The organism is Streptomyces sp. NPDC048442 (assembly GCF_040651475.1).
Taxonomy (GTDB): domain Bacteria; phylum Actinomycetota; class Actinomycetes; order Streptomycetales; family Streptomycetaceae; genus Streptomyces.
The window spans coordinates 169,173-226,843 of sequence record NZ_JBEZKB010000011.1 but is presented as its reverse complement, the minus strand read 5'-3'; the positions used below and the strand labels follow the sequence as shown (position 1 = coordinate 226,843).

Genomic DNA, 57,671 nt, shown 5'->3' with positions numbered 1-57,671 from the left:
GAGTGCAGGTCCAGGTGGCCCGCGGCGAGCTTCGACAGCTTGGCGAAACCGCCGCAGACCGTCAGCCGGTCCACCGGATGGCGCCGTACGTACTTGAGCACGGCGCCCGCGAAGTCCCCCATGTCGAGCAGCGCGATCTCGGGCAGCCCGTACTCCGCCACCACCGTCTTCTCCGACGTCGACCCCGTGCAGCCCGCCACATGCGTGTGCCCGGCCGCCCGCGCCACGTCCACCCCGCGCCGGATCGAGTCGATCCACGCCGAGCAGGAGTACGGGACCACCACGCCGGTCGTGCCGAGGATGGAGAGGCCGCCCAGGATGCCCAGGCGCGGGTTCCAGGTGGAGCGGGCGATCTCCTCGCCGTGGTCCACCGACAGCGTCACCTCGACGTTGCCGGTGCCCCCGTGCTCGGCCGCGACCCGTGCGACGTGGTCGCGGATCATCTGACGGGGCACCGGGTTGACGGCCGGCTCGCCCACCTCAAGAGGCAGCCCCGGCAGCGTCACCGTGCCCACGCCGGGGCCCGCCCGGAAGACGACGCCCGAGCCCGGCGGCAGCCGGCGTACCGTCGCGCGTACCAGGGCGCCGTGCGTCACGTCGGGGTCGTCGCCCGCGTCCTTGACCACGCCCGCCATGGCCCGCTCGCCGTCCAGTTCCTCCACGGCGAGCGCGAAGGCGGGCGTCTGGCCGCGCGGCAGAGTGATCGTCACCGGGTCGGGAAAGTCCCCGGACAGCAGGGCCGTGTACGCGGCGGTGGTGGCCGCCGTCGCACAGGCACCGGTCGTCCAGCCGGACCGCAGACCGGTGTGCTTGAGTTGGGCGGTGCGCCCGCCCTGCGCCTCACCAGAGGTGGCGCCGCCCTCGTTCTTCTCGCTCATGTCACTCATGGATGGACCCGATGCACATACTCGTCCTCGGCGGCACGACGGAGGCCCGCCGTCTCGCCGAGCTCCTGGTGGACGCGCTGCCCGCCACCGCGAGGGTGACCAGCTCGCTCGCCGGACGCGTGAACAGCCCGAAGCTGCCGCCCGGCCAGGTGCGCGTCGGAGGTTTCGGCGGAGCCGAAGGCCTGGCCGCATGGCTGCGTACCCACCAGGTGGACGCGCTCATCGACGCCACCCATCCTTTCGCCGGAACGATCAGTTTCCACGCGGCCGCCGCGACCGCTGCGGCCCATGTTCCCCTGCTGGCGCTCCGCCGGCCCGGCTGGGCGGCGGGCGAAGGGGACCACTGGCACCCGGTCGGCTCACTGGCCGAAGCCGCACAGGTGCTGCCCGCACTGGGCGAGCGGGTCTTCCTGACCACCGGACGCATGGGCCTCGCAGCCTTCGCAGGCCTGGACGCACAGTGGTTCCTGATGCGGTCCGTGGACGCCCCCGACGTCCCGCACCCGGCGCGCATGGAGGTGCTGCTGGACCGCGGCCCCTTCACCCTCGACGGCGATCGGGACCTGATCCGCCGCCACCGCATAGAGGTGCTCGTGACGAAGGACAGCGGCGGCGACGCGACCGCCCCCAAGCTGACCGCCGCCCGCGAGGCCGGGATCCCGGTGGTCGTGGTGCGCCGGCCGCCGGTGCCCGCGGGCGTACCGGTGGCCGACACCCCCGAGGCGGCCGTCACCTGGCTCATCAGTGGTGACAGCCACCTCAAGAGGTGACGGTTCAGGCCTCCGGGTAGCGGCGCGGGGTCCACACGATCTGGCTCCCGTCGCCGCGCCGCACCCACTGCGTCTGCGAGGACCCGACGAGCAGGATGGTCCGCATGTCGACCTCCTCAGGCACGAGATCGCCGAGCCGCACGGTGCGTACGCTCTCCTCAGGACCGCCGACGTCCCGGCCGAGTACCACCGGGGTGTCCGGCGAACGGTGCTCCAGGAGCACGGCCTTGGCCTTGCCGACCTGCCAGGTGCGGCTGCGTGAACCGGGGTTGTACAGCGCGAGCACCAGGTCCGCCGACGCGGCGGCCCGCAGCCGCTGCGCGACGACCTCCCACGGCTTCAGCCGGTCCGAGAGCGAGATCGTCGCGTAGTCGTGGCCCAGCGGCGCACCCGCCTTCGCGGCGGCGGCGTTGGCCGCCGTCACCCCCGGCAGCACCCGTACGGGCACGTCCGCGTACTCGTCCTGCGAGGCGACCTCCAGGACGGCGGTCGCCATGGCGAACACGCCCGGGTCACCGCCCGACACCACGGCCACCCGCCGCCCGCGCCGCGCCAGGTCGAGGGCGAACTCGGCGCGCTCCGACTCCACCTTGTTGTCGGAGCCGTGCCGGACTTGCCCCGGCCGCACCGGCACCCGCGCCAGGTACGTCGTGTACCCGACCAGGTCGTCGGCCGCGGCCAGCGCACCACGCGTCTGAGGCGTCAGCCACAGCGGCCCGGCGGGCCCGGTGCCGACCACGACGACCTCACCGGTACCTGAGCGTTCCACCGGCGGCGAGGTGTGCGCGGATCCGATCCGGCTGGGCAGCACCGCCACCGCGAAGTACGGCACCGAGTCGGCGTCCACGTCGGCCAGTTCACCGGTACGTTCCCCGGCCATGGTCGCGCGCTCCACGTAGCGGGCCTCGGCCAGCCGCCCCGACGCCTCGAAGGCACCGCGCACGGCGGGGAACGTACGCCCCAGCTTCATCACCACCGCGGAGTCGGTCGCCGCCAGCCGCGCCGTCAGCTCCTCCTGAGGCAGCGTGCCGGGCAGGATCGTCAGCACCTCCTCGCCCTCGACGAGCGGGGTGCCGAGCCGGGCAGCGGCGGCGCTCACCGAGGTGACCCCGGGGATCACCTCGGTGGGGAAACGGTCCGCGAGCCGCTTGTGCATGTGCATGTACGAGCCGTAGAAGAGCGGGTCGCCCTCCGCGAGCACGGCGACGGTGCGCCCCGCGTCGAGGTGCACGGCGAGCCGGGCCGCCGCCTCCTCGTAGAACTCCTCCAGCGCGCCCCGGTAACCGCCCGGGTGGTCCGTCGTCTCCGTCGTGACGGGATAGACCAGCGCCTCCTCGACGTGGTCCGCACGGATGTGCTTCGCCGCGATGGACCGCGCTATCGACCGCCCGTGCCGGGCGCTGTGGTACGCGATCACATCGGCCTCGGCGATGATCTCCACCGCGCGTACGGTCATCAGGGAGGGGTCGCCGGGGCCGAGCCCGACTCCGTACAACCGCCCCCTGCTCTGCTCGCTCACGCTCACTCTTCCTCGCTGGCGATCGCGTTGAGCGCGGCGGCGGCCATGGCGCTGCCGCCCCGCCTGCCGCGCACGATCAGGTGCTCAAGACCGGACCCGTGCACAGCGAGGGCGTCCTTGGACTCCGCCGCGCCCACGAAACCGACCGGGACGCCGATGACGGCCGCCGGGCGCGGGGCGCCCGCCTCGATCATTTCGAGCAGTCGGAACAGCGAAGTCGGCGCGTTGCCGACGGCGACGACGGAGCCTTCGAGACGGTCGCGCCACAGCTCCATCGCGGCGGCGCTGCGGGTCGTGCCGAGCTCCTTCGCGAGGGCGGGCACCGAGGGGTCGGACAGCGTGCACAGCACGTCGTTGTCCGCGGGCAGCCGCTTGCGGGTGACGCCGCTGGCGACCATCTGCACGTCGCACAGGATGGGCGCACCGGCCCGCAGCGCGGCCCTGGCGTCGGCCACCACGTTCGGGCTGAACACGAGGTCCTGCACGAGGTCGACCATGCCGCAGGCGTGGATCATACGGACCGCGACCTGGCTGACGTCGGCGGGCAGGCCCGCCAGGTCCGCCTCGGCGCGGATCGTGGCGAAGGACTGGCGGTAGATCGCCGGTCCGTCCTTCTCGTACTGATGCACTGTGCTGTCGCTCTCTTCTGCGGATGCGGATGCGGATGCGGATGCGGTTACGGATTGCGGATACGGACGTGATGGATCGGAAGGGTGGTGCAGGCGGTGCAGCGGTGTCAGTCCCGCGTCCCGCGAGCGGCCGCCACCGTGGCGGACAACGCGTGCGAACCTCCGGGAACGAGGACCGGCTCGTCGCGGATACTGCCCCTTACGACGGCGACCTCGTGGCCCTCGGCTGTGGCGACCACGTCGACCCGGTCACCGTGCGGATGCCCGCACCGGCGCGCACACCCGGACCAGTAGACAGGAAGCGCCCCGACAGGTCCCACAGCGGCCCCCGCCAGGGCCCGTACGTCGGAGAGGGACTTCGCACAGCCGGGCCGGCCGATGCAGGCGCCGACACCGGTCCAGGGCGAGTCCGCCCCGATGACCAGACCGGCTTCGCCCAGCGCGTGCAGCGCACCGGCGGCCCGTTCCGGGGCGACCCCGGGCACGACGACGCCGCGCCACGGGGTCAGCCGCAGCGTCCCGTCACCGTGCTGCCCGGCGGTGTCCGCCAGCAGCCGCCACTGTGCCGCGGTGATACGCCCGAGGGGCACGCCCACGGACAGGGCCGCGGTGGCACGCCCCGCCCCGGTCACGATGCCGGGCCCGGGAGCCGCCGCCGCACGGGGCCGTGGGGGGCTCGGAGCGAGCTCCGCGCCGACACCGGCCGACCGCAGCGCCCGTACCACCTCCATGAGGAGCGCGTCGGCGCCGTCGGGCAGATCGGCCACCCGCCAGGTGCCCGCGTCCGGCGCACTGTCGAGGAACGTTTCGGCGGCGACCAGCGCGGCCCGCGCCGCCTGTCCGTACGGGACGAGCACCGCCTCCCGCGCCGTACCCATGCGCAGCAGCGCCCGGTCGCCGTCGTGAGCCGGGAGTTCCCCGTCGCCGCCTTGCGCCGGCAGCCTGTCGCCGCCCCGCGCCAGCAGCGTCACGTCGCCGCCCAGTGCGTCCACGTCGCCGCGGCCGTCGTCGAGAGCGAACAGGAACCGCCCCGACAGCGCCGCCGCCCGGTCGCTCCCGCACAGCAGCCCGTCGAGCTCCGACAGCCACGGACCGACGTCGGCCCGCCCCAAGTTGTCGAGTCCCGACAGGGGAGAGGCCACGATGTTCCGTACCCGCTCGTGCCGTTCGGAGGGCAGCAGCCCCGATCCGCCCAGCACCCGGGCCAGTTCGCCGCCGCAGTCCGCCGTCAGGGCGCGCAGCTGCACATTGCCGCGGGAAGTGAGGTGAATGTCACCATCGCCCCACCGCCCGGCCAACTCACCGAGCGCATCGGCCTGTCCCGCGGCCAGCACGCCACCGGGCACGCGCACCCGCGCCAGCGCCCCGTCGTCCGCGCGGTGCAGCCGCAGGGACCCCGGGCACGCGTCACCACGGGTCCTGGCAGAGCTCTCTCCCGCGGGCAGCGGCGAAATGGCAGGTGGGGACATGGCGGCGAGCATACCGACCCGCACCCGGCCGCCGTTCGACAACCGGGTGCCGCCGCCTTGACCCGGGGCCCTAATATGCCTGGTGGCGGGCCTTCGGGCCCGTTGTCGCCACCGAAGGCGACAGAGGAGGAAGCCCGGTGCGATTCCGGCGCGGTCCCGCCACTGTGAGTCCGGCCCACCGGCCGGACGAGTCAGGAACTCCTTTCCCCAAGCTCCCGGCTCCGGCCGGGCGGGGGAATCCATCGACGATCACCGCCCGGGGCGTGGACACCCCGAGGAAGGCCCGACGCCGCATGATCCTGCTCCTGTCGACGTCCGACACCGACCTGCTCAGTGCCCGTTCCTCGGACGGCCCGGTCAGCTACCGCTACGCCAACCCCTCCCGGCTCCCGCTGTCCGACCTCCCCGAGCTCCTCGACGGCACCGACCTCGTCGTCGTGCGCCTCCTCGGCGGTGTCCGCGCCTGGCAGGACGGCCTCGACCAGGTCCTCGCCACCGGCCGCCCCGTCGTCGTCCTCACCGGTGAACAGGCCCCGGACGCCCAGCTGATGGCAGCCTCCACCGTCCCCGTCGGCATCGCCGCCGAGGCCCACGCCTACCTGGCGCACGGCGGCCCCGCCAACCTGGAGCAGCTCGCCCGGTTCCTCTCCGACACCGTCCTGCTCACCGGCCACGGCTTCGAGTCGCCCGCACCCGCACCCTCATGGGGGCCGCTGGAGCGCACGGCCCGCGAGGTCGAGGGACCGACCGTCGCGGTCCTCTACTACCGCGCCCACCACATGAGCGGCAACACCGCCTTCATCGACGCCCTGTGCGGCGAGATCGAGGCCGCCGGAGCCCGGCCGCTGCCGCTGTACGTCGCCTCGCTGCGCACCCCCGAGCCCGAACTCATCGACGCACTGAGGGCCGCCGACGCCATCGTCACCACCGTCCTCGCCGCGGGCGGCACCCGCCCCGCCGAGGCATCGGCCGGCGGCGACGACGAGTCCTGGGACGCGGGCGCCCTCACCGGCCTCGACATCCCCATCCTCCAGGCGCTCTGCCTGACCAGTTCGCGCAGCGACTGGGAGGACAACGACGAGGGCGTCTCGCCGCTCGACGCGGCCAGCCAGATCGCCGTCCCCGAGTTCGACGGCCGCCTGATCACCGTCCCGTTCTCCTTCAAGGAGATCGACGAGGACGGCCTGCCCGCGTACGTCGCCGACACCGAGCGCGCCGCCCGCGTCGCCGGAATCGCCGTACGCCACGCACGACTTCGGCACATCCCCAACGCCGACAAGCGCATCGCCCTCGTCCTCTCCGCGTACCCGACGAAGCACTCCCGGATCGGCAACGCGGTCGGCCTCGACACCCCCGCCAGCGCCATCGCCCTGCTCCGCCGCCTCAAGGAGGAGGGCTACGACTTCGGTACCAAGGAGATCCCCGGCCTCGTCTCCGGCGACGGCGACGAACTGATCTACGCGCTCATCGAGGCCGGCGGCCACGACCAGGAATGGCTCACCGAGGAGCAGCTGGCCCGCAACCCGGTCCGCATCCCGGCCGCCGACTACCGGCGCTGGTTCGCGACCCTGCCCGCCGAGCTCCGCGACTCCGTCGACCAGCACTGGGGCCAGGCACCCGGCGAGATGTTCGTCGACCGCTCCGCCAACCCGGAGGGCGACATCGTGCTGGCCGCCCTGCGGTTCGGCAACCTGCTCATCCTCATCCAGCCGCCGCGCGGCTTCGGCGAGAACCCGATCGCGATCTACCACGACCCCGATCTGCCGCCGTCCCACCACTACCTGGCCGCCTACCGCTGGATCGCCGCGTCCGCCGCCGACAACGGCTTCGGCGCCGACGCGATGATCCACCTCGGCAAGCACGGCAACCTGGAGTGGCTGCCCGGCAAGAACGCCGGACTCTCCGCCGCCTGCGGCCCCGACGCCGCCCTCGGCGACATCCCCCTCATCTACCCGTTCCTGGTCAACGACCCGGGCGAGGGCACCCAGGCCAAGCGCCGCGTGCACGCCACCCTCGTCGACCACCTGGTGCCGCCGATGGCCCGCGCCGACAGCTACGGCGACATCGCCCGCCTGGAACAACTCCTCGACGAGCACGCCCAGATCGCGTCCATGGACCCGGCGAAGCTGCCCGCGATCCGCGCCCAGATCTGGACGCTCATCCAGGCCGCGAAGCTCGACCACGACCTGGGGCTGCAGGACCGCCCCGAGGACGAGGGCTTCGACGAGTTCATCATGCATCTCGACGGCTGGCTCTGCGAGATCAAGGACGTCCAGATCCGCGACGGCCTGCACGTACTCGGCGGCGCCCCCGCCGGAGCCGCCCGCGTCAACCTGGTCCTGGCGATCCTGCGCGCCCGCCAGATCTGGGGCGGCACCGCGTCCCTGCCCGGCCTGCGCGAGGCCCTCGGCCTCGACGAGTCCGCCGCGCGGCGCACCGCCGCCGACGAGATCGAGGAGCAGGCCAGGACCCTCGTACAGGCGATGGAGGACGCCGACTGGGACCCGTCCGCAGTCGCCGGCGTCGCTGCCGGCCAGCCGCAGTCGGTCGCCGACATCCTCGACTTCGCCGCCCGCGAGGTCGTCCCGCGCCTGGCCGCCACCACCGACGAACTCACCCACGCCGTCCACGCGTTGAACGGCGGCTTCGTCCCGGCAGGCCCCTCGGGATCCCCGCTCCGCGGCCTCGTCAACGTCCTGCCGACCGGCCGCAACTTCTACTCCGTCGACCCCAAGGCCGTGCCCTCCAAGCTCGCCTGGGAGACCGGCCAGGCCCTCGCCGACTCCCTCGTGGAGCGGTACAGGGCCGACAACGGCGAGTGGCCCACCTCCGTCGGCCTCTCCCTCTGGGGTACGAGCGCCATGCGCACGGCCGGCGACGACATCGCAGAAGCCTTCGCGCTCCTCGGCGTCCGCCCCGTCTGGGACGACGCCTCGCGCCGCGTCACCGGCCTCGAAGCGATCCCGACCGCCGAACTCGGCCGCCCCCGCATCGACGTCACCCTGCGCATCTCGGGCTTCTTCCGCGACGCGTTCCCGCACACCATCGGCCTCCTCGACGACGCGGTCCGCCTCGCCGCGTCCCTGGAGGAGCCCGACGACATCAACTACGTACGCGCCCACACCCAGGCCGACCTCGCCGAACACGGCGACGAACGCCGCGCCACCACCCGCATCTTCGGCTCCCGCCCCGGCACGTACGGCGCGGGCCTCCTCCAGCTGATCGACTCCCGCGACTGGCGCACCGACGCCGACCTCGCCGAGGTCTACACGGTCTGGGGCGGCTACGCCTACGGCCGCGAACTCGACGGCCGCCCGGCCCGCGAGGAGATGGAAACGGCGTACAAGCGCATCGAGGTCGCGGCCAAGAACACCGACACCCGCGAACACGACATCGCCGACTCGGACGACTACTTCCAGTACCACGGCGGCATGGTCGCCACCGTCCGCGCGCTCAAGGGCAAGGCTCCCCAGGCGTACATCGGCGACTCCACCCGCCCCGAGACGGTCCGTACCCGCACCCTCGTCGAGGAGACCTCCCGGGTCTTCCGCGCCCGCGTTGTCAACCCCAAGTGGATCGAGGCGATGCGCCGCCACGGCTACAAGGGCGCCTTCGAGCTCGCCGCCACCGTCGACTACCTCTTCGGGTACGACGCGACGACCGGCGTGGTCGCCGACTGGATGTACGACAAGCTCACCGAGACGTACGTCCTGGACCCGACCAACCGCGAGTTCCTCAAGGAAGCCAACCCCTGGGCGCTGCACGGCATCGCCGAGCGCCTTCTGGAGGCCGAGTCCCGCGGCATGTGGGCCAAGCCCGACCCGGCGATCCTGGACGCGCTGCGCAAGGCGTACCTGGAGACCGAGGGCGACCTGGAGGGCGAGGACTGAGCAGTACGCGGCAGGGACCGGGCATCCGGTCCCTGCCCCTGCCCCTGGGGCGCCCTACGTCTCGGCGCGTCGCAGTGAGGCAGGCGTACGCCCGGTGAAGTCCCGCGCGGTACGGGTGAGATGGGCCTGGTCGGCGAAGCCCGCGGTGGCCGCGGCCAGGGCGACGGTCGAGTCCGGCAGGCCTGCGACCGCGGTGCGGAGCCGGCCCCACCTGCGCAGGTGCGCAAGCCCGATGCCCACGTCCCGCCGGACCAGGGCGCGCAGCCGCGGGTCCGACAGGCCGACCTCGACGGCGACGGAGGCGAGGGGCGTGTCCGGATCGCGCCACGTACACAGGTGGACGGCGTGGGCGACCCTCGGATCGAGCGGGGACGGACGCCCCGCGAGTGCCCGCAGCTCGGCGTATCCGGCGGCCAGGTCCACGCAGGTGCCGGGGCCTTCGGAATCGGTGGTGCCGAGCGCGGCGAGCAGCCGGCGGACCTCGCCCGCATCGAGCCGTACCGGCCCCGGGCAGGAGGGCAGCAGCCAGGAGTCGACGAACAGGGCGACGTAGGGAGAGGTCGCCGCACAGGCGTGGGCCAGCCGGGGCGGAACGATCAGCCCGTGCGCCACCACCAAGGGCCTTCCCGGCCGGCGGAGTTGGGCGTGCCCGCCGATCGGCAGCACGGCCTTCCACGCGGGCAGCCGGTGCGGGGCCACCCGGAACGGGCGCGACTCGGCGAACACCGTCGCCCCGGGGCCGGAGGCGAAGACGGTGCGGCGATCGTTCTGTTCAAGAACCCAGGCGCGAGGTGAATGGATCATCGTGCCATGCACGCTATCGCTGCCGTCGCCCTGGCGGTCTTCCTGGTCGCCACGGGGGTCATGCACTTCCTGACTCCCGGCTACTTCCGCACGCTGATACCCGCACGGCTCGGCCAAAAACGGCTGCTCGTCGCCGTCAGCGGCGCGGCGGAGGTCGTCGTGGGCGCGCTGGTACTGGTTCCGGCCGGCAGACAGGCCGGTGGCTGGGCCGCCGCCACCCTGATCACCTGTTACCTCATCTCCCACCTGGACGCGCTGCGCCGGGCCCACCCGGCCCGACCCCGGCTGCTGGAACGGCCGGCCGGTGCGCTGGCCCGGCTGGCGGTGAACGTCCTGTACATCGCCTGGGCGGCAGCGGTGGCCGCATCCGCCTGACGTACGCGTTCCTGGGGGAGGCCCTTGCCGGGCTGTTGTAGCAGCGTACGGATCATGCCTGCTTCCTTGGTCCTCCGGTACGAATCTTCCGCCGCGGATCTCCTCTAGCTTCGATTGCATGCCTCTTGGAAGGAATCGAAGGTGACCGGAGATCTGCACAGCCGCGCGGTCGTTGCCGACACGCACAACGACCTGCTCATGGCGGTGGTGGAGCGGCCCCCGCACCGGTGGGCGGAGTTCTTCCGCGAGCGGTGGCTGCCGCAGCTGCTGGAGGGCGGGGTGAACATCCAGGTGCTGCCCGTCTTCGTGGACGACCAGTTCCGGCCGGAGGGCGCGCTGCGCCGCACCCTGCGGATGATCGAGTGCGCGCACGTCCTGGCAGAGGGCAACGCCGAGCACGTGCGGCTCTGTCTGGACGGCGACGACATCGACGCCGCTCTCGCGCAGGGCCGTATCGCGCTGGTGCTCGCGCTGGAGAGCGCACCGGGCGTCGACGCGGACGTGGAGCTGTTCCGTACGCTGCACCGGCTCGGCGTACGGGTCGCCTCGATCGCGCACTGGGGGCGCTCGCCGCTCGGCGACGGCAGCGGCGAGGACGCGACCGGCAGCAGGCTGACCGGCGCCGGTGTGCGGGCGTTGCGCGAACTGGAGCGCCTCGGCGTCATGTTCGACATATCCCATCTCGGGGCGGCCGGGGTGGCGCACGTGCTGGAGCTGGCGAGCCGCCCGCTGATCGCCTCGCACTCCGCGGCCCGCGCGCTGTGCGACCACCACCGCAACCTCACCGACGAGCAGATCCGGGGCGTGGCGGCGACCGGCGGTGTCGTCTGCGTCAACTTCGTACCGGACTTCCTGGCGGCCGACCGGGAGTCGCGGACCATCGAGCGGATCGCCGACCACATCGAGTACATCGCCGAACTGGTCGGCTTCGCACACGTGGGCATCGGCCCGGACTTCGTACGGGAGGTGCTGGAAGACGTCACGCCGCCGTGCTGCGACGGCTACGGCTACGACGGGGTGGCGATGGACCTTTCCCTTCCAGGAATGGACGGGCCCGCACAACTGCCCGCACTTACAGAGGTATTGGCCAAGCGCGGGCTCGCCGAGGACAGCATCCGCGCGGTACTCGGCGGCAACGTTCAGCGGGTCTTCCGCGCCGAGCTGGGCAGGGCCCGATGAGCGGGGCGGGGCAGGACGCGACGAGCGGGGCGGATCAGGGGCAGCGGCTCTCCGCGATGCTCGCGGACCTGGAGGAACTGGTCGTCTGCGAGTCCTTCTCGGCGGACCTCGACGCGGTCGCCCGCAGCGCGGATCTGGTGGCCGCGCAGGGCGCCCGGCACCTGGGGGCCGAACCGGAGCGCATCGTCGTCGACGGCGTCACGCACCTGCGGTGGACGTTCGGCGCCCCTCGGGTGCTGCTGCTCGGGCATCACGACACCGTGTGGCCGACGGGGTCGCTGGCCACCCACCCCTGGTCGGTGACCGACGGCGTGGCACGCGGGCCCGGCATCTTCGACATGAAGGCGGGGCTGGTGCAGATGTTCCACGCGCTGGCCTCACTGCCCTCGCTGGACGGGGTGTGCGTGCTGGTCACCGGGGACGAGGAAGTCGGCTCGGACACGTCGCGGGCCCTGATCGAGGAGACCGCCCGGAGCTGCGCGGCGACCTTCGTACTGGAGGCGTCCGCCGACGGCGGGGCGCTGAAGACGGGCCGCAAGGGCACCTCCGGCTACGAGTTGGTGGTGCACGGGAGGGCCGCCCACTCCGGGCTCGAACCGGAGAAGGGCGTCAACGCGGCGATCGAGGCCGCACACCTGACCCTCGCCCTGGACGAGGTGGCGGCGGACGTCAACGTCGACGCGGCCGAGGGCTGGTGCACCACGGTGACGCCGACGGTGGTGGCCGCAGGCTCGACCACCAACACGGTCCCGGCGACGGCGACGGTCAGCGTGGACGTCCGCGTGCCGACGCTCGCGGCCCAGGCGAAGGTCGACGTGGCGCTGCACGCACTGACGACCACCGTGCCGGGAGCACGCCTTGAGGTGCGGGGAGGCCCCAACAGGCCACCGCTGGAGGAGAGTGCGTCCGCAGACCTGTTCCGACGGGCGAGCGCCGTCGCCCAGCGGCAGGGCCTTTTGCCGCTGTCGTCGGCAGCGGTCGGCGGGGCGTCCGACGGGAACTTCACCGCCGGGCTCGGCTGCCCGACCCTGGACGGCCTGGGCGCCGTCGGCGGGGGAGCGCACGCCGACCATGAGCATGTGATCGTCGCCGAAATGCCGGTACGGGCGCGGCTGCTCGCCGCCCTGGTCGCCGAGGTCGCCGGGCACGCCGGGCACGCCGGGCACGCCGGGGTCGCCGGGGTCGCCGGGGTCGCCGGGGTCGCCAGGCACGCCGAGGCCGACGGGGTCGCCGAGGCCGACGGGGGCGTCCGATGAGCGCGCCGGAAGTGCGCGAGCTGCACGACCTGGCAGACCTGGAAGCCGTCGACGCGCTCTTCGAGCGGATCTGGGGCTCCGCGCCGGGCGCCTCGCCCGTGGGCGTCGAGCAGATGCGGGCCCTCTCGCACGCGGGCAACTACGTCGCCGGCGCCTACACGGACGGCGAGTTGACCGGCGCGTCGGTGGCCTTCTTCGCCGCCCCCGTCGGCCGGGTACTGCACTCGCACGTCACCGGCGCGCTGCCCGGCCACCGGGCGGGCCTCGCCCTCAAACTCCATCAGCGCGAGTGGGCTCTGGCCCGCGGTCTGTCCCGGATCACCTGGACGTACGACCCGCTGGTGCGCCGCAACGCCCACTTCAACCTGACCAAGCTCGGCGCGCGCCCGGTCGAGTACCTGCCGTGCTTCTACGGGGCGATGGACGACGCCATCAACGGCGGCGACGAGTCTGACCGGGCCCTCATCTCCTGGGAACTGGCCGCCCCCACCGCCTCGTTGCCCGTGCCCGCCGACGCGGTCACTGCCCTGGCCGTACGGGACGGACGTCCCGCCGTCGGCCGCCTCGACGGGCAGACCCTGCTGGTCGAGGTCCCGCCCGACATCGAAGGGCTGCGCCGCACCGACCCGGGGGCGGCCAAGGAATGGCGTCTCGCGATGCGCGAGGTGCTCGGCGGTCTGCTCGCCGAAGGCGCCCGCGTCACCGGCTTCCACGACCGCACCTGCTACGTCGTCACGCGTGACACGACCGCGTGACACGACCGCGTGACACGACCGCGTGACACCACTGCGTGACCCCCCACTCCCTTCCCTACGGAGCCTGCACCCCATGAAGATCACCGGAATCGAACTGCGCCGGATCGCGATGCCGCTGAAGGCACCGTTCCGTACCTCCTTCGGCGTGGAAACCGCACGAGACGTCCTCCTCGTACGCGTCGTCACCCCGGACGGCGAGGGCTGGGGCGAGTGCGTCGCGATGTCGGAGCCCCGCTACTGCTCCGAGTACGTCGACGGGGCCGCCGACGTCCTGCGCCGCTTCCTGATACCCGCGCTGCCCGAAGCGGCGGACGCCCACGCCGTCAAGCGGGCCCTGAAGCCCTTCAAGGGCCACAAGATGGCCAAGGCCGCCCTGGAGACGGCCGTACTGGACGCCCAACTCCGCGCCACCGGCCAGTCCTTCGGCGGCTACCTCGGCGCGGCACGCGACCGGGTCCCGTGCGGGGTGTCGGTCGGCATCATGGACTCGGTCCCCGAACTCCTCGACTCCGTCGGCGGGTTCGTCGACGAGGGCTACGTACGCATCAAGCTGAAGATCGAGCCGGGCTGGGACGTGGCCCCGGTGCGCGCCGTCCGCGAGCGCTTCGGCGACGACCTGCTCCTCCAGGTCGACGCCAACGCCGCGTACACCCTGGCCGACGCACGCCAGCTCTCCAAGCTGGACGCCTTCGACCTCCTGCTGATCGAGCAGCCGCTCGCCGACGACGACCTCGTCCAGCACGCGGCCCTCGCCCGCCAACTCCGTACGCCGGTCTGCCTGGACGAGTCGATCGAGTCCGTCGAGGACGCGGCGGCCGCCATCACGCTGGGCGCCGCCTCGGTCATCAACATCAAGCCCGGCCGGGTCGGCGGCTACCTGGAAGCCAAGGCCATCCACGACCTGTGCGTCGCCCACGGCGTCCCGGTGTGGTGCGGCGGCATGCTGGAAACCGGCCTCGGCCGCGCCGCCAACGTCGCCCTGGCCGCACTGCCCGGCTTCACCCTCCCCGGCGACACCTCCGGCTCCAGCCGCTACTTCGCCACCGACGTCACCGCCCCCTTCGAACTCACCGACGGACACCTCGACGTGCCCACCGGGCCGGGCCTGGGCGTGGAACCGGTCACCGGCTTCCTGGACGAAGTGACCACCTCCAGCGAGTGGATCAAGCTCTAGAACCCCGGACGTGCGGCACGGTGGCGACCGTCGACCCGGAGCCCGCAGGGCCGCCGTGGCGGCGGTGGGACGACGTGGGAGCGGACGCAAGCGGTGCGGTGACCTCGCCGGGGACACGCGCGGGGCCGTGGCCCTCCGCGACGGGCCTCAGGCCAGGCTGAGCCGCAGCATCAGCGCGAACCGCACCGACGGGTCCTGCAGGTCGACCTCCGCCACCTCGGCGACCCGTCGGATGCGGTAGCGGAACGTGTTCGGGTGGACGAACACGTGCGCCGACGCGGCCGGAATGTCCCCGAACGCGTCCAGCCACGCGCGCAGCGTCTCGACCAGGTGGGACCCGTGCCGGGCGTCGTACGCCGTCAGGCGGGAGACCGGGCCCGCCGGCTCGTCCCCGTGCACCGCCACCAGGTCGCGCAGCTCCAGCAGCAGCGAATCGATGTAGACATCGTCGATCGACGCGACCCGCCTGTGCGTACGACCGCTCAGCAGCACCCGCAGCGTACGGTCGGCGCTGGTCCGTGAACGCCCCAGCGCCGACGGTTCGCCGGCCACCGAGCCGATGCCGATGACCGCCCGCGCCCGCTGCCCCGCACGGTCCATGAAGTTGCCCGCGATCTGCGCCGCCCGCTCCCGCCCGGCCGCCGGATCGGCCGGGACGGGGACGATCGCGTACGCCACGTCACCCAGCAGCGCGAGCGCGGAACGCGGCTGCACCGCGTCGAGGTGAATGCCCAGGGCGCTGGTCAGCCGCTCCCGCTCGGCCGCGACCTGGGCGTGGTCGCCGCTCTGCCCGGACAGGCCCAGGGCCATCACCACCGTGGGTTCGCGCACCAGACCCAGCCGGTCGAGCGCGTCCGCCGCACCCGCGCCGCCCTCCAGGACGGTGCTCACCAGGTCGGCCCGCAGCCGGTTCTGCGCGTCGGCGCCCGCCCGGTGGCGCAGCAGATGCAGGGCGACCAGCTTCGCCGCGTCCTGGAACGCCTGCTCGCGGTCGGGCGTCAGCGGCTCCCGCACCGCCGCCCACACCGACCCGAGGAACTCGTCACCGGCCCGCACCGCGACGGCCACCCGGGGTATCGCGGCCTCGCCCTCGTCGACGGCGGCCGGAGCGATGTGCACAGGACGGTCACTGCGGTACAGCTCGCCGAACACCCCCCGGCCCTCCAGGATCCGCAGGTACCCGTCCGGCACCCTGCGCGCGAGGATGGTGGCCACCCGGGCCTGGTCGGCCTCGTCCTGCCGGCCCGAGAACGCGAGGATCCGCGAGCGGCGGTCCTCGATCGTGATGGGCGCGTCCAGCAGTGTCGCCACGGCGTTGGCCACCGCGAACAGGTCGCCCGACGGCACACCGCCCAGCGTCTGCACCCCCGCCTCCCCGACGTCCCCCTCGGTGAGCAACATCCGCAGAAGGGCGGTCAGTTGGGACCAGGAGGCACCCGGCGTGAGGGTGATCAGCGCCACCCCAGAAGCGGCCGAAGCCTCGGCGAGCGACTCGTCCCGCTCCACCGGCCCGCGCACCACGAGGGCGGCCGCGCCGTGGGCGCCCAGGTCGCGCAGGAGGCCGGCGATCTCCCGCAGCCCGTAGACGGCCACGCCCAGGACGATGGCGTGGGAGGGGTACGCGGCCTCGTCCCTTGGATCGTGAATGACCACGCCGCCGATGTCACCGGCCGGCTGTGGACGGCCGTGCACGAGATCCAGCAGGGTGGGGCCGAAGTCGTCGAGCACGCGGCCCAGACTCGTCCGGGGACTTGTCGGCATGTCACTGATCACCGCATCAGGGTAGGACGCGGGGGGTACCGCTTCCGTCCACAGATTTACGGACCATACTGGTCGGGCCCCCGTCTCCCACAGAACGACTCCATGGCCAAGAAGAGCACCTCCTCGACCACCGTCCCCGACACCGCATGGCTGGGGCGCGGGCGCCATCTCGGGCCCGAGCCCGAACAGGACGTCCGGCGCAACCTGATCGCCCTCAAGGCGGCCGGGGTGCTCGACGACTTCCTGGACCTCGACCCCGTCGAGGCGGCACGCTCCACCGCCCTGTACCCGCGGGACGAGTCCGCCGACCCCGGCCCTTCGGCCCGCCGCCTCTTCGAGGCCCGCTGGCGCGTGGCCGGCGACGTCACGGTGCGCGCGCAGCTGACCACGTACGATCCTGAGGGCCGCCGCAAGGACGGTGAGGGCGTCACCTGGGTCCTCGCCGCCGAGGCGGAGCGGATGTGGGACATGCACTGGGCCTCGCCCGTCACCATGTTCTGGCCCGACAGCGACCGGGTCGCCTGGGACCACGGCACGACGGTGCCGGACGTACGCCTGCGCAGGGCGAACCACCTGCCGAAGGACGACGACGAGCTGCGCAGACGGCTGCGCGACTGCACCAAGGAGAGCTGGTTCCTCCACGTCGTGGTGCACGAGGCGATGACACCGGACGCGCTGGGACAGCAGCCGGTCTCGGCGTTCCTGCCGCCGAGCCTGCGCCACCGGGTGGTCGAGCACCGGGCCACGCCGGAGCAGGCACAGATCGCCGACTTCGCGATGAAGCGGGAACTGAACGTACGGATGCCGCGCGGCGGCGCCGTCGTCCTGCCCACGGCGCCGCAGGCCACGGAGTACGACGCGGAGCACTTCGCGGTGCGCAACGTCTTCCTGGACGGCTCGGTGCCGACCGAACTCCTCGACCGGATCAAGGAGTTCGCCGCCCTGCCGAGGCTTCTTCCCGCCGAGGCCGAGAAGGCCCTGACCCGGCTGCGCCAGGGCTGGCACCTGCTCACCCCGGACGAGGAGCTGGCCCACGCCCGGGACATGGTCACCAAGTACGCCGAGGCGCTCGACGCGATGACGAACTCCCGCGACCTGTACCGGGAGGCGGCCGAGGCGGCGCACGCCGCGCTGGCCGAGGTGCCCGGCGGCGACGGTGTACCCAGGCAGCCCGCACCGGGGACGGCCAAGGTGGACGGCTCACCGCTGGGCGCGCTCACCAAGGCGTTCGGCCGCTTCCGGGGTCCGAACAAGTAGGGCGGCGTCCGCGACCGGGGTCCGAAGCCGGGGGTTCATGCGAGCCGGTCGCTGGAGAGCCGCTGAGGCAGCGTCATGTGCCCCTGCTCTCCCCGGAGTTGTCGTGCTGCCGCCTCAGATGGTCGACGAGGACCGATACATGGCTGCGCTCCGGGTCCTTGACGGCGGTGAGCAGGGTGACGGGGGAGGCGCCGGCCAGGACGAGCAGACGGTCGACCGCCGCCGCGTGCTCGGGCTCGGCCAGCTCCGCCAGGTAGCGGGCCCGGAAGCCCGCGAAGTCCAGCTCGTCGGAGTGGTAGGCGGTACGCAGGCCCTTCGAGGGCGTCACGTCCTTGAGCCACTCGTCCACCTCCGCCCGCTCCTTGGACAACCCGCGCGGCCACAGCCGGTCCACCAGGATCCGACGGCCGTCGGCGGGCTCGGGCGATTCGTAGACACGGCGTACACGGAATGCGGGCCCCGACGGCATGGTGTGCCTCCTCGAAATGCGGCAATACTCCCTGTCTGAACTGTATGTGCGAGCCGTGGCCGAGGCCCCTTGAGCGGAACCGGCCCGGGGAGAGGGCGTAGGGGCCGGCCGTCTCGACCCGCCGGACGTTCGCCGCGGACCAGCCACTTCGAGGCGCACAAGGCCCCAGGGCGTTGTGGCGCGAAGTCGACTCTTGACAACTGTTCATGCACCTGACAGCAGTGGCACTGCACCATTCCCACCAACGGCACACCCCGAAGGGACCTGTCAGCGCATGGACAAGCCTGAGAGCGCGGGAAACGACTACGACGTCGTCATCAGCGGCGCCAGCCTCGCCGGCAGCGCCGCGGCGATCCTGCTCGCTCGCCGCGGTGCCCGCGTCGCACTGCTGGAACGCCGCTCGGACCCCGAGGCGTACAAGGTGCTGTGCACCCACTCCCTCACGGCCTGCGCCTACCCGGTGCTGGACGAACTCGGCCTCGTCCCCGCCCTTGAGAAGGCGGGAGCGATCCGCAACACGGCCCGCTGGCACACCCGTTGGGGATGGATCGAGCCGAGGGCCGCGCCCGGGGGCCCCGAGCTGCCGTACGGGTTCAATGTCCGGCGCAGCACCCTCGACCCGTTGATCAGGTCCCGTGCGGCACAGACCCCCGGCGTCGACCTGCTCCTCGGCCACCAGGTGACCGGGCTGGTGCGGGAAGCCGGGCGGACCTCGGGGGTGCGCGCGACGACGCCGCAGGGCGAGCGCGAGATCCGGGCCCGCCTGGTGGTCGGCGCCGACGGCAAGGACTCGGCCGTGGCGAAGCTCGCCGGGGTGCCTGCCAGGCGGCACGAGAACGCGCGGTTCGGCTACCTCGCGCACTACCGCGACCTTCCGCTGCGCGGCGGGACGAGCCAGACCTGGTTCCGCGAACCCGACATGGCGTACGCGTTCCCGAACGACGACGGGGTGACGGTCCTGGCGGTGCTCCCGGACAAGAAGCGGCTGCCGGCCTTCCGGGAAGACCTGGAGGGAAGTTTCCTCGACTTCGTCCGCGCCCTGCCCGAGGCGCCGCCCGTCGACTCCGCCGAGCGCCTCACGAAGATCATCGGCACCGTCGACTACCCGCTGCACAGCCGCAGGCCGACCGCACCGGGCATCGCGCTCATCGGTGACGCCGCCCTGACCGCCGATCCCCTGTGGGGAGTGGGATGCGGGTGGGCGCTGCAGTCCGCGCAATGGCTGGCGGAGGCGGTCGCGGCGGCCGCAACCGGCCGGGGCGACCTCGACAAGTCGCTCGCGGTGTACGCGCGCAGACACGGGCGCCGCCTGCGCGGCCACCAGTACCTGGGTGCCGACTTCGCCAAGGCACGCCCGTTCAATCCCCTGGAGCGGCTGATGTTCTCGGCGGCGGCACGCGACGAAGCGGTGGCGCGGCACATGCACCTGTTCGCATCCCGCCTGATCGGCCCCCTGCGCTTCTTGAACCCCCTGGTGCTGGCCAGGGCCGCGGCCGTCAACATCAGGCACCGCCGGGCAGCCGCGCCGGGGGCCTGACCGGCCGCGCTCCCGCCCCCGCCCCCGCTCTGGCCGGTGGGGGGCGAAGCGTCATCTATGCTTCAAGGCGGTCGCGGGGCGGTGGTTCGTCGCCGTGTGCAGCAGTGACGGAACGGGCTGGTCCGACCGGTCGCGGAGGCGGACCCGCGCAGGGCCTCGGCCCGGACGGGGACCACATGGCGTTGATCATGAAGACCTCGGGGACCCGTGTGGCCGTCGGCAGGCGTCCCGGCGCTGTGGGGCGTCCAGCCCGTCCGGCCGCGTACAAGAAGATCCCCGGGGAGAAGCGAGGAATGTCAGTGATCTGCGTCGGAGGCATGATCGGCATCGGTAAGACGAGTGTCGCCGAACTGATCGCCAAGGAACTGGGCGGCGACGTCTTCTACGAGAGCGTGGAAGACAATCCGATCCTCCCGCTCTTCTACACGGCGAGCCCCGAGGAGATCCGGGAGAAGCGCTACCCCTTTCTGCTGCAGCTCTACTTCCTGCAGACCCGGTTCGCCTCGATCAAGGAGGCGTACAAGAAGGGCGACAGCGTCCTGGACCGGTCCATTTACGAGGACTGGTACTTCGCCAAGGTCAATCACGACCTCGGCCGGATCAGCTCCCTCGAAATGCGGGTGTACGAGGGGCTGCTCGACGAGATGATGCGCGAGATCGACGGCCTGCCGTACCGCAAGGCACCCGATCTCATGGTCTACCTCAAGGCCGACTTCGAGACCGTGCTGCACCGGATCGGCCTGCGGGGCCGTGATTTCGAGCAGGACGAGGGCCTCGTCGAGTACTACCGGACGCTGTGGTCCGGCTACGACGACTGGGTGCACAAGCACTACTCGGCCAGCGAAGTCCTCGTCGTCGACATGAGCAGCACGGACGTGGTGAACAACCCCCAGGACGCGGCCCGCGTGGTGCGGCAGGTCAAGGACGCCCTGGCGTAGGGCGTCGGTCCTGCCGCGTCGTTCCTCGCCAGGCCGAAGGCCGGGAGGGCCTGTTGCCGTGCCGCCCGGGTGCCCGAGTAGGGTCGGGGGCTGCGTGATGGCTGACGGCCGCACCCTGGCATTCCGGCCCTTGTGAGGGCATTTGTGTACGTGACCTTCCCGGCCCCACCCGGGAAGGGCGCAGGACATGCGCACGTGCGGAAACCTCCGTACGCGCCGGGCACCGGGATGCGGCTGAGACGTCTCACGGGCAGTACGGCGGACCCCCGGGTCCGTACCCCCCCACAGACAAAGAACCGCGCGTGCGCGGCCGCAGATCAGGAGCACCAGTGCAGGGCATCCCCCACATAGCCAGCACACCGCACGACGGGCGATCGTCGCCCGTACCCCCTGCCCGCAGCGAGCAGTACCCGGCGCAGCACACGGGGCGAGAGACGACACCGCGCATGCCGCACCGGGTGGCGGCGCCTCGGGTGAGCCCGCCGGGGCGGCGCCCCCGGGCCGCCGCGCCCCAACTCCCCGTATTCATCGACCAGTCGGGTTGGCGCAGGCGGACACTGCAAGGCATGGCGCTGGCCGTGGGCTGCGCCTGCCTCGGGTATCTCCTGTTCGTCGGCACGCTGATCAGCGGACTCCGGCAGCCCGTCGGCACCTACCCGCCGAGTCTGAACGGACCGGCGCCTTCCGGCCCGGACACCGGCACGTCGCCGCGCGGCCACGGCGCACCGGACCGGGCCGAGGCCGACCGGTCGCCGGCCAGGGACCTCGTGGACCGCGACCACCACCGCCCGCCCGGCAGATCCCTGCCGTCGGCCGGAGGCCCGAAGCAGTGAGCCGGCGGTCCACTGTCCGCCGCCCTCCGCGCGGACACTGGCTCGTCCTCCTGCTGGTCCTCCTGGTCGTCGCCGTCACTCTCCTCTTCGAGGGCTGGACGACCCACCAGGTCGACGCCGCCCGCAACAAGCCGCTGTGCACCCGGCCGATCCCGCGTGAGGCGGACGACGGGAAGCCGCTGCTGCGGTTCGGCCCGCAGGGGGTCGCCACGGCGGCCATGCCGCCCGGCACTGTCGCGCTCACCTTCGACGGCGGGCCCGACCCGCAGTGGACGCCGCGCCTGCTCGACCTACTGCGCGAGCACCGTGCGCGGGCGACCTTCTTCGTCTACGGGAAGGACGCGGCCCAGTACCCGGAGCTGATGCGGCGGATCGTGAACGAGGGCCACGAGATCGGTTCGTACACCTACAGCGGCGGCGACCTCGGCACCGCCTCACCGCTGCGCGCGCGGCTCGAACTGTCGCTCACCCAGGCCGCTCTCGCGGGTGCGGCCGCCGTCCACACCACCCTGCTGCGGCTGCCGCACACCACGGCCGCGGACACGCTCTGCGGCGCCGAGTGGACGGCCGCCGAGCGCGCGGCGGCGCAGGGGTACCTGGTGGTCGCCTCGGACCACAAGGACCGCAAGCCGTGGCGCGGACTGGTGACGCAGCACAGCCAGACCGACCTGGGCTACCGCGAAGCCGAGGACCTGCTGCAGGACCGCAGCGTGAAGGAGTTCACCACTGTCAGCGGCGGCCTCGGACGCCCCTCCTTCCTCGACGAGGTCCCCGTGGCCCAGGAGATCAAGGGCGAGGGCCTGATCCAGTTGCAGCGGTTCGGGCACGCCTTCCTCACCGTGATGGTGTGGACGCTGACCCTCACGGGCGCGCTCGGCGTCCTGCGGATGCTCCTGTTCGCGGTGTTCGCCCGGCTCCATGTGCGCAGGCTGCACCGGTTCCGGCCCGGAGCACCACGGCTGCGCGAGGTGCGGGACCCGGTGACGGTCCTGGTGCCCGCGTACAACGAGGAGGCCGGAATCGCCTCCACCGTGTACTCGCTGCTCGCCTCCACGTACCCGTACTTCCAGATCATCGTGATCGACGACGGCTCGACCGATGCCACCGCCGACATCGCCGAGGACATCGACGACCCCCGGGTGACGGTGATCCGCCAGCGCAACGGCGGCAAGCCCAGCGCCCTCAACACCGGTCTGGCGCACGCCCGGTACGACATCGTCGTCATGGTCGACGCGGACACCATCTTCGAACCCGAGGCGCTGGCCCGGCTGGTCCAGCCGCTCGCCCACCCGGCGGTCGGTGCGGTCAGCGGCAACACCAAGGTCGGCAACCGGCGCCGCCTGCTGGGCAAATGGCAGCACCTGGAGTACGTACTCGGCTTCAACCTCGACCGGCGGATGTTCGAGGTCCTGGAGTGCATGCCGACGGTGCCGGGGGCGATCGGCGCCTTCCGCAGGGACGCGCTGATGGGCGTCGGCGGCGTCAGCGACGAGACCCTGGCCGAGGACACCGACCTCACGATGGCGCTCTGGCGGGCCGGCTGGCGCGTCGTCTACGAGGAGTCGGCGGTCGCCTGGACCGAAGTGCCCAGCACCGTGCGGCAGTTGTGGCGCCAGCGCTACCGCTGGTGCTACGGCACCCTCCAGTCGATGTGGAAGCACCGGCGCGCGGTGACGGAGGTCGGCCCCGCCGGACGCTTCGGCCGCCGGGTGCTGCTCTACGTCACGCTGTTCCAGATCGTGCTGCCGCTGTGCGCACCGGTGGTGGACATGTTCGCCCTGTTCGGGGCGCTGTTCCGCGATCCTCTGGAGGCCGCCCTCGTCTGGTTCGGGTTCCTCTCCATCCAGTTGGTCACCGCCGCCTACGCGCTGCGGCTCGACCGCGAACGGCTGCGGGTGCTTTGGGTACTGCCGCTCCAGCAGTTCGTCTACCGGCAGTTGATGTACCTGGTGGTCATCCACTCCGTGACCACGGCACTGCTCGGCACCCGGCTGAAGTGGCACAGCATGAAGCGCACCGGAACCGCCGACCCGTATCTGCTCGAAGCGCCGTCGGGGGAGACGTCCGGAGGCCTGCTCGACGGGAGAGGAACCGGTGAGCGGGCGCGCGAGTCGGACCTGGTACATGACCGAGGGAGTCGACCATGACAGACCCGCTTGACCAGCGGGCGGGGGGCGGCAGGGGGTTGTCCGCCGGTCCGGATCCGTACGCCGGTCCGGATCCGTACGCCGATCCGGATCCGTACGCCGGTCCGGAACTGTACGACGGCCAGGGCCCGTACCCGGCCCCGGAAGGCGCCGCCGCGCGCGAACGCTTCGCCGAACGCCCCAGCTCGCACTACGGGCCCCGGCGCGCCCACGCCCGGCAGCCGAAGAAGCGCAGGAAGCTGCGGCGAACGGTGCTCGTCCTGCTGGCCGCTGTGGCCGTCGCGGCGGGCGGCACCTACGGCTGGGCCGAGACCCGGCTCAACCGTGACGTCGACCTCGGTGCGTACGCGGACCGTCCGCCGCCCGGCGAGGGCACCAACTACCTCCTCGTGGGCTCCGACAGCCGCGACGGGCTCTCCCAGGACGACGTGAAAGACCTGCACGCCGGCGGGGGCGGCGGACGGCGCACCGACTCGATGATGCTGCTGCACACCGGGGCCCACGGCACCAGCATGGTCAGCCTGCCGCGCGACTCCTGGATCACCGTGCCCGGCCGCCTCGACACATCGACGGGCAAGACGAGGCGGCCCGAGAGGGACAAGCTGAACGCCTCCTTCGCCTACGGCGGCCCCGAACTGCTGGTGCACACCGTCGAGAAGAACACCGGGCTGCGCATCGACCACTACGCGGAGATCGGCTTCGCCGGATTCGTGAACATCGTCGACGCCATCGGCGGCGTCCGGATGTGCCTGGACCGGGACATCAAGGACGAGAAGTCGGGCGCCGACCTGCGCAAGGGCTGTCACACCCTGAACGGCAAGCAGGCGCTCGCCTTCGTCCGCCAGCGGCACCAGGAGAAGGAGGGCGACCTGGGCCGGTCGAAGAACCAGCAGAAGTTCCTGTCGACCCTCGCCCACCAGGCGGCCCGGCCCGGCACCCTCTTCGACCCGCGCGAGATCGGTCCGGCCATGGAGGCCGGGCTCGACACGCTCGTCGTCGACAAGGACATGAGCCTGCGCGATCTCGGCAGGATGTTCCGCGCCGTGCAGAGCGTCGCCGGCGGACAGGGCAGGCAGCTCAACGTGCCGGTGTCCGGCATCGGCGTCCCCACCCCCAAGGGCAACGTACTGAAGTGGGACGCCAGGAGGTCGGCCCGGCTCTTCGACGACCTCCGGCACGACCGCCCGGTGACGGAGACGGGGAAGACGACGGGGAAGACGACGGGGAAGACGACGCGGTGACCCGCAAAGGGTGCGCGCCCGCGGCCAAGTGGAGGTGACCCTACCGAGGTTGGGGGGACAGCCGTAGTGAGGAGGAGTGGGCGTTCCGCTTAGCGTCTGACGTGTCAGACATACGCGGAACAGGGCGAGGAAGTCCGTCTTTCCCGGCCGTCGTTCCGTGGGCACTCCCGACCGCAACGCCCAGCACCTTCAGGAGATTTTCGTGATCACCCCCAGCTCGGCCGTGCGCCGCACCTCGGCCGTGGGCCTCGCCCTCGCCGCCTGCCTCGGTGCGGCCCCCTCCGCCACGGCCTCGGCCCCGGCGGCCTCCACCGCCACGGCCCCTGCCGCGTCGAAGTCCGGGGCCGGGCTCGACCGCTACTACAACCAGCGCCTGGGCTGGGGCAGTTGCTCCAAGGGACCGGACGACACCATGGGCCGGGACCTGGACAAGGCCGGCGTGCAGTGCGCGGACGTCACCGTGCCGCTCGACTACGCCGCCCCCCGGGGCCGTACGATCACCGTCGCGATATCCCGGCTCAAGGCCACCGACACCCGCCACCGCATCGGCTCGATCCTGCTCAACAACGGCGGCCCCGGCAACACCGCCCTCCAGTCCCCGCCGGAATTCCACGCGTGGATGAAGGAGACGGGACCGCGGTACGACATCGTCGGCTTCGACCCGCGCTTCATCGGCCGCAGCACCCCGCTGGACTGCGGCCTGCCCGTCGGCACCAATCTCTTCTCGGCCGGTCTCGGCAGGGCGAGCTTCGAGCGCCAGGTCGCGCTCCAGAAGGACCTGGCCGCCAAGTGCCGCGCCACCAACGCCGCAGTCCTGCCGCACGTCACCACCCGCAACACGGCCCGCGACATGGACGTCGTCCGCGGCGCGCTCGGCGAGCGGAAAATCTCCTACTTCGGTTACTCGTACGGGACCTACCTGGGCACCGTCTACACCCAGATGTTCCCGGGGCGTACCGACCGCATGGTCCTGGACGGCGCCATCGACCCCCGCAAGTTCGGCCCGCGGCTGCTCCAGGAGGCCGTCGGCGAGAACGAGCGGGCGCTCGCCGACTGGGCCGGCTGGGCCGCCGCCCGTCACACCACCTACGGCCTCGGCCGCACCCGCGCCCAGGTCCTCGCCACGATCGACCGCATCATCGAGAAGTCCGCGCGCGGCCCGCTGGCCGTCGGCACCGGACCGGACACCTTCCGGCTCGACGACACCCAGACCCCGTTCGTCCTCCTCGCCGGGCTCGACAGCGACACCGACATGTCCCGGGCGTCCCTCGGTGAGCACGTGTCCGTGCTGAACAAGGCCGCGGGCGGGCAGCCGACCACGCTCTCACCGCAGTTCGCCGGACTGCTGCGGCTCGTCACCACCGGCGAGCAGTCGCACATGGCCAGCGCGCAGACCGCCGTCATCTGCGGGGACGTGGCCGCCCCGCGCGACCCCGAGGTCTACTGGCGGGACATCGAGCGCAGCCGCGCCGCGTACCCGCGCTTCGGTGCGATGAACAACAACATCGGCCCGTGCGCCTTCTGGGACCGGCCCCGTGAGAAGCCCACGCAGGTGAAGCACGACGCCAAGGCGCTGATCGTGTCCGCCACCGGCGACCCGCGCACCGCGCACAAGGGGGCCGTCGCCCTGCACGGCCTCCTGCCGAGCTCCAAGCTGATCACCGTCAAGGGCGCCAACCGGCACGCGATCTACGGCTTGTACGAGAACGCGTGCGTCGACAACCATGTCAACCGGTACCTGGCCACGGGCAAGCTGCCCGCCGACGACGGGACCTGCTCCAAGTAGCGGCGGGCCGCGCGCCAACTCCCCTGCCCAGGCGGCGCGTTGCAAAGCGATGTGCGTGGGAGTTGTGTGAAGTTCGCGCAAGACTCCCGGGATTCGGTCACCGGAGCGGAAAACTCGGAGGGCTCACTCGGCGCTTTCGAACAGGTCGGGCGCCGATCCATGCGATGGGAGACCGATCAACGATGTTCACTTTGGTACGGAGCAGAGTGCGGACGGCGGCGCTCGCGCTGTCGGCCGTCGCGGCCCTCGCCTTCGGCGCGACAGCCCCGGCCGGCGCGGCAGCCCCCGCCCCCGCCCTCGCGAAACAGGGACCGACCTCGGTGGCGTACGTCGAGGTGAACAACAACAGCATGCTGAACGTCGGCAGGTACACCCTCGCCAACGGCGGCGGCAATGTCTTCGACGTCGCTGTGATCTTCGCGGCGAACATCAACTACGACACGGGCACGAAGACGGCGAAGCTGTACTTCAACGAGAACGTGCAGCGCGTCCTCGACAACGCCGCCACGCAGATACGGCCGTTGCAGCAGAAGGGCATCAAGGTCGTCCTCTCGGTGCTCGGCAACCACCAGGGTGCGGGCTTCGCCAACTTCCCGTCCCAGCAGGCGGCTTCGGCGTTCGCGAAGCAACTGTCGGACGCCGTGACCAAGTACGGTCTCGACGGCATCGACTTCGACGACGAGTACGCCGAGTACGGCAACAACGGCACCGGTCAGCCCAACAGCAGCTCGTTCGTGCACCTCGTCACCGCGCTGCGCGCGAACATGCCGGGCAAGATCATCAGCCTGTACAACATCGGCCCGGCCGCGTCGCGTCTCTCCTACGGCGGCGTCGACGTCTCGTCCAAGTTCGACTACGCCTGGAACCCGTACTACGGCAGCTGGCAGGTCCCCGGCATCGCACTGCCCAAGTCGAAGCTGTCACCGGCGGCCGTCGAGATCGGCCGTACCTCGCAGAGCACAAGCGCCGGCCTCGCCCGCCGCACCGTCAGTGAGGGGTACGGCGTCTATCTGACGTACAACCTCGACGGCACCGATCGCAGCGCCGCTGTCTCCGCGTTCACCCGGGAGTTGTACGGCAGTGCCGCCGTCTACACGCCGTAGGGCGACCGCACGCCCCGGCGCACGGCGCTCCCTCCGGGCTCGCCGCACCCACTAGAGCTGTGACCCGTACACGCCGCGCTCTCGACAACGATGTCGGGGGCGCGGTGCCGGTGGGTGACCGAGGATCCGCTCCGCCCCGTATCTCCGCCCCGTATCTGCGCCCTGTCTCTCCGCCCGTATCTCCGCACCCGGAGCGCTGGGGGCTGCTCCACATCTCCTGTGGGAAACCCGCACATCATGTGTGTGGGCTGGACGGCCTCCTTGTGGCGTTCGCCGATGTCCCGAACAGAGGCCCAGCACTTGGTGCGAGTGTGTCCCGTTACGTACCCGCCGTGTGCCCGGCCGCCCGTATCTGTTACTCGTTCCTGCGGAGAGGTCGTCATCATTCGGTGAATGAAGTCGCATGCCGGTCGTCCACCGTGAACGTCCACTCGTGAAGAAGTGTCAACTTGATTCGCCCGGTCACTCATTCGCGTGCTTTCATCTGCGCACCGCGGAAGTTGACGGAGCGGCCGAGTTTGTGGGCCGTTCCACCGTGGTGTGCGAGTGGAATATCCAGATGAATGAAAGGTGCGCCCCATGCGTAACGACATTGAGACCCGTGAGATCGCCGACGCCGAGCTGGACGCCGTCTCCGGCGGCATCGTCAGCGTCAACGGTGGCCTGGCCGGCGCCGTGACCAGCGACGTCACCAACGTTCTGGGCACCGTGGGCGGCCTGCAGACCGTCCAGACCGCGCAGGGCCTCGTCTCCGGCGTCCCCGGCCTGGTGTCGGGAATCTCCGGCGTTTCGGTAAACACCTCTGGTGTTGCCGGTCTCTGAGTGTGAAATCCCCATGAACCCCGGATCCCTCACGGTGTCCGGGGTTCATGGTTTCCCCTGCCCACCCGGACGAATGCGGTTGAAGGAATAGTCCGTGCAATTTCGCCAAAAGGCTCTTTCCAAGCTGCAATCGCCCGAAGAACTCGACCTGCCCGTACGCTTCGCGCGCCCGCAGGGGCGGCTCGTGCTCGCCGTCACGATCGTCGTCATGGCCGCTGCGACCTTCTGGGCCTTCACAGGCACCGTGTCCGCCAAACTCAGCGCCCCCGGGATCCTCACCCATGCCGAGGGCAGTTACACGCTGCAGAGTCCCGTCGCGGGGCAGGTGACCGAAGTCCTCGCCGAAGAGGGCCGGTTGTTGTCCGCAGGGGCGCCACTTCTCCACGTCCGTACGGACAAGGGCGATCGGCCCGTGCGCGCGGTGGCCGCCGGCCGGGTGACGTCCCTGGTCGCCAAGACGGGTGCGGTCGTCACTCTCGGCGCGGACGTGGCGATCCTGGAACGGGTGAAGAACCCGGACGACCCGATGGTGGCCGTACTGTACGTGCCCGCCGGCAGCGGCTCGACGGTTCCGGTGGGCGCCACGGTCGATCTGAGCGTCCAGTCCGTCCCCCGGCAGAAGTTCGGCGTGCTGCGCGGCCGCGTCAAGGCGGTCGGCCGCGTGCCCCAGTCGCCCGCGCAGATCAGCGGCTTCCTCGGCGACCGCGCTCTCGCCGAACAGTTCTCCCGGCAGGGCAACCCGGTCGCGGTGCTCGTACAGCTGGAACGTTCCGCCACCAAATCCGGGTACGCCTGGTCCACCGCGGGCGGCCCCCCGTACGTCCTCGACTCCACCGCCCCGGTCACCGCCGCCGTCCATCTCACCGCGCAGCACCCCGTCGACTGGCTGCTGCCATGAGCCGCCGCCGCGCCCCGCAGGGGCGTCGCGCCGGCGCCCCGCACGGCCGACGGCCCGCGCCCGCCCCCCGCGGCAGGACGCCGCGCGCCGTCCGCACACCCACCGTGCTGCAGATGGAGGCGGTGGAGTGCGGCGCCGCCGCCCTGGCCATGGTGCTCGGCCACTACCGCCGCTTCGTCCCGCTGGAAGAACTGCGCATCTCCTGCGGCGTCTCCCGCGACGGCTCCCGCGCCAGCAACCTGCTCAAGGCGGCCCGCGGATACGGACTGCAGGCCAAGGGCATGCAGATGGACCTGGCCGCGCTCGCCGAGGTGCGCGCACCGGCCATTCTCTTCTGGGAGTTCAACCACTACGTCGTCTACGACGGCATGGGCCGCCGCTTCGGCCGCAGGGGCGTCTACATCAACGACCCCGGCAAGGGCCGCCGGTTCGTCCCCCTGGACGAGTTCGACACCAGCTTCACCGGTGTCGTGCTCACCTTCGAGCCGGGTGAAGGCTTCCGCCGCATCGGCCGCAAGCCGGGCGTCCTGGGCGCCATGCCGGTCCGCCTGCGCGGCACGTCGGGCACCATGGCCGCCGCCGTGCTCGCCAGCCTCCTGCTGGTCGTGGTCGGCACGGCCGTACCGGCGCTGAGCCGCACCTACATCGACATGTTCCTCATCGGCGAACAGACGTCCCTGCTCGGCGTGCTGTTCGCGTCGATGGCGGTCGCCCTCGTGCTCTCGGCGACGCTGACCTGGCTCCAGCAGGCCAACCTGCTGCGCGGGCGCATCATCGCCTCCACCCTGGGCAGCGCCCGCTTCCTGCGCCACCTGCTCAGACTTCCCGTCACCTTCTACTCCCAGCGCAGTCCCGCCGACCTCGTCCAGCGCCTGCAGTCCAACGACGCGGTCGCCGAGACCCTCGCCCGCGACCTGGCCGCCGCGGGCGTGGACGCCGCGGTGGTCATGCTCTACGCGGTACTGCTGTGGACGTACGATCCGCAGCTCACCGTCGTCGGGATCGGCGTCGCGCTGCTCAACGTGCTCGCCATGCGGATCGTCATCCACCTCCGGTCCACCGACACCCAGAAACTGCGCGCCGAGAGCGCGCGGCTGACCAACACCTCGTACAGCGGTCTCCAGCTCATCGAGACGATGAAGGCCACCGGCAGCGAGAACGCGTTCTTCCGCCGCTGGGCCGGACAGCACGCGATCACCCTCGACGTGCAGCAGCGGCTCGGCGTGCCCAGCGCGTGGCTGGCGATCGTCGCGCCCACGCTGGCCGCCCTCAACAGCGCGCTGATCCTGATGATCGGCGGACTGCGGGCGGTCGAGGGGCACCTCTCCGTCGGTCTGCTCGTCGCCTTCCAGGCCCTGGTGACCAGCTTCACCGCACCGATCACCCGCCTGAACGGCGTCGCCGGACGGATCCAGGACTTCGCGGCCGACGTCGCCCGCCTCCGGGACGTCGAGAACTTCCCGGTCGACCCGGTCTACTCCCGCCGCGAGCCCGCAGCAGGCACCCGCCGGCTGAAGGGCCATGTCGAGCTGGACAACGTCACCTTCGGCTACAGCCCGCTGGACGCCCCGCTGCTCAAGGACTTCTCGCTCTCGGTCGGCCCCGGCCGGCAGATCGCGCTCGTCGGCGGGTCGGGCAGCGGCAAGTCCACCGTCTCCCGGCTGATATCCGGCCTCTACGCCCCGTGGGAGGGCGCCATCACCATCGACGGAATGCGACTGGCCGACATCCCCCGCGGTGCTCTCGCCGCCTCCGTCTCCTTCGTCGACCAGGACGTCTTCCTCTTCGAGGGAACCGTCCGCGACAACATCGCACTGTGGGACCCCTCCGTCCCCGACGAGGCCGTCGTCGCCGCCCTTGAGGACGCCGCTCTGTACGAGGTGATCGCCCGCCGTCCGGGCGGCATCCACAGCCGCGTCGAGCAGGACGGCCGCAACTTCTCCGGCGGCCAGCGTCAGCGCCTGGAGATCGCCCGAGCCCTGGTGCGCCGCCCCAGCATCATGGTCCTCGACGAGGTGACCAGCGCCCTGGACGCGGCGACCGAGCAGATCATCATCGACAACCTGCGGCGGCGCGGCTGCGCCTGCGTGGTCATCGCCCACCGGCTGAGCACGGTGCGGGACAGCGACGAGATCGTCGTACTCGACCGGGGCACGGTCGTGGAGCGCGGGCGGCACGAGTACCTGATCGCCACGCAGGGCGCGTACGCCCAACTGGTCAAGGAGCACTGAGGTGACGATTCCCTACCACGACACGGTCGGTGCCGTCGCACAGCCGGCCCAGGCCCCGTACCCCGACCCGGTGGTCGCGGCCCTGGGCACACTGGGGACACCGGTCGACTGCACCGGCCTGCGCAACCTGTACCTGGAGGGCCCGCTCGTGCTGTGGCTCGTCGTGCAGGGAGAGCTGGACCTGTTCGCCGTCGACGCCGCCCAGGCCGGACACTGGCACTTCCTGGGCCGGCTGCGGGCGGGCACGCTGCTGCTCGGCCCGGCCGAGGGCCCCGAACACACCCTGGTCGGCCGCCCCTTGCAGGGATGCCTGGTGCGCCGCGTCGAGCTGCGGGAACTGCACCGCCCCGAGTACGGCGGCCCCTGGTACTCCGACCAGGAGCCGTACGGGTACGCAGAAACCGGCGTACAGCTCAGCCCCCTGGAGAACGCCTTCGCGCTCGGCATCGGCCGCGGCCTGCGGGTGCTCTACCAGGCACCGCTGGACGGCCCCGCCACCACCGAGCAGGGCGGGGCCGACGACGACATCCTGTGGATGCAGATCACCCCGGGCAGCGTGCAGTACGGCGCCGCCTACGAAGCGGACCCGGTCGGCACCCTCCTGCTCGCCGCGGCGATGTGGCAGGGCATGGTCGACCAGCAGTACCGGCTGCTGTACGCCCTGGACGACTGGATCGAACAGCTTGAGCGCGCCCATGAGGACCGTACGACGGCGGGCATCGAAGCCGGCCTGGCGGCCCGTACCCAGGCGGACCGGGCGCTGGTGTCCTCCATCGGCAGCTCCGGCCGGGCGAACCGGCACGGCGCGAGCGCCGACGCGACGTTCGCCGTGTGCCGGCAGGTCGCCGACGAGGCCCGCATCACCCTGTCGGAACCCGCGGAGGCGGGCACCGCCGCCGAGCGGACGGACCCCGTCGAACGCATCGCGCTCGCCTCCCGGATCCGGACCCGCCCGGTCCGGCTGACCGGGCGGTGGTGGCGGGAGAACAGCGGCCCCCTGGTGGGCCGGCGCGAGAAGGACGGCACCCCCGTCGCCCTGCTGTGGCGGCGCGGCCGCTACGAGGCGGTCGATCCGGGTGGCCGGCGCGAGCGTGTGGACGAGACCACCGCGGACGTCTACGAACCGCGCGCCGTCATGTTCTACCGACCGCTGCCCGAAGGGAAGCCGGGTCTGGTGTCCCTGCTGCGGTTCAGTGTCCGCGGCACCCGCGGGGAGTTGCGCAGCCTCCTTCTGGGCGGGCTGATCGCGGTGCTCCTGGGCGCGCTGGTGCCCATCGCCACCGGAACGGTGCTCGGCCAGTACGTACCCAGGGCCGAGACCGGCCTCATCGTGCAGACCGCCCTCGCGCTCATCGCGACCGCCGTTGTCTCCGCCGCATTCATGCTGCTGCAGAACATCTCCCTGCTCCGCATGGAGGGCCGGATCGAGGCCACGCTGCAGCCCGCCGTGTGGGACCGGCTGCTGCGGCTGCCGACGAAGTTCTTCGCCGGCCGTTCCACGGGCGAACTGGCCAGTGCGGCCATGGGCATCAGCGCCATCCGCCGCGTACTGTCCGGCATCGGACCGGTCTGCGTGCAGGCGGGCACGGTGGGCACGATGAACATCGTCCTGCTGCTCGTCTACAGCGTCCCGCTGGCGCTGGTGGCGGTCGCCATGCTGCTCGTCATCGCGGCCGTGCTGCTGGGCCTGGGGCTGTGGCAACTGCGCTACCAGCGACGGCTGATCACTCTCGGCAACAAGCTCAACAACCAGGCGTTCCAGACCCTGCGCGGGCTGCCGAAGCTGCGTGTCGCGGCGGCGGAGAGCTTCGCCTACGCCGCCTGGGCACGGGAGTTCGCCCGTACCCGCGAACTGCAGCAGCGGGCCGGCCGGATCCAGAACCTCGCCACGGTGATCGGCGCGGTCCATCTGCCGCTGTGCACACTGGTGATGTTCATGCTGCTCGCAGGACCGGCCCGCGGCACCATGTCCGCCGGCGAGTTCCTCACCTTCAGCACCGCCGTCACCATGCTGCTGTCCTCGGTCACCCAACTGTCCGGCGCGCTCCTCTCGGCCGCCGCCGTGCTGCCCATGTACGAGCAGGTCAAGCCCCTGCTGCGGGAGGCCCCCGAGATCCGCGGATCCAGCACGCCGCCGGGCGTGCTGAGCGGCGCCGTGGCGGCCAGGCAGCTGTCGTACCGCTACACCGACGACGGACCCCTGGTCCTCGACGACGTCAGCCTGGAGATCCGGCCGGGGGAGTTCGTGGCGATCGTCGGAGCCAGCGGCTGCGGCAAGTCGACACTGCTGCGGCTGCTCATCGGCTTCGACGCTCCCGTCTCCGGCAGTGTGCTGTACGACGGCCAGGACCTGGCGGCGCTCGACCAGGCAGCCGTACGCCGCCAGTGCGGTGTGGTCCTGCAGAACGCCGAGCCCTTCAGCGGCTCGATCCTCGACTGCATCCGCGGCACCGAGGCGTTCTCGCTGGAGGAGGCATGGGAAGCCGCCGCGATGGCGGGGCTGGCCGAGGACATCAAGGCCATGCCCATGGGCATGCACACCATGCTGTCCGACGGCGGTGGCACCGTCTCGGGCGGCCAGCGTCAGCGTCTGATGATCGCGCAGGCCCTCATCCGCAAGCCGCGCATCCTGTTCCTCGACGAGGCCACCAGCGCGTTGGACAACGAAACGCAGCGGGTGGTCATCGAATCCACCCGCGCACTGCGCGCCACCCGCGTCGTGATCGCCCACCGACTGTCCACGATCATGGACGCCGACCGGGTCATCGCCATGGCGGACGGGCGGATCGTCCAGCAGGGCCCGCCCGCCGAACTGCTCGCCGACCCGGCCGGCCTGTTCCACGAACTGGTCCGCCGCCAGCTGAGCTGACCGGCAGGCGTGCTGCCGGAACAGGCAGGTACCGGGCAGGCGTGCGGTCGGAACAGGCAGGTACCGGGCGGAACTTCAGCCGGCGTCGGCCGACTTCACGAGGGTGTACATGACCGACCGCTGCTGCTTGTGACGCTGGATTCGCCCCTTGGCGACCAGCGACTCAAGGGTGTTGCGCACCACCTGTGGTGTCGGACTGCGGCTCGGGTCCTTCTCCAGAAGCTGGTCCCGCAGTTCCCGTGCCAGACGGGGCTCGTCATGGCCGGCGAGCAGTTCCATCAGCAGGTTCCCGAGCAGAGGCCGGCGCGCATTCTCCTCGGCGCCGGTCTTCTCCTCGGCGTCGGCCTTCGCCTCGACAGGGGCCTTCGCCCCGACGCGGGTCTTCGTCCCGACACGGGTCTTCGCCTTGGCGACCGGGAGTTCGTCCTGCGCCTGCTCCGGCAGACGCGAGGAATCGGCGAAACCTTCGTACCGCTCGGCGAGGTTGAGGATGTCCGTCAGGAGGGATTCCTCCTGCTTCAGCAGGTCGATCCTCTTCGCCAGCTCCTCCTGGCGCCTGCGGTTCTCCTCCAGATCCGATGCGACCTGTTCCACGTACCGCGAGCGGAGCTTGGCGGCTGATTGGCTGCTCACAACCGTTCACTCCCTTGATTTGGATGATGCTGCGCATGGTACCCACGCCATGGTCGCGAACAGGAAACATGTGAACGGTCACACGTGTGCCCTTTCCTGTGATCCGGGCAACACGACCAAGGGAGTAGAAAACCATGGCCCCGGCTTCCGGCGCGGCGAAGAGTTCGGCGGGCGTTCAGGTTCCGTATGCCGGCTGCCTCAAGACTCCGACCAGTGCGTCGGGCGGTGCCCGGCTGCGTCCGGTCTGTGAAACATGGAGGCTCCGCGTGGTAAGACGTCGTGAACTGCTCGGTCTGGTGGGTGCCGCGGTGGGCGCGGGGGTGGCCGGCACGGGAACCGCCGAGGCCAGGCCCACCGGCACGGGTGGCCGTGGACCGCACCGGACGCTGAAGATCCTCCAGTTCAACATCTGGCTCGGTGGCAGCCGAGTGCCGGGCGGCCGCGACGGCATCGCGGACACCGTCGCCGCGGTCGGCCCGGACGTGGTCATGCTCAGCGAGTCGAATCCCGAACGGGTCGCGCACCTGCTGTCCGATCTCGCAGCCCGCGGCCTGACCTACTACGACAACGCCAATCCCACCGACCCCGCGGTGATATCGCGGTATCCGATCATCGAGCACCAGTCGTTCCCGTCCTGGTCCAAGGCCGTGATCTCGGTGGGCGGCACCGAAGTGGTCGCGTACTCCGGGCACTTGGAGTACCGCTACTACGTGACCTACCTGCCCCGGGGCTACGGCGGCGGAACGCCGGAGCCGCTGGAGACGTCCGAGTACGGCTGGGGCGAGATCCCGACGGGCCCGATCACCGACACCGCCCTGATCAACCGTCTGAACGAGGCGTCGGGGCGTACCGCCGTGACCAGGACCGTGCTCGCCGACGCCGCGCAGGAGAGGCGCAGGGGGCGGCTCACGGTCATGGCAGGGGACTTCAACGAGCCTTCGCACCGGGACTGGACCCGCAGGACGCGGAATCTGTTCGACCACCACGGTGCGCAGATCGAGTGGTCCACCACCAAGGCCGTCGAGGACGCCGGTTTCCGCGACAGCTACCGCGAGATCCACCCCGACCCGGTCCGTACCCCGGGCTTCACCTGGCCGAGTGACAACCCGGGCGCAAAGGTGGAGGAACTCACCTGGGCCCCGAAGGCGGACGAGCGGGACCGGATCGACTTCGTCTTCTACCACCCGGATCGCCGGATCCGGCTCCTGGACAGTGTGATCGTCGGCCCTTCGCGCTCGATCGTGCGCAATGTCCGTACGAGGGAGGCCGGTCGGGACAGGTTTCTGGAACCGGACTGGACCTGGCCGACGGACCACAAAGCCGTGCTCAGTGTTTTCCGCGTCGCCACCCGGTCTCGCTGATCACGCGCGACCGCCTCGTCACGCCTCGGCGAGCAGCGGGTCGAACGGGGTGGTGCGCTGCCGACCGGACATGAACGCCAGGAACTCCTTCACGAAGGCACTACGGGTGTACGTCGCGCCGCCGGCTCCGGCCGGGTCGCGGCGGAACGCGGTGCGAAACAGCGTGCGGCACTCGTCGGCATCGATGTGCTGGTTGCCGTCCTTGTCGGTCACGTCGAAGAGGACCTCGGCGACCCTGATGAGAGCGGGCCCGGCGAGGGAGGGCGCGGCGGCGGCGTACTCCTCGGCGCTGATGCTGCCGTCGCCGTCGGTGTCGAGGGCCGCCTGGAGTTCCCGCCACCAGTCAGCGAAGGCCTGGTAGAGCCTGGTCTCCTCGGGCTCGTCCAGGTCGAGGCGGCTGGAGAGCTCCCGGGCCATGGCGGCGAGGTCGGGCCAGTCCAGTGAGCCGTTGCCGGTCTGGTCCAGCACCTCCCGGAAGAACTCTTCGGTGTCCTTCCTGTGCGCGGAAGCGCTGGGCGACGCGGACGGCGGCGTTGCGGCGGTGGGTTCTGGTTGCGCGGGAAACGGGGTGATGAGCCGGAGCAGGGCTCCCGCCCGCCTCATCCTGGAGTGCAGGGCCGCGAGGGTCCTGGCACGCGGGTCGTCGCTGTCGGGCGACAGCGCCAGGAGGTTGATGAGGTACTCCGGATCGATCCAGCTCGCGGGAAGGAACCGGGTCAGGCCGACGGCGAAGTAGGCGCCCTGCATCAGGGTCTGGGCGCCTGGCATCTCGGGCAGACCCGCACGGCGGCGGAACGACTCGGGGAGCGAAGCCACGGCGACCACCCCGACCAGGGGAGCGGCGAGGGCGCGGCCGGTCGCCCACAGGGTGGGCAGTCCGCTCAGCAGAGGGGGCGCGGGGAGGTGGTCGAAGAGCTTGTACAGGATGACGCGCATCGCCTCCGTGTTCTCCAGCTCCTCCTCCACCACCTTGTCGAAGTACCGCCAGAACTCGGGAAGAGTGCCGGGCAGGTACCCGGGCTCGTCCCCCATCGTGGCGAGGACGGCGAGGAATTCGGCGTACAGCTCCTCCATGAACGACTGCTCCAGGGGCTGGCCGCTCAGCCGGAACATGGTGACGGAGCTTTCGAACAGGGCCGCCACCACCCAGGCGCGCGCGCTGGGGTCCATCGCGTCGTAGGGCCGGTTTCCAGGGCCCGTTCCCTTCAGACGTGCGTGCATGCGGTTGAGCCGCGCCGCCTCCCGCTCACGCATCTCGTCGTCGGCCCCGACCATGCGCTGCATGCTCAGGAAGGTGTTGCGCAGGCGTCGCCACGGGTGGGCGACGAATGTGGAGTTCTCGATGAGAGCCGCCCCGATCGCCGGGTGTGCGGCTTCCAGGACCGTCGCCCGGATCATGGCCAGTGCCCACCGGGGGTCGTTGGAGAAGCTCTGGAACCGCGAGGCCGGAACCGCTACGGGGTCCTGGGGACCGGCCTCTTGGGCGGCGGCTTCGCCGAAGGTGGCGCCTTCGGGGTGGTGTGCGTCGGGGATGGTCACGGTCGGGAGGCTCCGATTTCGTTCGGCAGCACGCCGCCGAAGCGGCGATCGCGATGCCGGTAGGCGTGCAGGCACTCAAGGAAGTGGGGGGCGCGGAAGTCGGGCCACAGGACGGGCGGGAAGACCCACTCGGCATAGGCGACCTGCCAGAGCATGAAGTTCGAGATGCGCTGCTCCCCGGAGGTACGGATCACCAGGTCCACGTCGGGGGTGTCCGGGTAGGGCAGGTGGTCGGCGAAGGTCTGCTCGGTGACGGCGTCGGCGGGGGTCTTGCTGCGGAGAAGCGAGCGTGCGGCCTCGACGATGTCCCGACGGCCTCCGTGGTCGAAGGCCACGGTCAGTGTCATGCCCCGGTTGTCGCCGGTCAGCGTCATCAGGTCGTCGAAGTCCTGGGCCAGCGCAGGGGGGATGCGCGGATCGGTCACACCGAGGAAGCGGCAACGGATGCCGCGTGCGTGCAGCAACAACGCGTGCTTGCGCACCACGCGCCGTACCAACTGCATCAGGAAGTCGACCTCGTTGCTCGGCCGGCCCCAGTTCTCGGTCGAGAACGCGTACAGGCTCAGCCACCCCACGCCGGCCGCCCGTGCCGCCTCGATGACGTCGATCACGGCCGCCTCCGCGGCGCTGTGCCCGGAGGTGCGCGGCAGCGACCGTGACTGTGCCCACCGGCCGTTGCCGTCCATGACGCAGGCGACATGCCGCGGCACCCGGCCGGGCCCGCCGTTGTCCTGATGCGGAAGATCCGCGGTGGACGGGGACGGCGCGTCTACTGCCTGCTGCATGCTCATGCCTTCCCCCTGGGCACCTCGCGCCTCCCCCCTCACTCTGTCGACAGGGGGTGATGCCCTGAGCGCCCCGGTACCGCCCCAACGGCCAGAAGGCCGGTGGGAGCGGCGAGTTGCGGGGCATCACAGCGACGCGGTGCGCTGTGCGCTGATCCGATCAACGCGAACAGCATGTCACCGACTCGTCACGTGGAGTGCGGCGAGGACGGTGGATTCACTCTTGGGACGCCAGTCCGAGAACCCCCGCCGACCGTCCAGCCGCTGCGCCGCGCAAGAGGAACCCACGCGGCGTAATTCGATTGCACCCCCGGCCCGCCTGCTGCATCGTGCGACGAGCAATCCGCAAGCCCCCGCAAGGAGACATCACATGCGCCGACGCTCCGAGTTCCCTCCGAAGGTCATCCCCACCTCTTCAGAGAACCGGATTGTCAGTGCACACGGAAACGCACACCTCAACGGGCGCCCACGCGCACCCCGTCTCCTCCCCGACCGCGGCTGACTCCCTCAACCTGGGCATCCTCGCCCATGTGGACGCGGGCAAGACGAGCCTCACCGAACGGCTCCTGCACTTCGCCGGTGTCATCGACGAGATCGGCAGCGTCGACGCCGGATCCACCCACACAGACAGCCTCGCGCTGGAACGCCGGCGCGGGATCACCATCAAGTCCGCCGTCGTGTCGTTCGCGCTCGGCGGCCGTACGGTCAACCTCATCGACACCCCCGGACACCCCGACTTCATCGCCGAGGTGGAACGGGTACTCGGCGTGCTCGACGGCGCCGTGCTGGTGGTGTCGGCCGTCGAGGGTGTCCAGGCGCAGACCCGTGTCCTGATGCGCACCCTGCGGCGGCTGCGTATCCCCACCCTGATCTTCGTCAACAAGATCGACCGCAGGGGAGCCGGGGACACCGACCTGCTCCGCTCCCTCGGCGACAGGCTCACCCCCGCTCTCGCCCCGCTGGGAACGGTGGGTGACGCCGGCCTGCCTGCCGCGTCGTTCCATCCGTACGCGGCGGGGGACGCGGACTTCGCGGACCGCCTCGGCCAGTGCCTCGCGGAACAGGACGACACCGTGCTGGCGGCGTATCTGGACGCCCTGCCGCAGCCCCTGCTGCCCGCCCGGCTGCACCAGGAACTCCTGCGACAGACCCAACGGGCCGAAATCCACCCGGTGTTCTTCGGTTCGGCCGTCACGGGCGCCGGCATCGACGCCCTCGCCCGGGGCATCGGGGAACTGCTGCCGCGCGCCGGGGGAGACCCGGGCGGGCCGGTGTCGGGCACGGTCTTCAAGGTCGAGCGGGACGCGTCCGGGGAACGGGCCGCATACGTCCGGCTGTTCGAGGGAGCGGTGCGCGTACGCGACCACGTGACTCTCCAACAAGGGCGGGGGAAGGCCCGCGAGGGCCGGGTGACCGGGCTGCGGGTGTTCGCCGAGGGTACGGTCGCCCGCACCGGGGCGCTCGCGGCTGGGCGGATCGGCCAGTTGCTCGGCCTCTCCGACGTACGCGTGGGAGACACCGTCGGCGCGCCAGGACCGCGTACGACGGCAGGCCGCCACTTCGCCCCGCCCACCCTGGAGACCGTCGTCGATCCGGTCCGCCCCGGCGACCGCTCCGCCCTGCACTCCGCGCTCGTACAACTCGCCGAGCAGGACCCGCTGATCGGGCTGCGGCACGACGAGATCCGGCGCGAGATCTCCGTCTCGCTGTACGGGGAGGTGCAGAAGGAGGTCATCGAAGCGACGCTCGCCGAGGAATACGGGATCCCCGTCTCGTTCTCCGCGACGACCACCATCCACCAGGAGCGTGTCGAAGGCTCAGGACAGGCACACGAAACGATGGGGGAGGACGGAAATCCGTTCTTCGCGACCGTCGGACTGCGCGTGGAACCGGGCCCGGCGGGGAGCGGCGTGGACTACCGGCTCGGCGTCGAACTCGGCTCCATGCCCTACGCGTTCATGCGCGCGGTCGAGGACACCGTACGGGCGACCCTCCAGCAGGGCCTGTACGGCTGGCAGGTGAGCGACTGCGCCGTCACGCTGACGCACAGCGGATACAACTCGATCCTGAGCGCCGCCGGAGACTTCCGCCGCCTCACCCCGCTGGTCCTGATGACCGCCCTGCGCCGGGCCGGGACGACGGTGCGGGAGCCGATGCACGACTTCCGCCTCGAAGTCCCCGCCGGAGCGCTCGGACAGGTCCTCCCGCTCCTGGCCCGACTGCGTGCGGTGCCCACACCGCCGCGGGCCGAGCGGTACGGCTACCGGCTGACCGGGGAAATCCCGGCGGCCTCCGTCCACGCGCTGGAACGCCGGCTCCCCGGCCTCACCGGCGGAGAGGGACTGTGGGAATCCTCCTTCGCCCGTCACCGGCCGGTGACCGGCGCACGGCGGCCCCCGGCGAGGCCGCGCACCGACCACAACCCGCTGCACCGCAGGGAGTACCTGCTGCACGTCGTGCGCAGGGTGTGAAGCCGGCCCGCGCGGGGGCCAGCTCGCGCGGGGGCCTTCCCGGGCGGAACGATTACGGCCGGGCGCCTGCCACCACCAGGTGTTCCAGGACGGTGATTCCAAAATGGGAGCGCGTCCTGGGCGGCTCCAGGAAACGGAGGGTGTCCCACTTGTCGCGCAGGCCTTCGAGGGCGTGCTGGGCCTCCAGGCGGGCGAGGCCCGCGCCCAGGCAGTAGTGGGCGCCGTGGCCGAAACCGAGGTGCCGCTTGATCCGGCGCTCGTGGTCGAGGTGGTCGGGCCGGCCGAACACCTCTCCGTCGCGGTTGGCGGTGCCGAGCATGATGAGGACCAGGTCGCCGGCTGCTATCTGCTGCCCGGCCACCTCGACCGTGTCCGTCGCGACCCTCGCCACCTGTTGGACCGAGGTGTCGAAGCGCAGCAGTTCCTCCACTGCGGGGCCGATGTCGGCCTTGTACAACTGCTCCCAGGAGCCCGTGTGGAGAATCGAGCGCACGGCCTTGCCGATGAAGGACGACGTCGTCTCGAACCCCGCGTAGATGAGGAAGGTCGCCGTGGCCCAGACGTCCTGGAGCTCGATCTCACCGCTCTGGTGCGCCGTCCGCAGGAGGTGCAGGGCGGAATCCTCCGGGAGTTCCCCTTCGAGGGCCCGGTCGATGAGTCCGGTCATGTCCTCAAGGGCGGCGTGTCCTCTGGTGACCACCTCGGGCAGGTAGTCCGCCACCAGCAGCGCTGCGACGTCCATGGCCCATGGCTCCAGGTGCGGTGCGACGGCTGCGTCGAGGCCGAGGATCCGGCAGATGACCCGGCCCGAGAGGGGGACGGCGAGGTCCTCCATGACTTCGAGGGAGGTGTCGTGCCGGGACAGCAGCTCGTCGACCTGTTCCTTGATGAAGGGCTGGTGCGCGGCTACGCGGTCGGCCGAGAAGAGCGGGGCGACCAGCCGCCGGGCACGGCCGTGTGCCGGATTGTCGTTGAACATGAACCACTTGCGTACGAGCCCCGAGGTGCGTGCTCCGTCGCCGTCCGCGCCGTCGGCCACCGCGTGGAGAGGGGTGCTTCCGCGCTCCGGCCACGCGGAGGAGAGCGAAGGGTTGCGGAGGAGGTCGGTCGCTTCGCGGAATCCAGTGACGAACCACAGTTCGAGATCCTCGTCCCAGCGGACGGGCTCGTCCTCCCTCAGGCCCAGGTAGTCGCGGCACGGGTCGGTCGTCGTTCCGGCGCCGCCCTGGTACGGGCACCTGGGGGAGGGATTCACTGGGTCCACCTCTGCTGCGGGGAAGGCTGTACGGCCGCCGCGGCACGGGGGCGGGGGCCGGCGTACGGGTCGGGTCGGTGGAAGGCGCGGCGGTACCAGGTGAGCGGGAGCGCTGCTTCCGTACGGAGCCGGACGTCCGTCAGCTCGCCGATGAACAGGTCGTGGTCACCGACCGGGACGACGTCCTGACGGGTGCACCGGTAGACGGCGCTCGCATCGGTGACCACGGGGAGCTCCGTGCCGGGCAGGGTGGAGATTCCCTCGTCCGCGAAACGGTCTATGTCCCGGGTGGAGAAGCGCGTGGCGAGGTGGCGCTGGTGGTCGCCGAGAACGTTGATCACGAACTCCGGGGCCAGGGTCAGCGCACTGTGACAGCTGGACGATCTGGCCACTGAGACCGAGACGAGCGGCGGGTCGAGGGAAATACCCGTCACGGTGCTCGCGGTGAAGCCCCAGTTCTCTCCGTCCTGGCGCGTGGTGACGACGCAGACCGGCACCGCGAGCAGCGACATGGCCTCGCGGTAGTCCTGCGCGCCCACTGCTGTGCGTCGTTGTGCGGGCACCGTCACGAAACAGCCTCCGACTCGGTCTCGGTGTGGGGTGGGAGGGATACGGCGGGTCTGGTCCTTCGGTCACACACCGAGGCGCTGCTTGATCTCGGCGAAGTAAGGGATGTGCTGGTAGTCGCGTGCCTCGGCGTCGAAGACCGTGTAGGCGTTGGTGAATTCGAGGAGCTGCTTCTTGACCGCGTCCACGGGCTCCGTGTGGATCCGGCTCTCGATGGTCTGGATTTCCTTGAGGAAGGCCGCGAGCACGATCGGGAGGTCGGCCAAGAGCGTGATCCGCCCGTTGGCGAGGCGGATTCCCTTGTGCTCCGTGAGGTAGTTGAAGAGGAGCTGGGAAGCCACCGCGTCGTAATTGGGGCGGGGAATGCCTTCGACGGCGTAGCGCAGCAGGCGCTCCGCGAGGATGAACTCGTAGGCAGCCATGGCCTCGGCCCGGGGGAGGTTCTCGTCATGGAGGCAGGCGAGCATCCCGGACACGTCGACCCGCAGTTCTTCGAGGCCTGCCAGCGGCTTCATCTTCTTTGACGAAAGGAAGTCGGGAATGGGCATGTCGCCCTGCTGATGGTGGTACTCGTGAAGCCGCACCCACCAGGAGGCCGCCTGTTCGACCTTCTTGTCGGAGGCTCCCTGAATTCGCGGGAAACTGCCCGGTTCCATTACCGCGTCGATCATTTTACGGGTTATTCGGTTGTGCCGTTCGACGAATTTGTCGACGAAGTAGAAGATGAGGTCCTCGGGCTTCTGGATTCCGTCGATGTGGTTTTCCGGGAAGAGCGCCACCACGACCCGCGAATGGAATCCCTTGGTGGCGCCGACGATGTTTACGGGCATGGTGTTGCTCGCGTACCGGTCTGCCAGGTAGGGGTCCGTGGGAAGCGTTTCGTAGGCCAGGTAGTCCAGGTTCAGCCTGGGGAAGTAGGAGGCGTCGAAGAGGGAGAAGATGTGGTTGTCCCGGCGGGTGTTGATGTGCTCCTTGACGGCTTCCAGACGGTTGCCGGCCTTGAAGGAGCGGATGTCCTCCAGGAGTGCCTGGACGGCGGGCAGCCTGCGCAGGGAGCGGCTGCCTTCGAGTTTCGTGGAAAGTTCCTTCAGGGTGATTTCGTCCCGGAACAGTGCTCGCTCCGGAAGGGTTTCCCGAATCTCGTGGACCTCCGCGAATACCTCGTCCATATCATTCATCCCCTCGTGAGTGAAGTATGCAGTGGCGGAATCCTTCCTGAAAGGTGGATTCCGCTTCCTGTGGGTCTCTCCGGTCTCGACTCCTCCGCCACGATGGTGTGGTGCGGAGAAGGAGCAGCGGTGCAAGTCTAAAGATTCGACTGCGCGACCACAATGAAATTTGGCTCGTTATTTCGTGGCCGCAGAAGTTTCGGTCGACTGTCCGTGGAGCCTTGCCGCCCGGGGGCGGTGCTGTTAGCTTCTAGATCAAGATCGGCTGTCCCGTCCGAGACAGTTGAATTCAGTCCTATCTGGAGGTTCGTATGAGCGAGCAGGGTCTGTTTTCCGTGGTCCTCAATGACGAGGAGCAGTATTCGGTCTGGTCGCAGGAGAAGGACATACCGGACGGCTGGCGTGCCGACGGTGTCACCGGCACAAAGGAAGAGTGCCTCAGTCATATCGCCGAGGTGTGGACCGATATGCGGCCTCTGAGCCTGCGTCGTGCGATGGAGACGCAGGTCTAGCGACATGACCGGCGCCGCGAAGGACAAGAAAGACAAGAAAGACAAGTGGATTGCCTATCGGCGGCCGGGGAGCGAGACGGCCACCCGGCTGTTCTTCCTCCCCTACGCCGGTAAGGGAGCGTCCGGTTACCGGGCGCTCGCGGACACTTTCGGACCCGAGGTCGAGCCGGTACTGGTGCAGACCCCGGGCCGGGAGGGCCGGCTGGCCGAGCCGGCCGTGTCCGACGTCGACGAACTGGTCGCTCAGCTGGCCACCGCGCTGCGGGGCTACCTGGACGTGCCGTTCGCGTTCTTCGGGCACAGCATGGGATCGCTGATCGCTTTTGAGTTGGCGGCCCATCTGGAGCGGACCGAGCCCGCGCTTCCCGGGCCGGTCGCCCTGTTCGTCTCGGCGGAGAGTGCCCCGCATCTCCTGACCCCTCCCGCGGTGACCGACGAGCAGCTCACCGACGAGCAGTTCCTCGCGGATCCGACGCGGGTGCGGGAGAACAGCCCGCTCAAGTCCGACCCGCTGTTCCTCGAACTGATGCTGCCGAGCTACCGGGCGGACTGCCGCCTCGTCGAGCGCTACGCGGCCAAGGACGAGCACTCCGTGGTGCGCTGCCCGGTCTCCGCGTTCACCGGCGAGTACGACGAGGTCGTACCGCCGGAGTCCGTGGCCGGCTGGAAGCAGCACACCACCGACCGGTTCCGGCTGAGGATGCTGCCCAGTGGCGAGGAGGCGTTCTTCGAGCCGGAGTCCTTCCCGCTGATCACCGCGGCGGTCGAAGGCGACCTACGGGCTGCCCGGCAGTCCTGACGCGAGTCCCCGGGGCCGGTGGGAGAGGCAGTTCGCCTCTCCCACCGGCCCCGGCGCCGTCCGCGCCGACGGCACTACCCGAGGAGATCCCCGACCTTCCGGTCCGGGCCCGCCGTCATCCGTTCGAGCACCTCGACCAACTCGGCCGCCAGCTCCCGCACCACCGACTCCTCGGCCCTGGCCTCGTCGTAGATCATGGCGAGCCGCAGCGGTTTGACGTCCACCGAGACGATGAGCGCGGCCCCCACCCGGGAGAATCCCGCGGTGTCGACCACCCTCAGCCCGCCGGCCGGCACGTCCTGGAAGTTGTGCGGGTAGTTGTGGATGATCAGCAGGGTGTCCCACAGGGCCCCGGCGGTGCCGGAACGCTCCTGCAGTACCCCGAGATCGGCCGTGAACAGCTCCTTGAGCCGGGCGCCGCGCTGGTGAAGCTCCTTCATCCAGCCGCCCACGGTCTGCCCGGGGTCGAGCCGCAGCCCGGACGGCAGCGTATTGATCATCAGGCCCAGCATCCGCTCCACGTCGTGGACCTCGGCCTCACGGGCGGAGAAGACCAGACCGTACTGGACGTCCGGCGTGCCCGTGCGCCGTGCCAGTACGGCGGCCCAGGCGGCCTCCAGCAGGGTGCTGATCGTGAGGCCCTGATCCCGTACGAAAGCCTCCGCCTGCTGGGGGAGCGGGAAGCGGAGCTCCCCGTACGGCTGCGGGGAGGGTACTGCCTCGGGCGAGAAGACCGCCCGCGGGGAGAGCTCACGCAGCTGCTCCTCCCACAGGCGCTCCGCGGCCTCCTGCTGCCGGGAGCCCAGCCACTCGACGTAACTGCTGAAGCACTCGCGGGGATCGGCCGGCGGCTCGGGGCTGTGGGTGCGCACCGCCGCGTGCAGCTCCAGCAGCTCGTCGTAGAGCTGGGCGAAACTCCAGCCGTCGAGCAGCACGTTGTGCCGGGTCCACACCATGGCGCAGCGGTGCTCGCTCAGCCGAAGGATGATCATGCGGCTCAGCTGGGTGGCCTCCGGCGGGAAACCGGCCCGCCACTCCTCCTCCAGCAGGTCGCGGCGCCTGCGCTCCTGCTCATCGGGCGGATACGCGCTCCAGTCCTCGTAGCGGAAGGACGGCTCGGTGGCGGGGTGCACCGTCTGCTCGCAGCGCTCCGGCTGCTCGTGCAGCGCCACCGAGGTGCGCAGCACCGGGTTGCGCTCGACCAGGCGGCGGAACGCGGTGCGCATCGCCTCCGGGTCGATCTCGCCCTCCAGCAGCAGTTCGGCGGGCACGATGTACGTCCCGCGGCCCGGGGCCTGCACGGCCTCCCGCAGCATCTCCCGCTGCAGCGGCGTCAGCGGGAAGCGGGTGCGGCTGCCCGCCGGGACGGGGGTCGGACCGCTTACGACGCCGCTGTCCTTCGCGGCGGCCGCGGCTGCGGCGGTCTCGGCCAGCGCCGCGAGGGTCGGGTGCCGGAAGAGCGCCGGAACCGTCACCTCGATGCCCGCCCTGCGCGCCCTGGCGACCATCTGGATGCCCAGGATGGAGTCGCCGCCGAGCTGGAAGAAGCTGTCCTCCCGGCTGATCCGGTCCACCCCGAGCACCTCGGACCACAGGGCCGCGAGCATCAGCTCGCGCGCGCCGAGCGGCGGCGTGGAGTCGCCGGCCGAGACGGTGACGGGCTGGGGCCGCTCGGGCTCGGGCAGGGCGCCGCGGTCCAGCTTGCCGCTGGAGAGCACCGGCAGGCCGCCGGGCAGCTCCATGTAGAGGGCCGGTACGGCGAACTCGGGCAGCCGCGCGGCGAGATGGTCCCGCAGCTCCTGCTCACCGCCCGCCGGACTGCCGCAGTAGTACGCGACGAGCCGCAGCCCGCCGTTGCCCGGCGCGGCCACCACGGCCGCCTCGCGGACCGCGGGGTGGCCGAGCAGCACGGCCTCCGCCTCGCCCGGCTCCACCCGGACGCCGCGGATCTTGACCTGGCGGTCGACGCGGTCCACGTAGTCCAGCGCCCCGTCAGGGCGCCAGCGCGCCCGGTCGCCGGTGCGGTAGAGCCGCCCGCCGGCCGGGCCGAACGGGTCGGGGACGAACCGGTCGGCGGTCGTGCCGGGCTGCCCGCGGTAGCCACGGGCCAACTGGACCCCGCCGAGGTACAGCTCGCCGGGGACGCCGATCGGCTGGGGGCGCATCCGCTCGTCCAGCACGTAACACGTGGTGTTGGCGGCGGGAGGGCCGATGGCCACGGAGACGGGCCGCTCGGGCACCGGCCAGCAGGTGACGTCCACGGCGGCCTCGGTCGGCCCGTACGCGTTGAACACGCGCACCCCCGGCAGGACCTCCCGCACCCTGGCGGCCAGCGCAGGGTCCAGCTGCTCACCGCCGCTGAACAGCACCCGCAGCCCGGTGCACTTCGCGGTTTCGGGCTCCTCCACGAAGTGCCGCAGCAGCGAGGGGATGAAGTGCGCCACGGTCACGCCGTGCTCGACGATCAGCCCGGTCAGCTCGCTGAAGTCGCGGTGGCCCTCCGCGCCGGGCAGCACCACCGTCGCGCCCATGTGCAGCGGCCCGAAGAGCTCCCACACCGCGTAGTCGAAGGTGGGGACGGCATTCTGGAGCACCACGTCCCCGGCGCCCAGCCCGCAGTCCCTGCGCATCCAGCGGAGCCGGTTGACGACGGCGCGGTGCGGGACCATGACGCCCTTGGGCGCACCGGTGGAGCCCGAGGTGTAGAGCACGTAGGCGAGGTTGCCGGGGCCAGGGCGGCCGCCGGCCGGGGCCGTCCCGGCCGGTCCGCCGTCGCAGCGCCGGGCGCCCGAGGCGTCCACCAGCAGCTCGGCGCCCGCGTCGGCCGTCATGAAGTCCCTGCGCTGCTCGGGCCAGTCGGGGCCGAGCGGCAGATAGGCGCCGCCCGCCTTCAGTACGGCGAGCAGGGTGACCAGCAGCTGCACCGAGCGCTCCAGGCAGACCGCGACCACCGTCTCGGGACCGGCCCCCAGCTCGCGCAGCCGGACCGCCAACTGCTCGGCCTCCGCGTCCAGTTCGGCGTAGCTGAGGCTGCGGTCCGCACCGATCACGGCGGTGCGGTCCGGGGTGGCCGCGGCCTGCTCCTCGAACAGCTCGTGGACGCAGGCGTCGGGACCGAGGTCGGCCCCGGTGTCGTTCCACTCGTGCAGCACCTGCCGCAGCTCCGCCGCCGGCACGGTCTCCAGCGCGGACAGCGGCCGGTCGGGGGTGGCCGTCACCGCCTCCAGCAGCGCGCCGAACCGGTCCGCGAAGCGGCGTACCGTCGCCTCGTCGAAGAGGGACGTGGCGTACTCGACGTCGACGAGCAGCTCCTCCGGGGCCTCCCAGACGTACAGGCTGAAGTCGTACGTGGCGTGCTGACGCGGCACCGGGAAGAAGACGCCCGCGACCTCGCCCAGGTCGGCGCGGATGGCCGGCGGGGTCGGCTGGGATATCAGCGTGGTGGAGAAGAGCGGCGGCCGGGCCCCTTCCCGCTCCACCGCCAGTTCGGTCAGCACCCGCCCGAACGGCACGTCGCTGTGGGCCATCGCGCCGAACCCGGCCTGCCGGGTGCGGTCGAGCAGCTCCCGGAAGGTGGGGTCGCCGCCGAGGTCGCCGCGGAAGGCGACCATGTTGACCAGCGAGCCCACCATCTGCTCAAGACCGGGCCGCGACCGCGAGGTCACCGGAGACCCGACCACCACGTCCTCGCTGCCGGCCCAGCGGCCGAGCAGTACCTGGAAAGCGGCGAGCAGCACCGTGAAGCGGGTCGCCCGCTGCTCGCGCGCCAGCGCGTCCAGCCCGTCCCTGACGGCGCCGGGCACGGCGAAGCGGAACCTGCGGCCCGCGGTGTCGCGCACCTCGGGGCGGGGGCGGTCCAGCGGCAGCTCCAGCTCGGCCGCGTCGGTCAACTGCTCACGCCAGTAGGCGAGTTGGGCGTCCAGGTCCTGGCTCTGCTGCTGCAGGGTGTACTGCGCGTACGAGGGAGCCTCGGCGGCCGGCTCGCGGCCCGTGTAGAGAGTGGCCAGTTCCGCGCACAGCACCTCCATCGTCGGCCCGTCGGCGACGATGTGGTGGGAGTACAGCAGGAAGACGTGGTCGGTGGGGGAGAGCCGGACCAGGTGCGGTCGCAGCAGCGGCCCGACTGCCAGGTCGAAGGGCTCGGTCAGCCGGTCGAGGGCGTAGGCGCGTGCCTCGTCCTCGTCCTCCGCGTCCCGCCGTACCAGCGTCAGGCGCGGCGCGTCGTCGGCCGGCCGGATCTCCTGGACGGGCTTTCCTTCGAGGTCGGCGGGGAAACGGGTGCGCAGCGCCTCGTGCCGTACCACCAGCCGGTCGAGGGCCGACTGCAGCCGGTCGGCGTCCAGCGGACCGGTCAGGCGCAGCGAGAGCAGTTCGGTGTAGGCGAGGTTGCCGGGGGTGACCTGCTCGGCGACCCACTGGGCCTCCTGCTCGGGAGAGAGCGGCAGTACGTCCGGCACGGGCGCCGCGCCGGTCCCGGGGGCGGCGGCTTCCGGGCGGGCGGGCAGCTTGTGCACCGCCTCGGCCAGCGCCTCGGTGAACTCCTCCAGCACGGGGTGGAAGAAGATCAGCGTGAGCGGCAGCTCCTCGCCGAACCGGCCGCGCAGGGCGGCCATCAGACGGGCCCCGCCGATCGAGTCGCCGCCCCTCTCGAAGAAGTCCGCGTCGTCGGCGAGGCCGGTGTGGCCCAGCACGCTCTCCCAGGCGCCGACGGCGGCCGCCCGGACGTCTTCCGCGCTGACAGCGGCCGTCCGGACGTCGTCGGCGCGGATGTCTTCTGGCTGCGTGTCCATTGCATCTCTCTTCATCGACGGTCCTGCGGGGGGCCCTCGGAGCCGAGGTGGGCCTCAAGCTCGTCCTCGTCCACGTGGAACCGGGTGGACGAGGTGTCCGGGAGGTCGCCGATCCGCAGATCGGGATCGGCGACGGCCGCGGAGAGCATGGTGGCGAAGGTCTCGATGGCCTGGACGACCGTGTCGTGGTCGAACAGGTCCAAGGCGTACTCGAACCGCCCGAAGGCGCCGAGCCTGCTGTCCCAGAGCGTCAGCGTGCTGTCGTACAGGGAGGTCTGCGGGTCGGTGTCGATGGGGTTCAGCTGCAGCCCGGACATCTCGAACGGGTCGTTCCAGGGCAGGAAGAGGTAACGCAGCCGGAACAGCGGGGTCCAGGAGATGTCGCGCTGCGGGGCCAGCCGGTCGACCAGCGACTGGTACGGCGCCTCCGCGTGGGACAGCGCACCCGACACCGTCCGCCGTACGTCGGCGAGGGCGCTGCGGAAGCTCTGCTCGGGGCTCAGCCGCGTGCGCAGCAGCATCGGCCGCAGCAGCAGGCCCAGCAGGTTGTCCGGCGAGCGGTCCCGGTTGGCGGTCGGCGAACCGAGCACCAGGTCCCGCTCGCCGGTGGTCCGGCTCAGCGAGGCGGCCAGCGCGGTGTAGGCCGTCATGAAAGGAGTGACGCGGGCGGCCCTGCTGAGCGCGTTCAGCTGAGCGGTGGTGCGGTCGGGGAACAGCATCCAGGCCCGGTGTCCCTCGAAGGACGGCACGGCCGGGCGCTCGCCCCGCAGCGACTCCTTCAACGGGAAGGTCGCCGGTTCGGGCGCTCCCGCCAACTGTTTGTCCCAGTAGGCCAGTTGGTCGTCCAGCAGGCCGTCGCGCAGCCGGGCGCGCTCCTGTTCCGCGAAGACCCGGTAGGGGACGGAGGGCGGCAGGTCGTGGCTGCGGCCCTGCAGCAGCGCCCCGTAGACGGTGAAGAGCTCCTTCAGGAAGACGGTGAAGGAGACCCAGTCGGTGATCATGTGGTTCTTCACGGCCGCGAGCTGGAACTCCTCGGCGCCCAGCGTGATCAGGGCGAGCCGCATCGGCGGCAGATCCACCGGGAAGGGGCGGCGGGCGAGTTCCGTACGGATCGCACGCGCGGCGCGCACCCGCTCCTGCGGGGGAACGCCGGTGACGTCGAAGCGCTCCAGAGTCACCGGGAACTCGTCGGGCGCCCCGATCCGCTGGAAGGGCACGCCCGCCGACTCGCCGAAGGAGGTGCGCAGCACCTCGTGCCTGCCCACCACCGTCCGCAGCGCCTTCTCCAGCAGCTCGGGCCGCAGCGGACCGCGGATCCGCAACCCGGTGGTGACGTAGTTGGCCGGGCCCGGCGGAAGGGCCTTCTGCACCCGGTGCATCCGCTCCTGGTCGATGCCCAGCGGGGCGGTGACGACGGGGGAGGAGACAGCCGGCGCGACGAGGGGGCGGGCGGCGGTGGCGAGGGGTCCGGTAGAGGCGATGGCAGCGGCGGCGGGCTCGGCCCCGTAGGAATCCTGCACGCCCGCCAGCAGGTCGATGCTCTGCTGCGCCTGCTCCAGCGGGATGCCGAAGTCCACCAGGCAGGCCGCCTCGTCGACGCCGGCCTCGGCGAGCCGGTCCAGCAGGCCGCGTACGGTCTGCGGCGAGCCGATCAGCGCCGTCTGGTGCGCGTAGCGCTCGTAGGCGAAGTCGAGCTGCGCCTCGATGTCGGCGCCGCCGGCGTCCGCGCCGGAACCGTCGATCATGTCGCTCTGCTGTCCCAGGTAGCCGCGCAGATACTCGCGCAGCGGCTCGCGGCACCGCTCCCGGGCGGCGGCCGCGTCCTCCTCCAGATAGGTGTGCAGCATCACGCTGACCGTGCCGGTGGCGGGGTCGTGGCCGTGGGCCTCGCGCTCCTTGCGGTAGAGCGCGATGTTGGCGGCGAGCGCTTCCGTCTCGGTGCCGATCAGCCCGGTCAGGATGTTCGCGCCCAGCCGGCCGGCCTGCACGTAGGTGTCGGAATTGCCGGACGCGGTGATCCAGAAGGGGAGTTCGGGAGTCACCGGCCGGGGATAGAGGGTCGGCGTGATCTCCGTACCCCCGGGGCCGGGGAAGGAGACCTCCTCGCCCCGCCACAGCTTCTGCACCACCGGAATGGTGTCCCAGGTGTACTGGCGGCGGTCCGCGTACTTCTCCGGGGCGAGCAGGAAGTCGGTGCCGTGCCAGCCGGTGGCGAAGGAGATGCCGGCCCGGCCGCCGGAGAGGTTGTCGATGACGGACCAGTCCTCGACCACCCGGACCGGGTGGTGCAGGGGCAGCACCAGGCTCCCGGCCCGGATCTGGACCCGCTCGGTGGCGGCGGCCAGCGCGGCGCCCAGGACCGAGGGGTTGGGGTAGATGCCGCCGAAGTCGTGGAAGTGCCGCTCGGGGGTCCACACCGCGGCGAACCCGAGCCGGTCGGCCTGACGGGCCGTCTCCAGCAGGAAGCGGTACGGCTGTTCCTTGTCCCCGGCGGTGTTGGCGAAGTAGAAGAGGCTGAACTTCAGCGGTCTTCGGGGCGGCCGTGCGGCGGCCGCGCGGCCGCGCAGCCGCTCGGTGAGCGCGGCCCGCTGCTCGGTGGACAGGGCGCCCAGCCGGTCCCGCAGCGCGCCCTTCGCGTCGTCGTTCTTGGGCGGGGTCACGCCGTTGCTCCTTCTGTTCCGCCGGTGCCGAGCAGCCGGACGAGTTCGTCCTCCGGGAGCCCTTCCAGCTGGGCCATCAGTTCGTCGAGCTCATCGGGCGCATCGGGCTCGGGAGGGCTGGTGTGCGTACCGTTGTCGCCGCTGCCGCCGTCGATCAGCGCGGCCAGCTCGGAGACCTGCGGCGCCTCGAAGAGGTAGCGCACCGGGAAGTCGACGTTCAGCTGCTTGCGCAGCTGGTGCACGAGCTCGGCCGCGAGCAGCGAGGTGCCGCCGAGCCCGAAGAAGTCGTCCTCCAGGCTGACGTCGTCCATGCCGAAGGCCTCGGTGAAGGCGGCCAGCACGATCGCCTCGGTGCGGCTGCCGGAGCCCACGGGGCCGGGGACGGCAGACGCGTCGGACGGAGCCGCGGGGGCCTGCGCCACGCCGGCGGCTGCCACGTCATTCGCCTCCGAACGGGCCGGTGCGTCGAGCCAGTAGCGGTCCCGGGCGAAGGGGTAGCCGGGCAGCTCGCAGTGGCGCCGGCGTTCCCCGTCGTAGTACGCGGCCCAGTCGATCTCGGCCCCGGTTTCCCACGCCTGGCCGAGCGCGCCGAGCAGCTGGGCGGACGGCTCCTCGCCGCCGGTCAGCGGGAGCGAGGAGATGGGCGCGTGCCGCAGCGTGCGCAGATGCCTGCGGGCCAGCTCCGACATGCCCTTGCCCGCGCCGACCTCCACGAACAGCGTGTCCTGCCGTGCCGCCAGGAGATCGACCCCGGCGCCGAAGCGGACCGTGCCGCGGGCCTGCGCCGACCAGTACGCCGGGTCGCAGGCCTGCTCCGCGGTGAGGGGCAGGCCGGTCAGGCAGGAGACGAAGGGCAGCGAAGGCTCCCGCAGGCGTACGGCGCGCAGCTCACGCTCGAACGCGGCGAGCATGGGGTCCAGCATCGCCGAGTGGAAGGCGTGCGAGGTGTGCAGCAGACGGCACTGCACGCCCTTCCCTGTCAGGCTCGCACGCAGCTCCTCGATCGCCTCCGCGGTCCCGGACAGCACGCACTGGCGCGGCCCGTTGACCGCCGCGAGGTCCAGGTGCGCGGCCCGTGCGTGGGCGGCGGCCTCCTCCTCCGGCAGAGCCACGGCCAGCATGGCGCCGTGCGGCAGCGCGGCCATCAGGCGGCCGCGGGCGGCCACCAGGCGCAGCGCGTCGGGCAGGTCGAAGACCCCGGCCAGGCAGGCGGCGACGTACTCGCCGATGCTGTGCCCGGCCATCGCCCGGGGGACGACTCCCCACTCCTGCCACTGGCGGGCCAGCGCGTAGGAGAACGCGAACAGCGCGGGCTGGGCCTTGTCGGTGCTGTTCAGCGCGGCCGCGTCGGCGGCCGGGTCGAGCAGCAGTTCACGCAGCTCCACGCCCTCGCGCCGGAGCAGCTCCAGACAGGTGTCGAGCTCCTCGCGGAAGCGGGGGGCCACCTTGTGCAGTCCGGCGGCCATCCCCGGGCGCTGGGCGCCCTGCCCGGGGAAGAGGAACACGGGGGAGGGGGGCTCGCCCGCCACCCTGATCCGCCGGGTGTCCACGTCCCGCAGCCGGGCCCTGGCGTCCTCGGCGTCGGCCGCGACCACCGCGAGGCGGTGCGGCAGTACCCGCCGGCCGGTGGCCAGCGTGTGGGCCGCGTCCGCCAATAGCTCCGCGTCCGCGGGCAGGCCGGTGTTCCCGTCCGGCCGGTCGAGCGCGTCGGCCACCCGCAGCCGCCACCGCTCCAGCGCGTCCTCGTCGACGGCCGAGAGCACCAGCAGCTCCCGCTCGCGCGGGGTGGGCGTCCCGGAAGTCTTGGAGGGGGCCTCGGGGGCCTGCTCCAGTACGACGTGGGCGTTGGTGCCGCCGACGCCGAAGGAGCTGACCCCGGCCCGCCGGGGGGTGTCCCCGGCCGGCCAGACGGTGCTCTTCACCGGCACGTAGAACGGCGAGTCCTCCAGCTCCAGCAGCGGGTTGGGCCGCTCGAAGTGCGGGCTGGGCGGGATGATCCCGTCCCGTACGGCCAGCGCCGCGCGGATCAGCCCGGCCACGCCGGCCGCGGCGTCCAGATGCCCGATGGTGGCCTTGGCCGAGCCCAGCGCGACGCGCCTGCCCGCCCAGGACTCCTCGTCGGCCGTGCCGCCGGCCACGCCGTAGGCGCTGCGCAGCGCCTCGATCTCGATGGGGTCGCCGATCCGGGTGCCGGTGCCGTGCGTCTCGACGTACCCGACGGTGTGCGGGGCCACGTCGCCCAGCGACATCGCGTCGCGGACCGCGGTGGCCTGGCCCTCGACGCTGGGTGCGGTGAAGCCGACCTTGGCCGCACCGTCGTTGTTGATGGCGGAGCCGCGGATCACCGCGTACACCCGGCGGCCCTCGGCCACGGCGTCGTCGTACCGCTGGAGCAGCACCGCACCGGCGCCGCTGCCGCCGACGGTTCCCTCCGCGCGGTGGTCGAACGGACGGCAGTGACCGTCCGGGGACGCGATGCTGCCCTCCTTGTACAAGTACCCGATGCGGTGCGGCAGTTCGATGGTGGAGCCGCCCGCCAGCGCGATGTCGCTCTCGTGCGAGAGCAGGCTCTGCACGGCCATGTGGACGGCGACCAGCGAGGCGGAGCACGCGGTCTGCACGCTGACGGCGGGCCCGCGCAGCCCCAGCCGGTAGCTGGCGGCGGTGGCGAGGAAGTCCTTGTCGTTGAGGATCCGCCCCTCCAGCATGTTGATCGAGCTGCCCAGGGCGGGCACCGCGTTCAGCCACAGATAGCGGGTCATGCCGGCGGCGGCGAACACGGCGGCGCGCTCCCGGTAGCGGTCCGGGTCGCAGTCGGCGTCCTCCAGGGCCTCCCAGGCGCACTCCAGGAAGATCCGTATCTGCGGGTCCATCAGCCGGGCCTCGCGCGGCGTGTAGCCGAACGCCCCCGCGTCGAACCGGTCGTGGTCCGCGAGCGGCATGCCCGAGCGGACGTAGTGCGGGTCGTCCACCAGTGCGGGGTCCTCGCCCGCGGCGATCAGCTCGTCGCGGCCGTACTCGACGAGCGCCTCGGTGCCCGCCACCGCGTTCTCCCAGAACGCGGGGATGCTGTCGCTGCCGGGGAAGCGCCCGGCCATTCCGACGATCGCGATCAGGTCTTCGGTATCCGTCATGCCCGTCGTATCCGTCGTATCCGTCGTATCCGTCGTATCCGTCGTATCCGTTGGGTCCGTCGTGGGTCTCTGCTCGGCCATGTGTCCCCCGTCAGCCATCTGTCCCCGCCTTCCTGCGCCGGTGGAACCGGCCTCGGGCCTTGCGTCGCTGGTCCTGGTCCGCGTCGTGCGCCGGGCCGGAGCCGTTCTCGTCCTCGGCCGGTCCCGCACTGCCCATGTGGGCGGCGAGCGCGGCGATGGTCGGATACGCGAACAGCTCCACCAGGCGGGGTGCGGCGATGCCGGCGCCCAGCTCGGAGAGGCGTGCGTGCACCCGGATGAGCAGCAGGGAGTTGCCTCCCGCGTCGAAGAAGTTCTCGTGGATCCCGATCCGGTCGAGGCCGAGCACCGAGCACCACACCGCGGCCAGCTGCTGTTCCAGCTCGCTGCGGGGGAGCACTTGGGCGGCGGTCGCCCGCGTCGCGCTCTCCTGCGCCGCCGGTGCGGCGGCCAGCGCCCTGCGGTCCACCTTGCCGTTCGGGGTGAGCGGGAAGGCGGTCAGCATGGTGAGGCGGTCCGGGACCATGTAGCCGGGCAGGCCGCGCGCCAGGTGTTCGCGGAGCCGGTCCAGGTCCGGCGGGTCACCGACCGGGGTGGCGGCCGGGAGATCCGCCTCGGCCAGGCCGGGCCTGCGACCGTAGACGATGCCCACTTCCAGCTCGTCGAGGATGGTGCGGCTCTCGGTCTCGAAGCCGTACCGCTCCAGCACGGCCAGCACCTCGTCCCGCCGGTCGTCGCCCTCGATCTCGACGGCGACCTGCCGCACCCGCCGCCAGTCGGCGTCGTCGAGCCCGGCGAGCACGTCCAGCTCGGCCCGCTCCACGTCGACCTTCAGCAGGCCGACGTCCTCCAGCCGGTGCTCGGCGATCAGTTCGTGCAGGGTGGTGAGCCGGCAGCTGAACTGCTCGTTGCGGTACTGGTCCGCGAGGAAGTCCTCGACGTCCGCGGCGTCCGCCGTCGGCATGAGCACCGCCGCCCGCTTCCGGTCGGCCTCGGGGTCGGCGTAGCGGCCGGACAGTCCGGTCAGCGCCGGGTAGTACGTGAACTCGGCCGTGCCGGGGGTGTCCGAGAGGCCCGCGTTGACCAGCACCGCGTCGATGCCGTTGGCCCGTACGGTGCGGCTCAGCCGGTCGAAGGTCGGCGGGATCGGCTCGACGGAGACGATCCGCGCGGGCCGGCAGCTGCGGTGCACCCACAGCGTGGTGCCGCCCACGTTGGCCCCCGCGTCCAGCACGGTCATGCCGTCCCAGAGGCGCAGGAAGCCGTCGCCCAGGTAGTCGCCGTCCTCGAAGATCTCCTTGTGGATCTCGGCCGCGGCCCGGTGGTCGCCGGTGGCGACCACGCCGCCGAAGGGCAGT

At 71.5% G+C, this 57,671-nt stretch carries 40 protein-coding genes and 1 riboswitch (2 of these 41 cut by a window edge); of the genes, 23 read left to right on the top strand and 17 right to left on the bottom strand.

The features are described from left to right. Positions 1–887, bottom strand: partial view of a cobalt-precorrin-5B (C(1))-methyltransferase gene (locus tag AB0D18_RS19225; RefSeq protein ID WP_362419451.1) — the 5' portion only. 268 nt of this gene lie to the left of the window's left edge; the window shows 887 of its 1,155 coding nt (coding positions 1–887); the start codon lies at positions 885–887; its stop codon lies beyond the left edge, outside the window. A gap of 11 nt (positions 888–898) precedes the next feature. Between AB0D18_RS19225 and AB0D18_RS19220 the strand changes: the two genes are divergently transcribed. Then, positions 899–1,657, top strand: coding sequence for a cobalt-precorrin-6A reductase (locus tag AB0D18_RS19220; protein ID WP_362419448.1), 759 nt, complete (start codon positions 899–901; stop codon positions 1,655–1,657). A 4-nt stretch (positions 1,658–1,661) separates the two neighbouring features. Here the strand turns inward: AB0D18_RS19220 and AB0D18_RS19215 are convergent, their stop codons facing one another. The 3 genes from AB0D18_RS19215 to AB0D18_RS19205 form a co-directional block, all read right to left on the bottom strand. Next, positions 1,662–3,182 (bottom strand): precorrin-2 C(20)-methyltransferase, encoded by a 1,521-nt coding sequence (locus tag AB0D18_RS19215; protein ID WP_362419445.1) that lies wholly within the window; start codon positions 3,180–3,182, stop codon positions 1,662–1,664. Continuing rightward, positions 3,179–3,805 carry a precorrin-8X methylmutase gene (locus AB0D18_RS19210; protein WP_362419442.1) on the bottom strand — a complete coding sequence of 209 codons (627 nt, stop codon included), beginning with the start codon at positions 3,803–3,805 and terminating at the stop codon, positions 3,179–3,181. The genes AB0D18_RS19215 and AB0D18_RS19210 overlap by 4 nt, the downstream gene beginning before the upstream one ends. Before the next feature lie 107 nt (positions 3,806–3,912). Next, positions 3,913–5,286 carry a hypothetical protein gene (locus AB0D18_RS19205; protein ID WP_362419439.1) on the bottom strand — a complete coding sequence of 458 codons (1,374 nt, stop codon included), beginning with the start codon at positions 5,284–5,286 and terminating at the stop codon, positions 3,913–3,915. A 77-nt stretch (positions 5,287–5,363) separates the two neighbouring features. Continuing rightward, positions 5,364–5,491, top strand: a riboswitch (cobalamin riboswitch). Positions 5,492–5,567: 76 nt separating this feature from the next. On the opposite strand from AB0D18_RS19205, the gene cobN reads away from it, so the two are divergent. Continuing rightward, the gene (gene cobN / locus AB0D18_RS19200; protein WP_362419436.1) at positions 5,568–9,164 is read left to right on the top strand and encodes a cobaltochelatase subunit CobN; all 3,597 of its coding nucleotides are present in this window, start codon (positions 5,568–5,570) and stop codon (positions 9,162–9,164) included. A gap of 54 nt (positions 9,165–9,218) precedes the next feature. On the opposite strand, the gene AB0D18_RS19195 is transcribed toward cobN, so the two are convergent. Further along, entirely contained in the window at positions 9,219–9,968 is a 750-nt protein-coding gene (locus tag AB0D18_RS19195; protein ID WP_362419432.1) for a helix-turn-helix domain-containing protein, read from the bottom strand. Between the two features lie 6 nt (positions 9,969–9,974). Between AB0D18_RS19195 and AB0D18_RS19190 the strand changes: the two genes are divergently transcribed. From AB0D18_RS19190 to menC, 5 genes are all read left to right on the top strand, one after another. Next, the gene (locus tag AB0D18_RS19190; RefSeq protein WP_362419429.1) at positions 9,975–10,343 is read left to right on the top strand and encodes a hypothetical protein; all 369 of its coding nucleotides are present in this window, start codon (positions 9,975–9,977) and stop codon (positions 10,341–10,343) included. Between the two features lie 141 nt (positions 10,344–10,484). Beyond that, positions 10,485–11,522 carry a membrane dipeptidase gene (locus AB0D18_RS19185; RefSeq protein ID WP_362419426.1) on the top strand — a complete coding sequence of 346 codons (1,038 nt, stop codon included), beginning with the start codon at positions 10,485–10,487 and terminating at the stop codon, positions 11,520–11,522. Beyond that, entirely contained in the window at positions 11,519–12,778 is a 1,260-nt protein-coding gene (locus AB0D18_RS19180; protein WP_362419423.1) for a M20 family metallopeptidase, read from the top strand. Before AB0D18_RS19185 ends, AB0D18_RS19180 begins: the two co-directional genes overlap by 4 nt. After that, positions 12,775–13,533, top strand: a complete 759-nt coding sequence (locus AB0D18_RS19175) for a GNAT family N-acetyltransferase (protein WP_362419420.1) — start codon at positions 12,775–12,777, stop codon at positions 13,531–13,533. Before AB0D18_RS19180 ends, AB0D18_RS19175 begins: the two co-directional genes overlap by 4 nt. 73 nt (positions 13,534–13,606) lie before the next feature. After that, positions 13,607–14,707, top strand: coding sequence for an o-succinylbenzoate synthase (gene menC, locus AB0D18_RS19170; protein ID WP_362419417.1), 1,101 nt, complete (start codon positions 13,607–13,609; stop codon positions 14,705–14,707). Between the two features lie 147 nt (positions 14,708–14,854). On the opposite strand, the gene AB0D18_RS19165 is transcribed toward menC, so the two are convergent. Then, complete coding sequence (locus AB0D18_RS19165) at positions 14,855–16,468, bottom strand: helix-turn-helix domain-containing protein (protein ID WP_362419414.1); 1,614 nt, start codon at positions 16,466–16,468, stop codon at positions 14,855–14,857. A gap of 102 nt (positions 16,469–16,570) precedes the next feature. Here AB0D18_RS19165 and AB0D18_RS19160 point away from each other — a divergent pair, with 102 nt between their 5' ends. Beyond that, positions 16,571–17,725: a hypothetical protein gene (locus tag AB0D18_RS19160; RefSeq protein WP_362419411.1), complete on the top strand. Its 1,155-nt coding sequence runs from the start codon at positions 16,571–16,573 to the stop codon at positions 17,723–17,725. A gap of 73 nt (positions 17,726–17,798) precedes the next feature. Here the strand turns inward: AB0D18_RS19160 and AB0D18_RS19155 are convergent, their stop codons facing one another. Continuing rightward, a complete protein-coding gene (locus tag AB0D18_RS19155; protein WP_362419408.1) occupies positions 17,799–18,194 on the bottom strand; it encodes a DUF488 family protein in 396 nt (131 codons plus the stop codon). Between the two features lie 274 nt (positions 18,195–18,468). Here AB0D18_RS19155 and AB0D18_RS19150 point away from each other — a divergent pair, with 274 nt between their 5' ends. From AB0D18_RS19150 to AB0D18_RS19100, 11 genes are all read left to right on the top strand, one after another. Then, on the top strand, positions 18,469–19,731 hold the full coding sequence (locus tag AB0D18_RS19150; RefSeq protein WP_362419405.1) for an NAD(P)/FAD-dependent oxidoreductase: 1,263 nt from the start codon (positions 18,469–18,471) through the stop codon (positions 19,729–19,731). Between the two features lie 293 nt (positions 19,732–20,024). Continuing rightward, on the top strand, positions 20,025–20,669 hold the full coding sequence (locus AB0D18_RS19145) for a deoxynucleoside kinase (RefSeq protein WP_362419403.1): 645 nt from the start codon (positions 20,025–20,027) through the stop codon (positions 20,667–20,669). A gap of 566 nt (positions 20,670–21,235) precedes the next feature. Next, positions 21,236–21,502: a hypothetical protein gene (locus AB0D18_RS19140; RefSeq protein ID WP_362419400.1), complete on the top strand. Its 267-nt coding sequence runs from the start codon at positions 21,236–21,238 to the stop codon at positions 21,500–21,502. Then, positions 21,499–23,649 carry a bifunctional polysaccharide deacetylase/glycosyltransferase family 2 protein gene (locus tag AB0D18_RS19135; protein WP_362419397.1) on the top strand — a complete coding sequence of 717 codons (2,151 nt, stop codon included), beginning with the start codon at positions 21,499–21,501 and terminating at the stop codon, positions 23,647–23,649. Before AB0D18_RS19140 ends, AB0D18_RS19135 begins: the two co-directional genes overlap by 4 nt. Next, positions 23,646–24,890, top strand: a complete 1,245-nt coding sequence (locus AB0D18_RS19130) for an LCP family protein (RefSeq protein ID WP_362419394.1) — start codon at positions 23,646–23,648, stop codon at positions 24,888–24,890. The genes AB0D18_RS19135 and AB0D18_RS19130 overlap by 4 nt, the downstream gene beginning before the upstream one ends. A gap of 202 nt (positions 24,891–25,092) precedes the next feature. Continuing rightward, positions 25,093–26,676: an alpha/beta hydrolase gene (locus AB0D18_RS19125; RefSeq protein WP_362419391.1), complete on the top strand. Its 1,584-nt coding sequence runs from the start codon at positions 25,093–25,095 to the stop codon at positions 26,674–26,676. A 182-nt stretch (positions 26,677–26,858) separates the two neighbouring features. Next, entirely contained in the window at positions 26,859–27,779 is a 921-nt protein-coding gene (locus AB0D18_RS19120; protein ID WP_362419389.1) for an endo-beta-N-acetylglucosaminidase H, read from the top strand. Positions 27,780–28,358: 579 nt separating this feature from the next. Further along, positions 28,359–28,601: a hypothetical protein gene (locus tag AB0D18_RS19115; protein ID WP_362419386.1), complete on the top strand. Its 243-nt coding sequence runs from the start codon at positions 28,359–28,361 to the stop codon at positions 28,599–28,601. A 94-nt stretch (positions 28,602–28,695) separates the two neighbouring features. After that, the gene (locus tag AB0D18_RS19110) at positions 28,696–29,499 is read left to right on the top strand and encodes a biotin/lipoyl-containing protein (protein WP_362419383.1); all 804 of its coding nucleotides are present in this window, start codon (positions 28,696–28,698) and stop codon (positions 29,497–29,499) included. Next, a complete protein-coding gene (locus AB0D18_RS19105) occupies positions 29,496–31,730 on the top strand; it encodes an NHLP family bacteriocin export ABC transporter peptidase/permease/ATPase subunit (protein ID WP_362419380.1) in 2,235 nt (744 codons plus the stop codon). The genes AB0D18_RS19110 and AB0D18_RS19105 overlap by 4 nt, the downstream gene beginning before the upstream one ends. 7 nt (positions 31,731–31,737) lie before the next feature. Beyond that, positions 31,738–34,599, top strand: coding sequence for an NHLP bacteriocin export ABC transporter permease/ATPase subunit (locus tag AB0D18_RS19100; RefSeq protein WP_362419493.1), 2,862 nt, complete (start codon positions 31,738–31,740; stop codon positions 34,597–34,599). A gap of 75 nt (positions 34,600–34,674) precedes the next feature. On the opposite strand, the gene AB0D18_RS19095 is transcribed toward AB0D18_RS19100, so the two are convergent. Next, a complete protein-coding gene (locus AB0D18_RS19095; RefSeq protein WP_362419377.1) occupies positions 34,675–35,232 on the bottom strand; it encodes a hypothetical protein in 558 nt (185 codons plus the stop codon). A 266-nt stretch (positions 35,233–35,498) separates the two neighbouring features. Here AB0D18_RS19095 and AB0D18_RS19090 point away from each other — a divergent pair, with 266 nt between their 5' ends. Beyond that, positions 35,499–36,593: an endonuclease/exonuclease/phosphatase family protein gene (locus AB0D18_RS19090; protein ID WP_362419374.1), complete on the top strand. Its 1,095-nt coding sequence runs from the start codon at positions 35,499–35,501 to the stop codon at positions 36,591–36,593. A gap of 18 nt (positions 36,594–36,611) precedes the next feature. Here the strand turns inward: AB0D18_RS19090 and AB0D18_RS19085 are convergent, their stop codons facing one another. Together AB0D18_RS19085 and uppS are read right to left on the bottom strand one after the other, a co-directional pair. Beyond that, entirely contained in the window at positions 36,612–37,997 is a 1,386-nt protein-coding gene (locus AB0D18_RS19085) for an oxygenase MpaB family protein (RefSeq protein WP_362419490.1), read from the bottom strand. 131 nt (positions 37,998–38,128) lie between these two features. Beyond that, positions 38,129–38,923 (bottom strand): polyprenyl diphosphate synthase, encoded by a 795-nt coding sequence (gene uppS / locus AB0D18_RS19080; RefSeq protein WP_362419371.1) that lies wholly within the window; start codon positions 38,921–38,923, stop codon positions 38,129–38,131. Between the two features lie 524 nt (positions 38,924–39,447). Between uppS and AB0D18_RS19075 the strand changes: the two genes are divergently transcribed. After that, a complete protein-coding gene (locus AB0D18_RS19075) occupies positions 39,448–41,388 on the top strand; it encodes a translation factor GTPase family protein (protein WP_362419487.1) in 1,941 nt (646 codons plus the stop codon). A 52-nt stretch (positions 41,389–41,440) separates the two neighbouring features. On the opposite strand, the gene AB0D18_RS19070 is transcribed toward AB0D18_RS19075, so the two are convergent. The 3 genes from AB0D18_RS19070 to AB0D18_RS19060 form a co-directional block, all read right to left on the bottom strand. Beyond that, on the bottom strand, positions 41,441–42,643 hold the full coding sequence (locus tag AB0D18_RS19070) for a cytochrome P450 (protein WP_362419368.1): 1,203 nt from the start codon (positions 42,641–42,643) through the stop codon (positions 41,441–41,443). Further along, positions 42,640–43,212 (bottom strand): flavin reductase family protein, encoded by a 573-nt coding sequence (locus AB0D18_RS19065; RefSeq protein ID WP_362419365.1) that lies wholly within the window; start codon positions 43,210–43,212, stop codon positions 42,640–42,642. Before AB0D18_RS19065 ends, AB0D18_RS19070 begins: the two co-directional genes overlap by 4 nt. A 63-nt stretch (positions 43,213–43,275) precedes the next feature. Then, positions 43,276–44,388: a DUF6421 family protein gene (locus AB0D18_RS19060; RefSeq protein ID WP_362419362.1), complete on the bottom strand. Its 1,113-nt coding sequence runs from the start codon at positions 44,386–44,388 to the stop codon at positions 43,276–43,278. Positions 44,389–44,690: 302 nt separating this feature from the next. Here AB0D18_RS19060 and AB0D18_RS19055 point away from each other — a divergent pair, with 302 nt between their 5' ends. Beyond that, positions 44,691–44,891: an MbtH family NRPS accessory protein gene (locus AB0D18_RS19055; RefSeq protein WP_362419359.1), complete on the top strand. Its 201-nt coding sequence runs from the start codon at positions 44,691–44,693 to the stop codon at positions 44,889–44,891. A 4-nt stretch (positions 44,892–44,895) separates the two neighbouring features. Continuing rightward, a complete protein-coding gene (locus AB0D18_RS19050; RefSeq protein WP_362419356.1) occupies positions 44,896–45,690 on the top strand; it encodes an alpha/beta fold hydrolase in 795 nt (264 codons plus the stop codon). Between the two features lie 74 nt (positions 45,691–45,764). Here the strand turns inward: AB0D18_RS19050 and AB0D18_RS19045 are convergent, their stop codons facing one another. The 4 genes from AB0D18_RS19045 to AB0D18_RS19030 all read right to left on the bottom strand — a co-directional run. Continuing rightward, positions 45,765–50,480: an amino acid adenylation domain-containing protein gene (locus AB0D18_RS19045; protein WP_362419353.1), complete on the bottom strand. Its 4,716-nt coding sequence runs from the start codon at positions 50,478–50,480 to the stop codon at positions 45,765–45,767. An 11-nt stretch (positions 50,481–50,491) separates the two neighbouring features. Next, positions 50,492–53,140 (bottom strand): MupA/Atu3671 family FMN-dependent luciferase-like monooxygenase, encoded by a 2,649-nt coding sequence (locus AB0D18_RS19040; RefSeq protein ID WP_362419350.1) that lies wholly within the window; start codon positions 53,138–53,140, stop codon positions 50,492–50,494. Then, positions 53,137–56,274, bottom strand: coding sequence for a beta-ketoacyl synthase N-terminal-like domain-containing protein (locus AB0D18_RS19035; protein ID WP_362419347.1), 3,138 nt, complete (start codon positions 56,272–56,274; stop codon positions 53,137–53,139). The genes AB0D18_RS19040 and AB0D18_RS19035 overlap by 4 nt, the downstream gene beginning before the upstream one ends. Positions 56,275–56,365: 91 nt before the next feature. Continuing rightward, positions 56,366–57,671, bottom strand: partial view of a MupA/Atu3671 family FMN-dependent luciferase-like monooxygenase gene (locus tag AB0D18_RS19030; protein WP_362419344.1) — the 3' end only. The gene runs 3,749 nt beyond the window's last position; 1,306 of the gene's 5,055 nt are visible here — the last part of the coding sequence; its start codon lies beyond the right edge, outside the window — the gene reads right to left on this strand; the stop codon is at positions 56,366–56,368.

Coding starts and splice junctions, on each gene's coding strand:
- AB0D18_RS19220 (WP_362419448.1), top strand. CDS start 899: ATGCACATACTCGTCCTCGGCGGCACGACGGAGGCCCGCCGTCTCGCC.
- AB0D18_RS19205 (WP_362419439.1), bottom strand. CDS start 5,286: ATGCTCGCCGCCATGTCCCCACCTGCCATTTCGCCGCTGCCCGCGGGA.
- cobN (WP_362419436.1), top strand. CDS start 5,568: ATGATCCTGCTCCTGTCGACGTCCGACACCGACCTGCTCAGTGCCCGT.
- AB0D18_RS19195 (WP_362419432.1), bottom strand. CDS start 9,968: ATGATCCATTCACCTCGCGCCTGGGTTCTTGAACAGAACGATCGCCGC.
- AB0D18_RS19190 (WP_362419429.1), top strand. CDS start 9,975: ATGCACGCTATCGCTGCCGTCGCCCTGGCGGTCTTCCTGGTCGCCACG.
- AB0D18_RS19180 (WP_362419423.1), top strand. CDS start 11,519: ATGAGCGGGGCGGGGCAGGACGCGACGAGCGGGGCGGATCAGGGGCAG.
- AB0D18_RS19175 (WP_362419420.1), top strand. CDS start 12,775: ATGAGCGCGCCGGAAGTGCGCGAGCTGCACGACCTGGCAGACCTGGAA.
- menC (WP_362419417.1), top strand. CDS start 13,607: ATGAAGATCACCGGAATCGAACTGCGCCGGATCGCGATGCCGCTGAAG.
- AB0D18_RS19165 (WP_362419414.1), bottom strand. CDS start 16,468: ATGCCGACAAGTCCCCGGACGAGTCTGGGCCGCGTGCTCGACGACTTC.
- AB0D18_RS19160 (WP_362419411.1), top strand. CDS start 16,571: ATGGCCAAGAAGAGCACCTCCTCGACCACCGTCCCCGACACCGCATGG.
- AB0D18_RS19155 (WP_362419408.1), bottom strand. CDS start 18,194: ATGCCGTCGGGGCCCGCATTCCGTGTACGCCGTGTCTACGAATCGCCC.
- AB0D18_RS19150 (WP_362419405.1), top strand. CDS start 18,469: ATGGACAAGCCTGAGAGCGCGGGAAACGACTACGACGTCGTCATCAGC.
- AB0D18_RS19145 (WP_362419403.1), top strand. CDS start 20,025: ATGTCAGTGATCTGCGTCGGAGGCATGATCGGCATCGGTAAGACGAGT.
- AB0D18_RS19140 (WP_362419400.1), top strand. CDS start 21,236: ATGGCGCTGGCCGTGGGCTGCGCCTGCCTCGGGTATCTCCTGTTCGTC.
- AB0D18_RS19130 (WP_362419394.1), top strand. CDS start 23,646: ATGACAGACCCGCTTGACCAGCGGGCGGGGGGCGGCAGGGGGTTGTCC.
- AB0D18_RS19120 (WP_362419389.1), top strand. CDS start 26,859: ATGTTCACTTTGGTACGGAGCAGAGTGCGGACGGCGGCGCTCGCGCTG.
- AB0D18_RS19115 (WP_362419386.1), top strand. CDS start 28,359: ATGCGTAACGACATTGAGACCCGTGAGATCGCCGACGCCGAGCTGGAC.
- AB0D18_RS19105 (WP_362419380.1), top strand. CDS start 29,496: ATGAGCCGCCGCCGCGCCCCGCAGGGGCGTCGCGCCGGCGCCCCGCAC.
- uppS (WP_362419371.1), bottom strand. CDS start 38,923: ATGAGCATGCAGCAGGCAGTAGACGCGCCGTCCCCGTCCACCGCGGAT.
- AB0D18_RS19060 (WP_362419362.1), bottom strand. CDS start 44,388: ATGAATGATATGGACGAGGTATTCGCGGAGGTCCACGAGATTCGGGAA.
- AB0D18_RS19055 (WP_362419359.1), top strand. CDS start 44,691: ATGAGCGAGCAGGGTCTGTTTTCCGTGGTCCTCAATGACGAGGAGCAG.
- AB0D18_RS19050 (WP_362419356.1), top strand. CDS start 44,896: ATGACCGGCGCCGCGAAGGACAAGAAAGACAAGAAAGACAAGTGGATT.
- AB0D18_RS19045 (WP_362419353.1), bottom strand. CDS start 50,480: ATGGACACGCAGCCAGAAGACATCCGCGCCGACGACGTCCGGACGGCC.
- AB0D18_RS19035 (WP_362419347.1), bottom strand. CDS start 56,274: ATGACGGATACCGAAGACCTGATCGCGATCGTCGGAATGGCCGGGCGC.